The sequence below is a fragment of the Agromyces sp. Root1464 genome (assembly GCF_001427265.1).
GTDB classification, from domain to species: domain Bacteria; phylum Actinomycetota; class Actinomycetes; order Actinomycetales; family Microbacteriaceae; genus Agromyces; species Agromyces fucosus.
In genome coordinates, this window is sequence record NZ_LMFU01000001.1 from 680,751 (window position 1) to 737,049 (window position 56,299).

The following is a 56,299-nucleotide window of genomic DNA, read 5'->3' on the forward strand; positions in this document are numbered from 1 at the left end:
CCAGCTGCGGGCACGTGCGCGTTGCGTCATCCTTGACTCCCGATTCCCGGCACGACCGCGTGCCTCCGACCTGCAGGCGACCGTAGCAGCGGCCTCGCCGTTAATGCAAGCGCTTACAAATCTGCTTGCGGAGATTCGTGTCCTGTGCCTATCTTTGGGGACAGTCGTCGTTGTGACGCGGCTGCCGCATCGACGCGGCGGCGGCGCGATCCTCTGGACTCCCGGCCTGAGATTCGCTGATCTCTGAAGGAACTCATTCCACATGACCGATCACAGACACGCCGAGGCGACGGCTGTCGCGGGGGTTCGCAAGCGCTTGCGGTTCTCTGCCGCAATCACACTCGTCGCCCTCCTCGCCGCATTCATGACCGCACTGCCCGGAACGAGCTCCGACCGCGCTGAGGCGGCCGCACCGGGTCCACGCGACACCACCGCCGTGCTCTTCTCGTGGACATGGAACGCCATCGCGCGCGAGTGCACCGACAATCTGGGACCCGCCGGCTACGGCTTCGTGCAGACCTCGCCCCCGCAGGAGCATGTGCAGGGTTCCGAGTGGTGGACGTATTACCAGCCGGTGAGCTACGAGGTCGAGTCCCGGCTCGGCACTCGCGCCGAATTCAAGGCCATGGTCGACACCTGCCACAGCGCCGGCGTCAAGGTGATCGCCGATGCCGTCGTCAACCACATGAGCGGCAAGAGCGCGGGGGGCACGGGCTGGGCGGGCTCGACGTTCCAGCACTACGACTACCCCGGCATCTACCAGTCGCAGGACTTCCACTCGTGTCGACGTGACATCGCGAGCTACCAGAACCGCTGGGAGGTCCAGGAGTGCAACCTCGTGAACCTCTCCGACTTGGACACCGGTTCCGAGTACGTGCGCGGGCGCATCGCCGGATACCTGAACGACCTGGTCGGCCTCGGCGTCGACGGCTTCCGCATCGACGCCGTGAAGCACATCTCGGCCGCCGACATGCAGGGCATCATGAGCAAGGTGAACGACCGCGCTCGCCTCTACATCGTGCAGGAGGTCATCCGGGCGAACGAGCCGATCCAGCCCGAGGAATACCTGAGCAACGGCGACATCCACGAGTTCGCGTACGCGCGCAAGCTCAAGGAGGCGTTCGGCAGCGGCACCATCAACTGGCTCATCTCAGGCGCCGGCATCGGCCCGAGCTGGTCGGGCTTCCTGCAGAACTCCAATGCGGCGGTCTTCGTCGACAACCACGACACGGAGCGCAACGGCGAGACCCTCAGCTATCGGGACGGCTCCTCGTACGACCTCGCACAGATCTTCACATTGGCCTGGAACTACGGCTCGCCCTCGATCCACTCCGGGTACGAGTTCTCGAACAAGGAGGCGGGCCCTGCGCTCGCCGGCAACGGCGAGGTCATCGACCCGGTGTGCGGGCAGAACGGCTGGACGTGCAAGCACGCCCAGACCTCGATCGAGAACATGGTCGGCTTCCGCACCGCCACCTACGGCTCTGCCATCTCGAACAGGTGGGACAACGGATCGAACGCGATCGCGTTCGGCCGCGGCGACAAGGGCTTCGTGGCGATCAACCGGGGCGGCGGCAGCATCGACCGTTCGTGGCAGACCTCGCTTCCCGCCGGCTCCTACTGCAACGTCATCGTCGGCACCCCGACGAGCAGCGGATGCAGCGCCGGGGGCATCGTGACCGTCGACTCGAGTGGTCGCTTCACCGCCTCCGTAGGTGGCAACGGCGCGCTCGCGCTTCACGTCGGCGCGAAGGCGGGCGGATCCGGCGGGGTCGACCCGGGCCCGGGGACGGGTGCTTCGATGACCGTCTACCACTCGACCTCGAAGGGCTGGTCCGGCTACAACATGCACTATCGGATCGGCTCCGGGGCCTGGACGGCCGCTCCGGGCGTCGGCATGACCGCCGCCTGCACCGGGTGGGTGTCGAAGACGATCGACCTCGGCACCGCCTCCGGTATCACCGCAGCGTTCAACAACGGCTCGGGAACGTGGGACAACAACAACGGAGCCGACTACGTCGTGACGGGGCAGGTCGTCACCGTGAACAACGGTGCCGTCGGCTCGACGAACCCGTGCGGGACGCCCTCGTCGAGCACGACGACCGTGTACTACGCGACATCCTGGTCGAGCGCCAACATCCACTACCGCGTCGGCGACGGCGCCTGGACCCAGCCGCCGGGCGTCGGCATGACGAACGCCTGCGCGGGCTGGAAGTCGAAGTCGATCGACCTCGGTTCCGCGTCGAGCATCACCGCCGCGTTCAACGACGGCTCGGGCACGTGGGACAACCACGGCGGGCAGGACTACACGATCGGGGCCGGGTCGGTGAAGGTCGCGAACGGCACCGTGACCGCCGGCAACCCGTGTAGCTGAGAGACCTCACGGCTGCCGAGACTTTCGGCGCCGTGAGCCGGGAAGGGCGGCACCGGGGCGAGCGATCGCACCGGTGCCGCTCTGAACGCCTTCAGGCTCGAGTCGTGCCCGATCAGAGCCCCGAGTACGCGTGCAGTCCCTTGAAGAAGAGGTTCACGACGGTGAAGTTGAACAGCACCGTCGAGAAGCCGATGATCGCGAGCCAGGCCGAGCGCGAGCCCCGCCATCCGCGCGTCGCACGGGCGTGGATGTAGCCGGCGTAGACCACCCAGATGATGAAGGTCCACACCTCCTTGGTGTCCCATCCCCAGTACCGACCCCAGGCCTTCTCGGCCCAGATCGAGCCGGCCATGAGGGTGAAGGTCCACATGATGAAGCCGATGATGTTGATGCGATACGCGAGGTTCTCGAGCGTGACCGAGTCGGGCAGCGTCGCGAGGAACGTGAGCTTCGCGGCCTTCGCCGTCGCCGCGATCGACTCGCGGCGGGCCTGCATGAGCTGCACGACCGAGAGCGCGAAGCCGAGGGCGAAGAGGCCGACCGACGCACTCGCCACGAACACGTGGATGACGAGCCACACCGACTGCAGCGCCGGCGGCAGCGGGATCGGGCTGACGTAGAAGTTGAGGGCGGCGATACCGAGCAGCACGAGCACGAGGCCCGTGATGAACGTGCCGAGGAATCGCAGGTCCTGCTTCACGACCACGAGCACGACGAGGAACACCGTGGTGATGATGAGCGTGCCGGTGAGCGCGAACTCGTACATGTTCGCCCACGGCACCCGGCCCGCGGCGAGGCCGCGCAGCACGTCGGCCGAGAGGTGCAGGATCCAGGCGAGCACCGTCATCGCGACGCCGACGCGCAGCGAGGGCGAACGGCCGTAGGCGACGGATGCCGCCGGCTTCGCCGCGCCTGCCGAGCGGGGGCTGGAGGGTGCACCGACCGCGACCGTCTCTTTGACCTCGACGCGAGCCGCGGCATCCGCCGCCGCCGTGGCCGCTGCCGAACGCCGCGCGAGGTCGATCGAGAACGCGATGAACGCGATCGCGTACACGACCATGGCCGAGTACACGCAGAGAATGGAGATCTCGTCGAGGGTCAACTGCACTGTTCTACCTTACGTCGAAGATTTCTCGGGAGCATCTGCGGTTTCAGCGGATGCCGCGGGGCCGGCGTGCTTGTCGGCGAAGCCGGTCACGGCGTCTTCGAGACCGGGGTCCTCGCCGCGGGCGAGTGCGGCGTACTCGAGCACGACCCGGCCGTCGGGCTTCGTCACGGCCTTCACCCACATGCGGCGGCGGGGCACGAAGAGCGAGACGAGCAGCCCGCCGAGGATGAGCGCGGCGAAGGCGAGCACCCACATCTGGGTCGGGTCGTGGTGGATGTCGAAGCTCGCGAAGCGCGAGACGCTCTGCGCGTAGTTGCGACCCTCGGCGTCGGCGGAGTCGGTGTCGGTGTCGCTCACGTCGACCGCGAGCGCAGCCCCCGGGGAGACGTCGTCGAAGGTCACCGTGCCGAGGCCGTTCGGCAGCTCGGCGGTCTCGCCGGGCTTCAGCTCGATCGAGTCGACGCCCGTCTTGCCGCCGGTCAGCTGCTCGAGGGTCGACGTGTCGAGCGAGTACACCGAGGTGGGCGTGCCGTCGTCGATGCCGAGGTCGCCCTCGTAGACGTTGAGCGTCAGCACCGGCAGGATCAGGTCGGGGTAGCTCGAGGTGTACGCCCCCGAGGTGAGCTCGGTCTGCGTCGGGTAGAAGAAGCCGACCATGCCGAGCTGTTCGGGCATGCCGTCGGGCACCTTCACGACGCCGATCGAGGTGAGGTTCGCGTCCTGCGGCAGGAACGGCACGGCGTCGGTGAACACGACGTCGCCCTCGGCGTTCTTCACGGTGATGGTCGGCGCGTAGCCGTTGCCGAGCAGGTAGACGTCGGTGCCGTGCGTGTAGAGCGGCTCGTTGACCTTCACCGTGCGGTCTTCGGGCTCGCCGTCCTGACCCTGCACGGTCACGTGCGCCGTGAAGTCGATGGGCTGGCCGATCGCGTCCTGGTTGCGCGTCTCGTACACCGCGTCGAGGCTCTCGAGCGAGAGCCGGTACGGCGTCAACCGGGTGTCGGTGAAGAAGCGTCCGGGATTGAACGAGTCGTAGGCGGCGAGCGTGTTGACGAAGGTCTGGCCCTCGACGATCACCCGCTGGCCCGAGAAGCCGAAGCCGCCGCCGAAGCCGACGGCCACGAGCACGCCGACGAGCGCGCTGTGGAAGACGAGGTTGCCGGTCTCGCGGAGGTAGCCGCGCTCGGCCGACACGGAGGGCTCGCCCCGCAGTTCGTACTGCTCGACGCGGTAGCCCGACTGACGCAGCTGCTTGGCCGCGGAATCGATCGCGGCTGCAGCGGTCTCGCCCTCGGGCAGCGCGCGCTCGGTGTAGCCGGCGAGGCGCGAGAGCCGCACCGGGGTGCGCGGCGGCCGCGCTCGCAGCGCCTCGAAGTGGTGCTTCGTGCGCGGGATGATGCAGCCGATGAGCGAGACGAAGAGCAGCAGGTAGATCGCCGAGAACCACGCCGAGGTGTAGACGTCGAACATCTGCACGCCGTCGAGGATCGGCGCGAGCCGCGGGTTGTCGTCGAAGTATTGGGTGACGCCGTTCGGGTCGCTCGAGCGCTGCGGCACGAGCGAGCCGGGCACCGCGGCGATCGCGAGCAGCAGGAGCAGGAGCAGCGCGGTGCGCATGCTCGTGAGCTGCCGCCAGGCGAAGCGCAGCCAGCCCACGAAGCCGAGCTTCGGCTGGTTGACGGGCGTCTCACCGGGGTCGGCCTCGGTCGAGTCGATGTGGTCGGCGGGCCGCGAGGGCGCGCCGGGATCAGATTGCGGGGACAAAACCCGTGATCACCGCCTGCAGTTCGTACATCCAGATGGACCAGATGCCCGTCACCATGAGCACGCCGATCACGATGAGCAGCGCACCTCCCGCGATGTTGATCGCGCGGATGTGACGACGGAGGAAGGCGAGCGAGCCCGTGACCCAGCTGAAGCCGGCTGCCACGAGCAGGAAGGGGATGCCGAGGCCGACGCAGTACGCGAGGCCGAGCAGCACGCCGCGGCCGGCCGAGGCGGAATCGGCGCTGAGGGCGAGCACGACGGCGAGGGTCGGGCCGATGCACGGCGTCCAGCCGAGCCCGAACACGATGCCGAGGAGCGGCGCCCCTGCCAGGCCGGTCGCCGGTCGCCACGACGGCTTGATCGTGCGCTGCAGGAAGGTGAACTGGCCGATGAAGACGAGTCCCATGACGATGAGCAGCACGCCGGCGACGCGCACGATCACGTCGGAGTAGCGCACGAGCCACGACCCGGCGAAGCCCGCGACGAGGTTGAAGCTCACGAAGACGACCGTGAACCCGACGATGAAGAGCAGCACGCCGAGCAGCAGCCGTCGGCGGTTCCTCCGCTCCGTCACGGCGTCGGCCGAGGCATCCGTGAAGCCGCCCAGGTACCCGAGGTACCCGGGCACGAGCGGCAGCACGCACGGCGAGAGGAACGAGACGAGGCCCGCAGCGATCGCGATCGGCATGGCCGCGAGCAACTGCCCGTTCAGCACGATCTCGCCCGCGCCCATGCGCTAGGCCTGCTCGGCGAGGAGGTCGTCGATGATCGTCTGCAGGATGGAGGCGTCCTTCAACTGGCCGAGCACGCGCGCGGCGACCCGGCCGTCCTGGTCGAGGACGATCGTCGTCGGCACGGCGGCGGGCGGCACCCGGCCCGCGAACGCGAGCTGCGCCTCGCCGGTCTCGACGTCGAGGACCGAGGGGTACGTGATGCCGTACTTCTCCTCGAACGGCGCGGCGGTGCCCGCCTGGTCGCGCACGTTCACGCCGACGAAGCTCACGTCGGCGGGGTCGACCGCCTCGTGCACCTCCTGCAGGATGGGCGCCTCGGCGCGGCACGGCGCGCAGCCGGCGTACCAGAAGTTGACGACCTGCACCTTGCCCGCGTCATCCGCCGAGTCGTACTGCTCGCCCTCGACGGTCTCGCCCGTGAACTCGATCGCGTCGCTGCGATCGGCGGAGTCGTAGATCGTGATCGTGCCGTCGCCGGCGATGTAGTTCTTGCTGCTGCCCTCACGGAACTGGTCGGCGAGCGGGTCGCTCGTGCACCCCGTGAGCAGCAGGGCGGATGCCACGGCGACCGCCGTCAACGACCAACGAGCGCGCATCACACTGCTCCTACGTCTGTGGCCTGGGCGGAGAGTCCCGCCGCAGGGTCGGTGTAGCCGACCTCGACGAACCGGTCGCCGCGTCGCTCGAGCGTCGTGATGCTCGAGAGACCGCAGCGCCGGCGCCGCGGGTCGTGCGCGAGCGAGAGCCCGGCGAGGCGCCGGTGCACCATCCAGATCGGCAGCTGGTGGCTGACGATGACGACGTCGCCGCCGTCGGCCGCCTCCCACGCATCGCCGATGGCGGCGAGCATGCGGTCGGCGATCGAGCGGAAGGGCTCGCCCCAGCTCGGCTCCCACGGGTTCACGAGCAGCGGCCAGTTGCGGATGTCCCGGAGCGCGCCGTCGGCGCCGCGCATGCGCTTGCCCTCGAAGCGGTTCTCGGGCTCGATCACGCGCTCGTCGAGCAGCGGCTCGAGGGCGAAGGCCGTAGCGATCGGCTCGGCCGACTGCTGGGTCCGCTGCAGCGGCGAGGAGACGAGGGCGGTGACGGGTCGATCGCGGGCGACGAGGTCGTCGGCGGCGGCCTGCGCCATGCTACGACCGAGGTCGGAGAGGCCGAATCCCGAGAGTCGTCCGTAGAGCACGCCCTGCGGGTTGAACACCTCGCCATGGCGCACGAGATGGATCTGCTCGGCCGGCACGGCTTCCAGTCTAGAGAGCGCGTTCCTTTGAATCCGCCGAGCGTCGGAACCCCCACGGGTAGGATGGTCGATCGTGAGTACCCGCACCCTCGTCAAGAACCTCGCCGCTCTCCCCGACGGCCCCGTCACCGTGTCCGGATGGGTCGAGACCGTGCGCGACCAGAAGAAGGTGCAGTTCGTCATCCTTCGAGACGAGTCGGGTGCCGTGCAGCTCGTGAACCCCGCGACCCGCGAGGTCGAAGAGGGCGCCGACGCCGAGGCATCCGCTCGCCTGGCGACGACCGAGGCCATCTCGGCGCTCGCGCACGGCTCCTTCATCACCGTGACCGGCGAGCTGAAGCACGACGAGCGCGTCAAGCTCGGCGGCCTCGAGGTGAAGCTCGCCTCGCTCGACGTCGTCACCGCTGCGAACCCCGAGACGCCGATCGCGGCGGACTCGAGCCTCGACAAGCGCATGGACTGGCGCTTCCTCGACCTGCGCCACCCCAAGCAGGCCCTCATCTTCCGCATCCAGACGACCTTCCTCCACGCGCTCCGCGGCGTGTGGGTCGAGAAGGGCCTCATCGAGATCCAGACCCCGAAGCTCATGGCCTCGGCGTCGGAGTCCCGCGCAGAGCTCTTCGAGGTCGAGTACTTCGAGGGCAAGGCGTACCTCGCGCAGAGCCCCCAGTTCTTCAAGCAGATGGCGCAGGCGGCCGGCTTCGGCGGCGTGTTCGAAGTGGGTCCCGCGTTCCGCGCCGACCCCTCGTTTACCTCGCGTCACGCGACCGAGTTCACCTCGGTCGACACCGAGATCAGCTGGATCGACTCGCACGAAGACGTCATGGCCCTGCACGAGGAGCTCATGGTCGCCGGCTTCCAGGCCGTCGTCGACAAGCACGGCGCCGAGATCGCCGACCTCTTCGGCATCGAGCTCGCGGTGCCGTCGCGCCCCTTCCCGCGCATCCCGCTCGCCGAGGCGAAGCAGATCGTCGCCGACCGCGGCTACGTCATCCCCCGCGCCGACGACGACATGGACCCCGAGGGCGAGCGCCAGATCTCGGCGTACGTGAAAGAGGCGTTCGGCCACGACTTCGTCTTCCTCACCGACTACGCGGCGAGCATCCGGCCGTTCTACCACATGCGGCACGAGGGCGACCCGAGCCTCACGAACTCCTACGACCTCATCTACAACGGTGTCGAGATCTCGACGGGCGCGCAGCGCGAGCACCGCATCGACGTGCTCGTCGAGCAGGCTCGCGACAAGGGCATGGACCCCGAGGAGCTCGAGTTCTACCTCGACTTCTTCCGCTACGGCGTGCCGCCGCACGGCGGATTCGGCATGGGCCTCGCGCGCGTGCTGATGCTCATGCTCGGCGAGTCCTCCATCCGCGAGACCACGTACCTCTTCCGCGGCCCGACGCGCCTGCTGCCCTAACTGGCCCCGGCGCCCGCCGCGACCGCCGCCTCGAGCGTCGGGTAGACCCGCCCGGCCGACTCGAGCCCCGAGAACCAACTCGTGCGGCGTGCGACCTGCGCCCCCGACTCGGGCACGGCGGCGAGCCGCAGCTCGACGCCGGTCGCTGCGAGCTCACGGTCGAGGTCGGCGAGCGTGTCCAGCACCGTGATCGACGTCGCGGAGAGCCGGGTGAGTTCGAGGGCGACCGCACGGACGTGCGCGCCGCCTGCAGCGGCATCGGCCGCCGCGGCGAGCACCGCGTTCTCGTTGGCGAGCACGTTCGCCGTGTAGAGCGGCCCCATGAGCCGCACCGGCAGCACGCCGTCGACCGGCTCGCCGACCTCGACGCGCAGCCGGTTGAGCTCGCGCAGCACGGCGACGAAGGTGGCGAGGATCCCGACGAGCACCGCGAGCAGCAGGCCCGCGGTGAGCCCGACGAACGCGGTCGCCACGGCGATCCAGAAGTCGGTCCGGCTGACGCGCCAGAAGCGCACGAGCGAGCCGACGTCGATCAGCCCGATCACGGCGACGAACACGAGGGCGGCGAGCGTCGCCTGCGGCAGCAGGCTCAGCACCGGCCCGAGGAACAGCGCCACGAGCACGGCGAGCACCACGGTCACGAGCGTCGCGAGCTGCGTGCGCGCACCGGCGCCCTGGTTCACGGCGCTCTGCGAGAAGCCGCCCGCGGCGGGCAGCACCTGGAACAACGAGCCGACCGTGTTCGCGGCACCCGTGGCGAAGAGCTCCTGGTCGCTGTCGATCTGCGGCTCGCCGGGCTTTCGGATGCCCCGCGCCACCGCGGCGGACTCGAGGAAGGCCATCACCGCGATCGCGATCGCACCGGGCAGCAGTTCGGGCACGTGTGGGAACGAGGGCAGCGACGGCGGCGGGAAGCCCTGCGGCACGGGCGGGATGAGTTCGACACCCGCTCCCTCGAGACCGGCGAACGCGACGAGCAGGATGCCGCCGACGACGACGAGCAGCGGGCCCGGCACACGCGGGGCGAACCGCTTGAGCACGACGAGGACGACGATCGATCCGGCCGAGAGCGCGATCGTGGCCGGGTTCGCGCCGGGCACCGCCTCGACGACGGCGACGAGCGAGCGGATGAATCCATGGCCCGAGAAGTTCCAGGTCTCGCCGAGGAGCTTCGGCAGCTGGCCGACGGCGACCGTGGCGCCGACGCCCACCTGGATGCCGACGATCGTCGCCTTCGAGATGTTCTCGACGAGGGACCCGAGTCGCAGCAGCCGGCAGCCTAGGAGGATCAGGCCGACGATGAGGGTGAGCGCCATGAGGTCGGGCACCGGGTCGTCGGAGCCCGCGGCGACGCCGGCCGAGACGAGCGTCGTCGCGGTCAGCGTCGCGATCGTCGAGGTCGTCGAGACGCTCATCGCCCGGGAGCCGCCGAGCATCGCGTAGACGAGCAACGGCACCATGCACGTGTAGAGGCCGATCTGCACGGGCAGGTTCGCGATCGTCGCGTACGCCATCGCCTGCGGGATGACGACGGCGCCGGCCGAGAGCCCGGCGAGGAGGTCGGGCCCGAGCCATCCGCGCTGATAGTGCCGAAGGGTCGGGAAGAACCACGCGCGCCCGCGTGCCGCGCTCGTCTGCGACATCCGCTCGCCTACGCCACGGGGTCGGGGAAGATCCTCGACCAGTCGCGCGCCACGCTGACGACCGTGATGCCGCGATCGGATGCCGCGGCGAGCGCCTGCTCGGCGCCCCGGTCGTACGGGGTGTCGCCGCGACCCGAGTCGTCGTCGTGGTGCACGAGCAGCGCGAGGCCGCCGCCCTTCCGCGCGAACTCGAGCATCGGCAGGTCGCCGTTCGAGTTGCCACCGGCGATGAGGGGCCGGCGCCCGATGCGGCTCCAGATGCGAACGGGCTTCTCGGGCCCGTCGTCGAAGAAGTCCAGGCCGGCCGTGTAGCGCACCTCGCCCGAGTCCGCGTCCCACGCGAGGCCGAGCGCAGAGCCGACGACGTGCTCGGGCGGAATCCCGTAGTACTGCTGGGTCATCGGCCGCATGAAGTCGCGCTCGCCGCCCGAGACGATGTAGACGGTGAATCCGTGCGCCTCGAGGTACCGCATGAGTTCCACCATCGGCGCGTAGATCGCCTCGGCGTACGGCCGGCCGAGGGCGAGGTGCTTGGCCGTCTCGTAGAACTCGCCCACACTCGCCGCGTAGTCCTCGACGCTCATTCCCGCGGTGATGCCGACGAGGGCGCCGATGAGGATCTGCAGGTCGCTGTCGTCGCCTTCGTAGTGCTTGTCGATCGCGGCGCCGAGCCAGCGGTAGTCGCCGGTGACGGCACCCTTGTACGGCTGCTTCTCGGCGAGGGAGGGGTCGGCTTCGGCCTGCACCTTCCACTGCCCGACGATGTAGTGCAGCTGGGTCGGCATGGGCTTCTCGGTCCAGAGCGTGCCGTCGTTGTCGAAGACCGCGATGCGCTCCTCGACCGGCACGGCGCCCTGGCCCTCGGTGACGGATGTCACGAAGCCGATGATCGCGTCACGGGTCGCGCCGTCGGTCCACGACGACAGCACCCGCTCGCCCTCGTTCATCGCGCTCATTGCCGGGTCATCGCGATCTGCATCCGGTGGTCGGGATCGATGAGGTGGTCGTGGTCGTCGTCGCCGACGTCGAGGCGCACCCACGAGATCTTGCCCGTGAACTCGTTGCCGGTCGCGGCGTAGTCGGCCGACACGGGCGACGCGACATCCGCTCCGACGTCCACGGTCTCATCCATCGAGAAGAAGAACGGCAGGGTGCGCGTCACCCGGCCTTCGCCGAGCTTCGTCTCGCCGTCGAAGAGCGTCACCGCGCCGCCCTTGCCGAGGCCGCCGCCGTCGTACGCGAAGTGCACGCGGAGCTCGTGGGCGCCCGGCTCGAGCACGGTCTCGGAGGTCGTGTAGTCGGTCTCGATGCCCATGACGTTGTAGGCGAAGCGCAGGGTGCCCTCGTGCAGGTACGTGCTCCACCCGCCGTACGAGCCGCCCTGCGCGATGATCACGCCGGCGCCGCCGGCGTCGGGGATCGTCACCTTCGCCGTCACGGTGAACGACTTGTTCTTGATGTTGACGACCGAGTTCTCGCTGAGGCGCTTCATGCCCGAGTAGAGGGTCTGCGAGGTGCCCTTCACGAGGGCGGGGCGACCGGCGATCTCCTCGTTGAACCGCTCGGCCGAGCGGATGTCCATGGGCAGCACGTTGAAGCGCGCCGCCTGGATCAGGAAGAGCCGCTGCAACTCGGCGAGCTTCGCGGGCTCGGTCGCGGCGAGGTCGTTCGACTGGGTCCAGTCCTCCTCGACGTTGTAGAGCTCCCACACGTCGTCGTCGAGGCCGTGGCTGGAGCCGAGCCATGGGTCCTTGTGCTTGGCGACCGCCGTCCAGCCCTTGTGGAAGATGGCGCGGTTGCCGAGCATCTCGAAGTACTGCGTCGTGTGCACCTCGTCGGCGTCGGCGGAAGCGAACGAGGAGTTCATCGGCGTGCCCTCGTAGGGCCGCTGCGTGACGCCGTGCACGGTCGCGGGCTCGGGGATGCCGGCCGCTTCGAGCACCGTCGGCGCGACGTCGATGACGTGCGCGAACTGGTTGCGGATCTCGCCGCGAGCGGCGATGCCGTTCGGCCAGGAGACGATGGTGCCGTTGCGGGTGCCGCCCCAGTGGCTCGCCACCTGCTTGGTCCACTGGTAGGGCGTGTCCATCGCGTGCGCCCACCCGATCGCGTAGTGGTTGTACGAGCGGGGTGTGCCGAGGTCGTCCTTGTGCTCGATGAGGTACGCATCGTCTTCGAGCTCGTTCATGTGGTTGATCGTGAACGCCTCGTTGGTCGTGCCCTTCATCGTGCCCTCGGCGGATGCCCCGTTGTCGCCGATGATCACGTAGACGAGCGTGTCGCGGAGCACGTCGAGCTCCTCGAGCGCGTCGAGCAGCTCGCCGACGTAGTGGTCGGCGTACTCGAGGTACCCGGCGTAGACCTCCATCTCGCGCGCGAGTACGGGGTGCAGCTCGGGGTTCATCTCATCCCAGGCCGGGATGCCGGGGCTGCGCTCGGTGAGCACGGCGTTCTCGGGGATGACGCCGAGCGCCTTCTGACGCTCGAAGGTCTCCTCGCGCACCTTGTCCCAGCCCTGGTCGAACTTGCCGGCGTACTTGTCGGCCCACTCCTCGGGCACGTGGTGCGGGGCGTGGGTCGCGCCCGGTGCGAAGTACGTGAAGAACGGCTTGTCGGGGGCGAGCGCCTTCTGCTGCTTCGTCCAGTCGATGGCCTTCTGGGTCATGTCGGCCATGAAGTGGTAGCCCTCTTCGGGCGTGCCCCACGGTTCGACGGGCGTCGTGCCCTCGTAGATCGCGGGGTACCACTGGTTGGTCTCGCCGCCGATGAAGCCGTAGAAGTACTCGAAGCCGCCGCCGGGGCTCGGCCATTGGTCGAACGGTCCGACGGGGCTCGACTGCCAGACGGGCACCTCGTGGCACTTGCCGAACTGGGCGGTCGAGTAGCCGTTGAGCTTCAGGGTCTCGGCGAGCGGCGCGCAGTTGTTCGGGCGCAGCGAGTTGTAGCCGGGTGCGCTCGTCGCGATCTCGGTGATGCCGCCCATGCCGACCGTGTGGTGGTTGCGGCCCGACAGCAGGGCGGCACGCGTCGGCGAGCAGAGGGCCGTCGTGTGGAAGCGGGTGTACTTCAGGCCCTGCGCGGCGACCCGCTCGAAGTTCGGCGTGTGCACGGGGCCGCCGAAGGCGCTCGAGGCGCCGAAGCCCGTGTCGTCGATGAGCACGACGAGCACGTTGGGCGCTCCCTCGGGCGGCAGGAGCCGCTCGATCGGCGGGTAGTGCGTGTCGGGGTCCGTCGCGTCGTACGTGACCGTGCCCGTGTAGGCCAGGTCCGGGATCGGCAACGTCGAACGCTGGATGTCGGGCTTCGTGCTCACTATCGATCTCCCCGGTCTGGGAGGGCGACGGCGAGCGGCGGATGCCCCTGCGCTCACCCTTCCCGCTCAGAAGCCGTCGACCCCCGACGGCTTCGCCTCAACCGTGTCATACGGCGTGCATGCTGACAATGGCGACACGGCCGGCGATCGGACTTCTCGGCGGTCGCAAGTCAGACCTCGCCCCCGGGGCGGTCGGTCGCCGGCAGGTCCCGCACCGCCGGCCCCTCGATGAGCCGGCCGGATGCCTCGAATCGCGAGCCGTGCAACGGGCAGTCCCACGTCAGCTCGGCGTCGTTCCAGCGCACCACCCCGCCGAGGTGCGTGCAGATCGCGCGAACCGCGCACGTCCGCCCGTCGACGGTCGACACGCCGACCGGCACTCCCCCGCGCGACGCCACGACGCCCGCGCCCTCGGCGGGTCGTCGCACCGGTGCCGTACGGGTCTCCGCCCGGGCCCAGCCCGCGACGAGCTCGCGCGCGACCTTCGCGTTCTCGGAGATGCCCCGGCCCACGTCGGACGGCGCGGTCAGCCGCGTGCCGAGGGTCCGGATCCACGGCCGCTGCGCGCGCGACGGCTCGCCGAGGATCTCCGAGGAGATGCGCAGGGCCGCGGCCACGCCGTTCGTGAGACCCCACTTCGCGTAGCCTGTCGCGAACCACACACGGCCCCGGCCACGAGGCATCCTGCCGGCGAAGGGCACGAGGTTCAGCGACTCGTAGTCCTGCGCCGACCAGCGATGGGTGAGTCGGGCGCCCGGGAAGTGCCGTCGCGTCCACTGCACGAGGTCCTCGGCACGCGCGGCGGCGGAGTCCACCCTGCCGACGGGGTGCTCGTTGCCGCTCACGATGAGCCGCGAGCCGGCGGCTCCCGACTCGGGACGCGACGGCGCCGAGCGCACCGAACGGGTCGGCTGGTCGACCGAGAGGAAGAGGCCGGGCACCGGCGGGTCGTCGAGGTCGAAGGCGGCGATGTAGGAACGCGAGTGCCGCGTCTTCGCGAAGTACAGCCCGCGATCGAGGATCGGCGTGGCGGTGGCCACGACGACGTCGCTCGCGCGGAGGTCACCCTGATCGGTCTCGAGCACCGCGGGATCCCCGGCGTGCACGTCGCCCACCCGCACGCCGGTCACGAGCACCCCGCCGGCGGCGACGAACGCCCGGGCGAGTTCGAGCATGAGCCGGTACGGGTCGAGGGCGAGCTGGCCCTCCAGCGCGACCCCTCCCGCGAACGGGAACGGCAGCGACATCCGGTCCACGAGCTCGACCGGCAGGCCCGCCTCGCGCGCCGCGTCGAACTCGGCCCGCACGACGGCGAGGCCGGCCAGGGACTGCGCGTAGCTGTACGCCGTCTCGTGCGCGACGGGAACCTCGTGCGCGGCGACGAACTCGGCGAGCCAGGCCTGCCCGTCGAGGTTCGCCTCGACATAGGCGCGCGTCACCCCGGCGGAGTGCGAACGACGGATCTGCCGGAGTCGCGAGCCCTGCAGCACGCTCGCCTTGCCGGTGTTCGCCCCCGACGCGAGCGCGCCGACCTCGCTCGCCTCGACGACCACGACGGACCGGCCCGCGCGCTGGAGCATGAGGGCGGTCGAGAGGCCGGTGATCCCCGCGCCGATGACGGCGACGTCGACCTGCTCGGCGGGGAGCGGCGACCGCAGCCGTTCGTCGGCGCGCTGGTCGTCGGCGCGCCGGTCGTCGGCGCGTTCCGGGCGGTCCTTCCAGTACACGTCCATGGCGCCAGTCAAGACCCGGCGCCGGGCGAGGGCAACGGGCTTGACCGGTCGGCGCCTGGCGGCTAGCCCCGCGTCAGCCGGCGAGCAGCGCCGTCTTCAACCGCACCGGATCGATGCGCCAGTAGTTGTGCACCACGTCGTCGATGAGCACGACCGGGATCTCCTCGGCGTATCGTGCGCGCAGGTCGTCGTCGTCGAGGATCGATCGCTCGTCGAAGACGATGTGCGGCGGGGCATCCGTCGCCGCGACCTCGGCCATCACGGCCTGCACGACCTCTCGTGCGTCGTCGCAGAGATGGCAGCCGGGCTTGCCGACGAGGGTGAGTCGGATGTCGCGTTGTGGCACTCTCTCAGGGTACGCCGCAGAGCCTGGGGCGTGCGTCCGGAGCCGTGCCCGGGTACAGCGAAAAGCGCCAGGCCGCAGAGGGCCTGACGCTCAGCCGTCGTCTCGAAGGACTACTTCTTGTTGCGACGCTGGTGGCGCGTCTTGCGAAGCAGCTTGCGGTGCTTCTTCTTCGCCATACGCTTGCGGCGCTTCTTGATGACGGAACCCATCAGAACCTCACAGAAAAGATCGAGTCGGACGCGCGTGCCGCGGCCGGAGGCCAGAAAGCCTCGGGGTAGTCTACCGGATCCGAACGGCAGCCTTCGCCCGATGGGTTAGCGTCGAGGGATGCCCCGCCCCGATCTCGTGATCCGAACCACCGAGGAAGCCGACTGGCAGGCCGTGCGCGCGCTGCGACTCGAGATGCTGCGCGACACCCCGATCGCCTACGGAGAGACCCTCGCCACGGCCCTCGACGCCGAGGAGGCGACCTGGCGGGCGCGCGCCGCACGTGGCACGACGCCCCGGCAGACCTCGATCGTGGCGATCGACGGCGACCGCTGGATCGGGCACATGGGCGGCTACATCCCGGATGCCACGTCGGGCCCGATGCTCGTCGGCGTCTACGTGGCACCTGAGCACCGCGGCGACGAGGCCGGCGTCTCGCGGCGGCTGCTCGAAGCGGTCGAGCAGTGGGCGCGCGAGTTCGGCGGGACCCTGCGCCTCGAGGTGCACGAGGACAACCCGCGGGCGATCCGCTTCTACGAGAAGCTCGGGTTCACGCTCACCGGCCGCAGCCGCGAATACGAGCTCGCGCCGGGCGGGCTCGAACTCGAGATGATCAAGCCCCTGCACTGAGCGCCGACGCGTGAGCTCGTCTGCTGGTTGAGCTCGTCTGCTGGTTGAGCTCGTCGAAACCCGCACGGCAGACTGAACGCATGCCCGCATACCTGGAAGTGCTGCTCGTCGTCGCGATCCTCGGCACCGGCATCGTCGCCGGCGTCTTCTTCGCCTTCTCGGGCTTCGTCACCCAGGGCATCGGGCGCCTGCCCGCCGCCGATGCCGCACGGGCCATGCGCGAGATCAACGTCACCGCGGTGCGGGCGCCGCTCATGCTCGCCATCTTCGGCACGGCGCTCGTCGTGGCGGTACTCGCCGTCATCGCGTTCCTCGGCGAACCCGAGGGCGCGACCTGGTGGTCGATCGGGGGCGCTGCGATCTACCTGATCGGCGTGGTGGGCGTGACGGGCGGCGCGAACGTTCCGCGGAACAACCGCCTGGCCGCACCGGCCGAGACGGATGCCACGGCACTCGCCGCCGCGTGGCAGGCGTTCCGCCCGGGCTGGCTCGCGTGGAACCACGTGCGCACGATCACGTCGGCCGCGGCGTGCCTGGCGTTCGTGCTCGCCCTCATCGGGTGAGCCCCGAACGGATCAGCGGCGCTTCTTGGGGCCGACGACCGCGGTGACCTGGTGCGCCGTCTCGGCGAACGCCTTGCCGATGGCGGAGGCGAACGCGAACTGCTCGTCGTTGAGGGCGATCTCCTCGCGGGCGCCGGCGCTCGCGAGCGTGGCGGCGTCGGCCGCGGCATCCGTCGACACGAAGGGGATGAGCCAGTCCTCGAGCGTCTCGAGCGGCGTGCGGTCGAGCTTGTAGTACCGGTGCTGCCCCTCTTCGCGCACCGCGACGAGGCCCGACTCGCGAAGCACCTTCAAGTGCTTGGACACGGTGGGCTGGCTCGCACCGAGTGCGCTCACGATCTCGGACACGCTGATCTCCCCGCCCGACGACGGCACCTCTGCCTCGCGCTCGAGGAGCACCGCGAGGATGTCGCGCCGTGTCGAGTCCGCCACCACGTCGAAGATGTCCGCCATGCCCCAAGGCTAGTCACTCCCGGCGGGGAGTACCATGACTCACGCGTTCGCTGACGCACGGAGGGGGCTCGATGCGCGCACAGCCGATTGGTCGACTCGGCCGAGTCGACCGCCGGTCGTGGCTCGGCAAGGTCCGTGACGCCGTCGACTCCCTCGTCAAGCACTCGCCGTCGCGATTCGCGATCCTCATCTTCGCGTCGCTCATCGTGCTCTTCACGGTGCTGTTCTCGCTGCCGATCGCGAGTGCCGACCGGCAGGTCACGCCGCTCCACGACGCGGTGTTCACGGCGGTCTCCGTCATCTGCGTCACCGGCCTCGCGACCGTCGACATGGCGACGCACTGGTCGCCGTTCGGCAACACCCTCGTCTTCATCGGCGTGAACATCGGCGGCGTCGGCGTGCTGACCCTCGCGTCGATCCTCGGCCTCGTGATCTCGCGGCGCCTCGGGCTGCGGGCGAAGCTCATCGCGGCGAGCGACTCGAACCCCTCGCGCATCCACGTCGGCCCCGTGTCGGAGCGCCAGGCGATTCGCCTGGGCGAGGTCGGCGGGCTCCTCGCGACCGTCGCGATCAGCGCCCTCGTCATCGAGGTGACGATCGCGATCGGCATGATCCCGAGCATGCTCGCGGCCGGATACGACGCCTGGCACTCGTTCTGGTACAGCTTCTACTACTCAGCGATGGCGTTCACGAACACGGGGTTCAGCCCGAACCCGGGCGGTCTCGAGCCGCTCGTCGGCGACTACTGGTTCCAGTCGCTGCTCATGCTCGGCGTGTTCCTCGGCAGCCTGGGTTTCCCCGTCATCTTCGCGCTGGCCCGGGCCTGGCGGCATCCGCATCGCTGGAGCGTGCACGTCAAGCTGACGCTCACGACGACCACGATCCTCTTCGTCGCCGGTGCCGCGATGTTCCTGCTGCTCGAGTACGGCAATCCGAAGACGTACGGCCAGCTCGACGCCGGCCCGACGGTCTTCCAGTCGTTCTTCATGTCGATGATGACGAGGTCGGGCGGGTTCTCGACAATCGACATGCACGACCTCAACGGCTCGAGCCTGCTCGTCTCCGACATGCTCATGTTCATCGGCGGCGGCTCGGCATCGACCGCCGGCGGCATCAAGGTCACGACCCTCGCCGTGCTGTTCCTCGCCGCATTCGCCGAAGCGCGCGGTGCGCCCTCGATGGAGGCGTTCGGCCGTCGCATCCCGCGCGACATGCTGCGCCTCTCGGTGAGCGTCGTGCTGTGGGGCGCGACCATCGTCGCCGTCTCGTCGATCGCCATCCTGCAGATCACGAAGCAGCCGTTCGACTACGTGCTCTTCGACGTGATCTCGGCGTTCGCCACGTGCGGCCTGTCGACGGGGCTCACCGCCGAACTGCCGCCCGAGGGCGTCTACGTCATGGCCCTCACGATGTTCATGGGGCGGGTTGGTACAGTGACACTCGCCGCGGCCCTGGCGGCGAGCCAGCGCCGGCAGTTGTTCAAGCGTCCGGAAGAGAGGCCCATCGTTGGTTGATCGAATCAGGCACGACGCCCCGGTGCTCGTGATCGGCCTCGGCCGCTTCGGAGCCGCGACCGCGGGTCAGCTCGACCGGCTCGGCCGCGAGGTGCTCGCCGTCGACGAGAGCGAAGCGCTCGTGCAGAAGTGGTCGGAACGGGTGACCCACGCGGTCGTCGCCGACGCGAAGTCGATCGATGCGCTGAAGCAGATCGGCGCACAGGACTTCTCGATCGCGGTCTGCGCGGTGGGCTCCTCCATCGAGGCATCCGTGCTCATCACGGCCAACCTCGTCGACCTGAAGATCCCGCAGATCTGGGCGAAGGCGATCTCGGCCTCGCACGGCAAGATCCTGCAGCGCATCGGCGCCAACCACGTCATCTATCCCGAGCGCGAGGCCGGTGAGCGCACCGCGCACCTCGTGAGCGGTCGCATGCTCGACTTCATCGAGTTCGACGACGATTTCGCCCTCGTCAAGATGTACCCGCCGAAGCCGATCCGCGGCAAGAACCTCACCGAGTCGGGTGTGCGGTCGAAGTACCGGGTGACGGTCGTCGGCGTGAAGAGCCCCGGCAAGCCCTTCACCTACGCGACCGAGCACACCGTGGTCTCGAACCACGACCTCATCATCGTGTCGGGCACCGAGAGCGACATCGAGCGGTTCGCGGCGCTCGAGTAGCGCTCAGCCGACGAACATCAGCACCACGCCGATGACGGCCGAGGCCGCGGCGATGCCGATGAACACGAAGCCGAGGATGCGGATCACCCGACGACCGGGCGGCGGCTCGTGGAGCCGCAGGCGGTACGGCTCCCGCTCCTTGTAGAACGCGGGCTCCTCCTCGGGGCGGGTGACGTGTGCGCGCTCGTCGGCGCTGAGCACGCGCGACTGGAATCCGTCGTCGGTGAACCACCGCACGATGCTGCCGCCCTCGCCGTCGATCACGACCGCCTCGGTGCGCAGCCAGCGACCGTCGGCGACCCGGATGAGGAGTGCGAGCAACAGGCACGTGAGCCCCACGGCGAGCGCGAACCATCCGATCACCTCGGTGATGACCGAGATGGTGTCCGCCGCGTTCATGTGCCAAACGTATCGCCCCGCGGGCGGCGTCGACGCCATGTGAGCGCGGCATTCGGATCGGCCGGCGGGGCGTTAGGGGTCCGTGAGGATCGGCGCCGAGGCATCCGCTCGGGTGTTGCATCGACTCTGCCGGTCGAGCTCGTCGAACCGGCCCGCCAGCCGCGCCCGCGGCTCGCGCCATCCGTGAATCTGGAGTCCTCGTGCTCGACGTCGTCTACCTTCTCGGCATCATCGCCGTGTTCGTACTCGTCGGCCTCATCGCCAGGGGGGTCGAGAAGCTGTGATCTTCTTCGAGCTCCTCGCTGCCGCGTTGGGTGTCGCCGCCGTGGTGTACCTCGTGTACGCCCTCGTGAAACCCGAGCGGTTCTGATGGCCGTGCTGTTCGCCGTCCTGCAGGCGGCCACCCTCGCCCTCATCCTCGCCCTCGTCTACCGCCCGCTCGGCGACTACATGGCGCGCCTCTACTCGAGCGATCGCGACTCGAGGTTCGAGCGCGGCCTCTACCGCCTCATCGGCGTCGACCCCCGCTCCGAGCAGTCGTGGCCCGCCTACCTCCGCGGCGTGCTCGCCTTCTCGGTCGTCGGCGTGCTCTTCGTCTACGTGCTGCAGCGGGCCCAGGCGGTGCTGCCGTACTCGCTCGGCCTCCCGGCCGTGCCCGAGGGGTTGTCGTTCAACACCGCCGCGTCCTTCGTGGCGAACACCAACTGGCAGTCGTACTCCCCCGAGCTCACGATGGGCTACACCGTGCAGCTCGCGGGCCTCGCGGTGCAGAACTTCGTCTCGGCCGCCGTCGGCATCGCCGTCGCCGTGGCGCTCGTGCGCGGCTTCGCCAGGCGCGGCTCGGGCACGATCGGCAACTTCTGGGTCGACCTGTTCCGTGGCTCGTTCCGCCTGCTGCTGCCGCTCTCGGTCATCGGCGCGATCGTGCTGATGATCGGCGGCGTCGTTCAGAACTTCAACGGATTCACCGAGATCACGACGCTCGCGGGCAACGGCCAGAGCCTGCCGGGCGGCCCGGTCGCCTCGCAGGAGGTGATCAAGCTCCTCGGCACCAACGGCGGCGGGTTCTTCAACGTCAACTCCGCGCACCCGTTCGAGAACCCGACGGCGTGGACGAGCCTCTTCCAGAACGTGCTCATGCTCGCGATCCCCTTCGCGCTGCCCCGCGCCTTCGGCAGGATGGTCGGCTCGAACAAGCAGGGATACGCGATCCTCGCGGTCATGGCGACGCTCTACGTCGTCTCGCTCACCGCGCTCAGTGCGCTCGAAGCGGGCGGCAACGGCACCGCGCCCGAGCTCGCCGGCGGTGCGCTCGAGGGCAAGGAGGCGCGATTCGGCATCTTCGGCTCGACACTCTTCGGCACCACGTCGACGCTCACCTCGACGGGCGCCGTGAACTCGATGCATGACTCGTTCACCGCGATCGGCGGCATGATGCCGATGCTCAACATGATGCTCGGCGAGGTCGCCCCCGGCGGTGTCGGCTCGGGCCTCTACGGCATGCTCGTGCTCGCGATCATCGCGGTGTTCATCGCGGGCCTCCTCGTCGGCCGCACGCCCGAGTACCTCGGCAAGAAGATCGGGCCGCGCGAGATCAAGCTCGCGAGCCTCTACATCCTCGTCACGCCGACGCTCGTGCTCGTGGGCACCGCCCTGTCGTTCGCGATCCCCGCGATCCGTGCCGATGTCGAGTCGGTCTCGATCTGGAACCCCGGCATCCACGGCATGAGCGAGGTGCTCTACGCCTTCACGAGCGCGTCGAACAACAACGGTTCGGCGTTCGCGGGGCTCACCGCGAACACCCCGTGGTTCAACACGGCGCTCGGCGTCGCGATGCTGCTCGGCCGATTCATCCCGATCGTGCTCGTGCTCGCCCTCGCAGGCAGCCTCGCCGCGCAGGACAAAGTGCCCGCGACCGCAGGCACCCTTCCCACCCATCGGCCGCAGTTCGTCGGCCTCCTCGTGGGCGTCACGGTCATCGTGACCGCGCTCACCTACTTCCCCGTGCTCACGCTGGGTCCCCTGGCTGAAGGGCTGAACTGACATGTCCACCACCATCGCTTCGCTCCCTGAGTCCGTCGAAGGGCCCGACCCGGCCGAACACACGCCCCGTCGGATGGGCGCCCCCTCGAAACGCCCCGCCGGCGCCTTCGGACCGGCGCAGATCGCGGGGGCGCTGCCCGGCGCCTTCCGCAAACTCGACCCGAGGCAGATGTGGCACAACCCCGTCATGTTCCTCGTCGAGGTCGGCGCCGCACTCACGACGGTGCTCGCGATCGCCGAGCCGTTCCTCGGCGGCCCCGGCTCGTCGGGCGGCACGGCCGTGCCGCCCTCCTTCACCTGGGCGATCGCCGCCTGGCTCTGGCTCACCGTGCTGTTCGCGAACCTCGCGGAATCGGTGGCCGAGGGCCGCGGCAAGGCGCAGGCCGATACGCTGCGGCAGACGCGCACGTCGACGATCGCACGCCGCGTCACGGCGTATGACGAGGTGACGGATGCCGCAGCCGCGCGCACCTCGATCGCCGAGGTCCCCTCGGGCGACCTCCGGCTCGGCGACGTCGTCGTCGTGACGGCGGGCGAGTCGATCCCGGGCGACGGCGACATCATCCACGGCATCGCCTCGGTCGACGAGTCGGCGATCACGGGCGAGTCGGCCCCGGTCGTGCGGGAGTCGGGCGGCGACCGCTCAGCGGTCACGGGCGGCACCCGCGTGCTCTCCGACCGCATCGTGGTGCGCATCACCTCGAAGCCCGGTGAGACGTTCGTCGACCGCATGATCGCGCTCGTCGAGGGCGCGTCGCGCCAGAAGACGCCGAACGAGATCGCGCTGAACATCCTGCTCGCGAGCCTCTCGATCATCTTCGTGATCGTCACGCTCACGCTGAACCCGATCGCCTCCTATGCGGCGGCGCCGGTCTCGATCCCGGTGCTCGTCGCCCTCCTCGTCTGCCTCATCCCGACGACGATCGGCGCCCTGCTCTCGGCGATCGGCATCGCCGGCATGGACCGGCTCGTGCAGCGCAATGTGCTCGCGATGTCGGGCCGTGCGGTCGAGGCCGCGGGCGACGTGACGACGCTGCTCCTCGACAAGACCGGCACCATCACCTACGGCAACCGGCGGGCGAGCGAGTTCGTGCCGATGCCGGGCGTGGAGGTCGCCGAGCTCGAGCGGGCTGCGGCGTTGTCGTCGCTCGCCGACCCGACGCCCGAGGGCTCGTCGATCGTCGAGCTGGCAGCGGAGCGCGGCATCCGCTTCGACCGTTCCACGGCCTCAGGCAACGGGGTGGACGGCGAGGTCGTGCCGTTCACGGCGCAGACCCGCATGTCGGGGCTCGACCTGTCCGACGGCTCCAGCATCCGCAAGGGCGCGGGCTCGGCGGTCACCGCGTGGGTCGAGGCATCCGGTCGCATCGCGTCGTCGACGTTCGACGAGCTCGAGCAGCGCGTCGAGGCGATCTCGAACAGCGGCGGCACGCCGCTCGTCGTGGCTGCGAAGGATGCGGCGGGCGCGGCGCGCCTGCTTGGCGTCGTGCACCTGAAGGACGTCGTGAAGGACGGTCTCACCGAGCGCTTCGCCGAGCTTCGGGCGATGGGTATCCGCACGGTGATGATCACGGGCGACAACCCGCTCACCGCGAAGGCGATCGCGGCCGAGGCGGGCGTCGACGACTACCTCGCCGAGGCCACCCCCGAAGACAAGATGGCGCTCATCAAGCGCGAGCAGGCGGGCGGCAACCTCGTCGCCATGACCGGCGACGGCACGAACGACGCCCCGGCGCTCGCGCAGGCCGACGTCGGCGTCGCGATGAACACCGGCACGTCGGCGGCGAAGGAGGCCGGCAACATGGTCGACCTCGACAGCGACCCGACGAAGCTCATCGAGATCGTGCGCATCGGCAAGCAGCTGCTCATCACGCGCGGTGCGCTCACGACGTTCTCGATCGCCAACGACGTCGCGAAGTACTTCGCGATCATCCCGGCGATGTTCGCCGGCGTCTTCCCGGGCCTCGCGGTGCTGAACGTCATGCAGCTGCACTCGCCCGCCTCGGCGATCCTGTCGGCCATCATCTTCAACGCGATCGTCATCGTGTTCCTCATCCCGCTCGCGCTCCGCGGCGTGAGGTACCGAGCCGGCGGCGCGTCCGCGATCCTCAGCCGGAACCTCCTGGTCTACGGCCTCGGCGGCATCATCGCCCCCTTCATCGGCATCAAGCTGATCGACCTCGTCGTCAGCCTCATCCCCGGGTTCTAGGCCCGGACGCGAAAGGACACCAGGAACATGAGTACGACACGCACGACGGCCCGCACGCACTGGGTCGCGATCCGCGCGATGCTGCTCTTCACGCTCGTGCTCGGCGTCGCGTACACGACCGTCGTCACCGTGATCGGGCAGGTCGCGCTGCCAGCGCAGGCGAACGGATCGCTCGAGCGCTCGGGCGACGAGGTCGTGGGCTCCGCGCTCATCGGCCAGTCGTTCGCGGATGCTTCGGGCGAACCGCTGCCGGAATGGTTCCAGCCGCGCCCGTCCGCGGCCGGCGACGGCTACGACGGCGGCGCCTCGAGCGGCAGCAATCAGGGCCCCGAGAACGCCGACCTCATCGCCGCGATCGAGGAGCGCAAGGCGCAGGTCGCCGAGTTCGACGGCGTCGACGAAGCGGATGTCCCGGCCGACGCCCTCACCGCGTCGGCGTCGGGCCTCGACCCGCACATCAGCCCCGAGTACGCGCTGCAGCAGGTGGCCCGCGTCGCCGGCGAGCGGGGCCTGCCCGAATCCGAGGTGCGCGAACTCGTGGAGTCTAGGATTCAGGCACGGGATCTCGGGTACCTGGGCGAGCCGACCGTCAACGTGCTGCAGCTGAACCTCGCCCTTTCCGAGCTGGGCTGAGGGGCAGGCGAATGAGACGGGGCCGGCTTCGCGTGCTGCTCGGCGCCGCCCCCGGCGTCGGCAAGACCTACTCGATGCTCGAGGAGGGTCGTCGACTCAGGGGCGACGGCCGCGACGTCGTCGTGGCCTTCGTCGAGACGCACGGCCGCAAGGCCACCGCGTCGATGGTCAGCGGGCTCGAGGTGCTGCCCCGCACGATGGTCGAACACCGCGGCATGGGCCTCGACGAGATGGACCTCGATGCGGTGCTCGAACGCCGGCCCGAGGTCGCACTCGTCGACGAACTCGCGCACACCAATGCGCCGGGCTCGCGGCACGCGAAGCGCTGGCAGGACGTCGACGAGCTGCTGGATGCCGGCATCGACGTGATCTCCACCGTCAACGCCCAGCACATCGAGTCGCTCGGCGACGTCGTGCAGCAGATCACCGGGGTCGCCCAGCGCGAGACCATCCCCGACGCCGTGCTGCGCGCGGCCGACCAGATCGAGGTCGTCGACCTCGCCCCGCAGGCGCTGCGCGACCGGCTCGCGGGAGGTCTCGTCTACCCGGCCGAGCGCATCGACGCCGCACTGTCGAACTACTTCCGGCTCGGCAACCTCACCGCGCTCCGCGAACTCGCGCTGCTCTGGCTCGCCGACGAGGTCGACTCCGCGCTAAAGGCCTATCGCGTCGAGCACGGCATCGACCGCAAGTGGGAGGCGCGCGAGCGCGTGGTCGTCGCCCTCACCGGCGGCCCAGAGGGCGAGACGCTCCTGCGCCGCGGGGCGCGCATCGCCTCGCGCTCCTCGGGCGGCGAGCTCGTCGCGGTGCACGTCACGCGACCCGACGGCATGCGGGCGCGGCATCCCGACGCCCTCGATCGCCAGCGCACGCTCGTCGAACAACTCGGCGGCACCTTCCACCAGGTCGTCGGCGACGACGTGCCTCGTGCACTCGTCGACTTCGCCCGCGCGGCGAACGCGACGCAGCTCGTCCTCGGCGTGAGCCGCCGGTCGCGGCTGGCCGCGGCGTTCACCGGGCCGGGCATCGGGGCGACCGTCATCCGCGAGTCGGGCGACATCGACGTGCACATCGTCACGCACGCGGCGGCGGGGTCGGGGTTCTCGCTCCCGAGGCTCGGCGGTGCACTCAGCCGCGGGCGCCTGCTCGTCGGCTTCGCGGTCGCCCTCGTCGCCGGCCCGCTGCTGAGCTGGCTGCTCGTGACGTTCCACACCGAGACGTCGATCACGAGCGACGTGCTGGCCTACCAGTTGCTCGTGATCGTCGTCGCCCTGATCGGAGGCATCTGGCCCGGTCTCTTCGCGGCCGTGCTCTCGGGGCTCACCCTCAACTTCCTCTTCGTCGAACCGATCCACACCCTGACGATCAGCGACCCCCGGCAGTTCCTCGCGCTCGTGTTCTACGTCGCCAATGCGCTGCTCGTGAGTTACGTCGTCGACCAGGCCGCCCGCCGCACCCGCGTCGCCCGCCGGGCGGCCGCCGAGTCGCAGTTGCTCGCGACCCTCGCCGGCAGCGTGCTCCGCGGGGAGGACGCCCTGCAGGCGATGGTCACCCGCACCCGCGAGGCGTTCGGACTCACCGGGGTCCGCCTCCTCGTCGACGGCGAGCCCCGGGTCGCCGACGGCGAGCCGAGTCGTGACGACCGGGTCACCGAGATCCCCATCGGCAGCCGCGGCGTGCTCGAACTGCACGGACAGGACCTCGAGGCATCCGAGCGCCGCCTGCTGCAGGTCATCGCCGCCCAGATGGATGCCGCGATCGAGCACGGCGCGCTCGCGACCGCAGCCTCGGCGGCCGATGCCCTCGTCGAGACCGATCGGGTGCGCTCGGCCCTGCTCGCCGCCGTCGGACACGACCTGCGCCGGCCGCTCACCTCGGCGTCGGCCGCGATCAGCGCGCTGCGCTCCCGCGAGGTCGAGCTGCCCGCCGCCGAGCGCGACGAACTCCTCGCGACCGCCTCGGAGAGTCTCGATGCGCTCGCCGAACTCGTCACCAACCTGCTCGACGTGAGCCGGGTGCAGGCGGGGGCGCTCGGCGTCACGCTCGCTCCCACGGAGGTCGCCGACGTCGTGCTGCCCGCCCTCGACGAACTCGGGCTCGGGCCCGCCGACGTCGAGCTCGACCTCGCCGACGAGCTCGCCCCGGTGCTGGCCGACGGCGTGCTGCTGCAGCGCGTGGTCGTGAACCTGCTCGCGAACGCCGTGCGGCACAGCCCCGACGGCGAGCGCGTCCGCCTCGCGGCGAGCTCATTCCAGGGCCGGATCGAACTGCGCGTCGTCGACCGCGGACCCGGTATCCCCGTCGAACGCCGCGACGAGGTGTTCACGCCGTTCCAGCGCCTCGGCGACACCGACAACGACACGGGCCTCGGGCTCGGCCTCGCCCTGTCGAAGGGCTTCGTCGAGGGAATGGACGGCACACTGGAGGTCGAGGACACGCCCGGCGGCGGCCTGACCATGGTCGTGACCCTGCCCTCGGCCGGTACTCCGACGACGACCCCGACACCCCCGCCCACATCCCCGACCGCCGAGGAGCTGCGATGAGGATCCTCCTCGCCGACGACGACGACCAGCTGCAGCGGGCGCTGCGCATCACCCTCGCCGCCCGCGGCTACGAGGTCGTCGCCGCTCGCGACGGCGCCGAGGCGATCGACCTTGCGGCCAACGCGCACCCCGACCTGATCCTCCTCGACCTCGGCATGCCCCGCGTCGACGGCCTCGACGTGATCAGGGCGGTGCGGGCGTGGTCGAAGGTGCCGATCCTCGTGCTCTCGGGTCGCACCGATTCCGCCGAGAAGGTCGACGCCCTCGACGCGGGCGCCGACGATTACGTGACGAAGCCGTTCGCCATGGACGAGTTGCTCGCCCGCATCCGCGCCCGAGCCCGGTCGACGAGCGGTGAAGCGGATGCCGCGGCGCACGCGATCGGTGCCCTCACCGTCGACCTCGCGGCGAAGACCATCAGGTCGACGGATGCTTCGGGCAACGCGACATCCGTGCGCCTGACGCCGACCGAGTGGCGCCTGCTCGAGCTGTTCCTGAAGAACCCGGGCAAGCTTCTCACCCGGCAGATGCTCTTGAGCGAGGTGTGGGGACCGTTCCACGCGAACGACGCCGGGTACCTGCGTCTCTACGTCGCCCAGTTGCGGCGCAAGCTCGAGCCGACGCCGTCGGAGCCGCGGTTCTTCCTCACGGAACCCGGCATGGGGTACCGCTTCGAGCCTGGAGCCGTCGACGCCCCCTGAGCTCAGGCTGCCGCGACCCGTGCGACCGGCGTACCTCGACCACCGCCCTCCTCGGCCCAGCCCGTCGGATGTCGCCGCCGGTTGCCGGGGCGCGGCCGCTGCTGCGGATCGAGATGCACCGGTGGAGTGAACCACGTCTGCGCGTCGCGCACGGTGATGACCCACCCGTCGTCATGGACGCGGTGATGATGATGCGAGCACAGCATGATGCCGTTGCCGATATCGGTTCGACCCCGATGACGCTTCCACCACTTGATGTGGTGCGCTTGCGTGTGCGACGGCGGCCGATTGCACGCCGGCCATGCGCAACCGCCATCGCGCTCGACGAGTGCGAGCTTCTGCGCGGCGGTGAAGAGTCGGGCGGCGCGGCCGAGTTCGAGCGGCTCGGACCGGTGGTCGAGCAGGAGCGGGCTGATGCCCGCTGACATCGCCAGCTCGCGTGCCGTCGCGACCGAGACGGGCTGGTCGATGCCGTCGATCGTGGCATGGCCGTGACCGCCGACGAGCGACTCGGCGTCGATGCGCGCCACCACCGTGACCTGCCGGAGCGCCGCGGGCGCCTGCTTGGCCCCGAGTGAGAGCCGCGCGATGTCGGCGAGGGCGTCGGCGTTCATCTGCGCGATCGTGCGCTGCTCGTCGAAGATCTCATCAGGCTCGCCGATCGCGTGAGGCTCGCCGACCTGAGGCTGGCCGCCATCACCCGCCTGGTCCTCAACGACCGACGCGCCGAAGCCACGCTTCGCATCGCGTGCCCGGTGCAGCTCCGCGCTGACGATCGCCTCGACCGCCAGCTTGATCGGCGCACCGTTCGCCGGATCGAACGCGCCCTGCAACTGGATCATGCCGGCGCGATCCTCCCAGATGCGCAGGCCCCGCCGTGCCCGCAACTCGTCTTCGCGCGGCTTCACGCCGTCGGGGTCGAGTCGCGCCTGCAGTTGCTTGATCAAGCGAGTGAGCCCGTCGACGCCGACCACCGGCGCACGCTCGACCAGGAGCCTTTCGGCCTCGCCCAGCTGCTGCCGACCGGCTCGGAGCGCCACCCCGTCGAGGAATCGGCGAATCGTCTCGGCCGCGTCGACGCACAGTGAGCCCGACTCGAGGCCGGCAGCCAGATGCGGATGCCTCGGCGGCAGCGCCTCGCCGGTGAACGATGCCCGCGGCGCGGTCGCCTCGCCCACCGTCACGAGCTTCGCGGCATCGCTGAACCGGCCACCGGTGACCGATGCGATCAGTCGCTCGGCCGAGGAGTAGCCGTGGCGGCGAGCGACATCGTCTTCACCACCCGAGCGCGATCGACTCGCGATCTCGGCAGCGCACTTCGCCTGCAGTGCCTGCACACGACGCGCCAATTCGGCCAGCGACTCGGTCACGCGAACCAGCCCGTCGCCGCTCATCGCGACCACATCGGCGACCGAATCGGTCGATGGCCGCAGCAGCGCGCCCGCCCAGGTCTAGTCGGTGAGCTCGCACGCCACTCTCAGGTCGGAGAGTGCTGCGCTCACTTCGGGCATGACTCAATTCTAGCGGAAATCGGCCACTAAATCGAACGTATATTCGAATGAATCGGTCACCACTCCGGTCGAATGAAGGCCGTCGAATCGCCGAGTCGGCCGAGCTGCCCGAGCCACCCCGCCGCTGTCGCCCCATCGAACGGCGCCTCGCGCCGCCGCACCGCCCCCAGCACGGCCTCGGCATCGGCGCGTGCGCGCGCCACCAACTCGGCCGGATACCCGAACTGCACCGCGTGCTCGGCGAACTCGTCTTCGTCATCGATGAACGCCGGCGCGCCCGTACGCTCGACGACGTCGAGATCGAGATCCACGTACGAGACCGTCCAGGCCCCCGACGCATCCGCTCGCCACTCGGGAACCGTCGCCAGGTCCACATAGATGCCGAGCCCGCGCGGATGCCCCGCGTTGAATCCTGCCGCCCAGCCCGCGCGCGGGAAGAGCGACACCGAGTCCCACGTCGCGGTGAAACCGTGCCCCGGCCGCGCGAACCGCGTGCCGGCCGGGAACCCGACCCAGTCGCCGTGCTCGTCGGCCCCGAGCCAGCGCCCGTCGAACTCCCAGTGCGGCTGCCCGAGCCACTTCGTCGCGCGAACCCGCACGAGATCTCCGGGGGCACGGGGGCGGTCGTCGGCGGCGCTCACCCGACCACCGTATCCGCGCCTACGCTGGAACCCGTGGACTGCTCCTACTTCGACGCCGGGCGCTGCACCTCGTGCTCGCTCATGGGGCAGCCGTACGAGCGTCAGCTCGCCGACAAGCAGCGGCACGCCGAAGACCTCCTGCGCGCACACACGGGCCTCGATTGGCTGGCGCCGATCGGCAGCCGCGAAGGCGGCTACCGCAACAAGGCGAAGATGGTGATCGGCGGCACGACGGACACGCCGACGATCGGCATCCTCGACGCCGACGGCCACGGCATCGACCTCGAGGCGTGCGGCATCTGCTCGCCCGGCCACCGGGCGGCGTTTCCCGTGATCGCGGCGTTCATCACGCGCGCCGGGCTCACGCCCTACGACGTGCCGAGCCGCACGGGCGAGCTCAAGCACCTGATCCTCACCGAGTCGCCCGACGGCGAGCTCATGATCCGCTTCGTCGTGCGCTCGACCGAGCCGGTCGGCCGCATCCGCAAGCACCTGCCGTGGCTCCTGGCCGAGCTCCCGAACGCCCGTGTCGTCACCGCGAACGTGCTGCCCGAGCACAAGGCCGTGCTCGAGGGCGAGCACGAGATCGTCTTCACCGAGGCGGAGACGCTGCCGATGCGGCTCGGCGACGTGACGATGCACCTGCGCCCGCAGAGCTTCTTCCAGACGAACACCGAGATCGCCGAGGCGCTCTACGTCGAGGCGCGCGACTGGGTGCGCGCCCTCGCGCCCGACTCGGCGTGGGACCTCTACTCGGGCGTCGGCGGCTTCGCTCTGCACATCGCGGATGCCGCGGCATCCGTCACCGGCATCGAGACGAGCGTCGAGGCCGTCGCGAGCGCCGAGCTGAGCCGAACGGATGCCGCGCTCTCACGCGTCCGGTTCGAGGCCGGCGACGCCACCGCCTTCGCTCTGGGCGCCGACACGGCTCCCGATCTCGTGATCGTGAATCCGCCCCGACGCGGCATCGGCCGGGAGCTGAGCGGATGGCTCGAGGCATCCGCTATTCGCCACGTGCTGTACTCGAGCTGCAACGCGGCCTCGCTCGCTCGCGACCTCGAGGCGATGCCGTCGTTGCGGCCGGTGCGCGGGCGGGTGTTCGACATGTTCCCGCAGACGACGCACTTCGAGGTCATGGTGCTGCTCGAGCGGGTCTGAGCTCGAGAAACCGGCCCGGTTCAGGCATTTCCAGAGGCGTGGGCTATACTGGCAGGTCACGCCGAAGGAGGTGACATGAGGAGAATCCCACCATTCCTCGCGACGATGATCGTCGCGACCTGGTTGTTCATGATCGGCTTCGCCGCCGGTTTCGAGAACGAACTCGCGACGCACCCGACGCTCACCCGTGAGCACCCCGACGCACTGATGGCCGGCGTCACCATGGGCATCGGCGCCGTGTGCGCCGCCCTGGTGATCGCGGCGAGCGTGCGGCTCACGAAGATGCTCGTCAGGGCGCGCTCCGGCAAGGCGCACGCCGCGCTGTAGCGGCATGCACCACGTCGCGCGAGCGATCACGCGATCACGCACCCGGGTGCAGGCACTCCCTGCGCCCGGGTGCGTCACTCGTGCAGGTCGGCGGTGAGCGCCGCGAGTTCGGCCTGCCGGTCGGCCTTGGCACGGGGCGCACCCGGCACTCCGGGACGCTGCTGCCACGGATGCGGCCCGGCGAGCGGCCGGTACGCCACGCCCATCGCGTCGTAGATCTCGAGCTGGGCGTCGAGGCGCGCCTCGAAGTCCGCCCAACGCTTGCCCGGCGCGCTCCACGCGACCTCGGCGAACGCCGCGAGTCGCGGGAAGACCATGTAGTCGACCCTCGACGCCGTGTCCATGTGCTCGCTCCAGGCGTTCGCCTGCACCCCGAGCACATGGCGGCGCATCGGCGCGGAGGCATCCTCCGGGAGCGGCTCGAACTCGTACACGTCGCGCAACGACTGCACCGTGCCGACCGGGATGGGCTCGTCGGCCGAGTCCGACTGCCGGTAGTCGAGGTAGGCGAAGTCGTCGGGGCAGAGCACGACGTCGTGGCCGCGGGCCACCGCGACCTCGGCGCCGCGGATGCCGCGCCACGAGGCGATCGTCGCACCGGAGTCGAGCGGGCCCTCGAGCACCTCGTCCCAGCCGTACAGTCGCCGGCCGGCGGCCGTGAGGTGCGCGTCGAGCTGCCGGATGAACCACGCCTGCAACTCGTTCGGCGTCTCGAGCCCGCGCGACGCCATGAGCTCCCGCGTGCGCGCGTCGTGCGCCCACTGCACCTTGCGCGCCTCGTCGCCGCCGACGGCGATGTAGGTCGACGGGAACACCGCCATGACCTCGTCGAGCACATTGCGGAAGAACTCGACCGTCGACTCCTCGGCGTTCAGCACGTCGTCGTTGATGCCGTACCGCGGCCACACTTCGTAGGGCCCGCCCGTGATGCCGAGCTCGGGATACGCGGCGAGCGCCGCGCGCACATGCCCGGGTGTCTCGATCTCGGGCACGACCTCGATGTGCCGCTCGGCCGCGTAGGCGACGATCTCGCGCAGGTCGTCGTGCGTGTAGAAGCCTCCGACGGGGCGACCGTCGAGCGTCGAGTCCGGCCCGTGGCCGAGCTGCGACTCGGGCCGCCACGCACCGACCTCGGTCAGGCTCGGATAGCGGTGGATCTCCATGCGCCAGCCCTGGTCGTCGGTCAGGTGCAGTTGCAGCACGTTGACGCGGTGCAGCGCGAGCAGGTCGATGAGCCGCAACACCTCGTGCTTCGGCCGGAAGCTGCGGGCGACGTCGAGCATGAAGCCGCGCCACGCGAAGCGCGGGGCGTCGACGGTGACGGATGCCGCGGCGCGCCACTGCCGCCCCGGCAGCGCCGCCCGCCGGAACGCGTCGGGGCCGAGCAGCTGCCGGAACGCGATGCCGCCGTGGAAGAGCCCCGCGGTGGAGCCGCCCGCGAGACGCACGCCGTCGGGCGCGATCTCGAGCCGGTAGCCCTCGCGAGGCAGTTCGGGGTCGACGTCCAGCTCGATCGCGGTGCCGGCGCCTTCGCGCCCGCCGGTCGGTGCGGAGGGGATGATCGGCAGCGTGAGGCCCGTCGCCGCCGCCAGGTCGGCCTGCAGCCGGCGGGCTGCGGGAGCCGCGGCATCCGACGCCCTGATGACCGTGTCATCGTCGACCGCGAACTCGCCGTCGCGCTGCTCGAACGAGAGGGGCTTCGGAATCACGCCGCCGCTCATGCGCCGGCGGCCAGCTCCCGCGCGCGGGCGAGCGCCGCATCGGTGGCACGGTCGAAGGTCTGCTTGAAGCCCGCCTCCTCGAGCACGGCCACGGCGCGCTCGGTGGTCCCCTTCGGGCTCGTGACGCGTCGACGCAGCTCGGCGGGGCCGTCGTCCGATGCCGCGAGCAGCTCGCTCGCGCCGCGGAACGTGCCCTCGACCATGACGGCCGCCTGCTCGGGCGTGAAACCCTTGTCGACCGCCGCCGCGGTGAGCTGCTCGATGAGGTAGAAGACGTAGGCCGGGCCCGAGCCCGAGATCGTCGAGAGGGCGTCGATCTGCGCCTCGGGCACGACGAGCACCTCGCCGACGGTCTCGAAGAGCGCGACGGCGAGCGCAAGGTCGGCGTCGCTCGACCGGGTGCCCGCCGAGACGCCGGTGACGGCGCGGCCGACGACGGCCGGTGTGTTCGGCATCGAGCGGATCACCGCGACCGACTCGGGCAGCAGCGACTCGAACGTCGCCACGGTGACCCCGGCCGCAACGCTCACGACGATCGCCCCGGGCTCCAGCGCATCGGCGATCTCCTCGAGGAGGGCTGGCACCATCGCGGGCTTCACGGCGACGACCACGAGCTTCGCGCCGGCGACGGCCGTGCGGTTCGCCGCGGCATCCGTCTCGGTGGCGTACGCGACGACACCCGGAAGCGCCGTGAGCTCGGCCGCCTTCTCGGCGCTGCGGTTCGTCGCGCGGATGCCGCCGTCGACCTCGATGCCCGGCTGCAACAGGCCGGTGAGGATGGCACGGGCCATCGAGCCGGCCCCCAGGAACGCGATCGCGGGCAGTCTGACGGGGGCCTCGGCACTCATGCGACCATCCTAGATTCGGGGCCGGATGCTGTGGCTTCGCGTAGACGAATCGCCCCGGCACGCCCGTTTAGGATTGCTTCATGAGCGCATCGGGCTCGACGCGAACTCAGCCAATCATCCACCTTTAGGATTTCTTCATGAGCGCATCGGGCGGCACCAAGGCAATCATCGCGGCGTTCCTCGCGAACACGGGCATCGCCCTGACGAAGTTCATCGCGTGGTTCTTCTCGGGCTCGGCATCGATGCTCGCCGAGGGCGTGCACTCGGTCGCCGACGCCGGCAACCAGCTGCTCCTCATCCTCGGCGGTCGCAAGGCGAAGAAGGCCGCCGACAAGGAGCACCCGTTCGGCTACGGCCGCGAGCGTTACGTGTACGCCTTCGTCGTGTCGATCATCCTGTTCTCCGTCGGCGGCATCTTCTCGATCTACGAGGGCGTCGACAAGCTGACCCACCCGCACGAGCTCGAGAACGCGTGGCTGCCGCTGCTCGTGCTCTCGATCGCGATCGTGCTCGAGTCGTTCTCGCTGCGCACCGCGGTCAAGGAGTCGAATCACATCCGCGGCCGCCAGACGTGGGTGCAGTTCGTGCGCCGGGCGAAGGCGCCCGAGCTGCCCGTCGTACTCCTCGAAGACGTCGCGGCCCTCATCGGCCTGGTCTTCGCGTTCCTCGCCGTCGGACTCACGGTCATCACCGGCAACCCGACGTTCGACGCGATCGGCACGCTCATGATCGGTACCCTCCTCGTGCTCGTGGCGATCGTGCTCGGCATCGAGACGAAGTCGCTGCTCGTCGGCGAGGGCGCCAACGACGACGACCTCGAACGCATCGAGCAGGCGATCCTCGCCGGCCCCGAGGCCGAGCGCATCATCCACATGAAGACCCTCTACCTCGGCCCCGACGAGCTGCTCATCGCCGCCAAGCTCGGCTTCACCGCCGACCAGCGCCTGCTCGAGGTGTCGGCGGCGACCAACGCCATCGAGCAGCGCATCCGCGACGCGGTGCCGTCGGCACGGGCCATCTACATCGAGCCCGACGTCTACGTCGAGCCGAACCACCCGGCCCCGCCCACCGACGCCATCGTCATCAAGGGCCTCGAGTGACGAGTGCCGGTCGAGTAGTGCCCGGCGAAGCCGGACGCGTATCGAGACCTCGCACCGCCCTGGTGCTGCGCCACGACTCCGCGATCGGCCTCGGCAACCTCGGACCCACGCTCGAGGCGCACGGCTACGAGATCGTCACGGTCGACGCCCCGTCGACGGATGTCTCGACGCTCGACGCCCTGGCACCCGACCTCGTCGTCGTGCTCGGCGGCGACGAGGGAGCCTATGAGACCGACCGCTACCCGTACCTGTCCGACGAGATCGCGCTGCTCCGCACGCGCATCGAGGCGGAGGCGCCGATCTTCGGCGTCTGCCTCGGCGCGCAGCTGCTCGCGAAGTCGCTCGGCGCCGAGGTCTTCAAGGGCCCGAAGAAGGAGGTCGGCTGGCTGACGGTCGAGCCGACCGAGGCCGGCGCGAGCTCGCCGGTGCGGCACTTCGCCGGGGTTCCGACGGTGCAGTGGCACGGCGACACCTTCGAACTGCCCGAGGGCGTCGAACGGCTCGCCTCCTCGGGTGCCTACGAGAACCAGGCGTTCGCGAAGGGCGAGTGGCTGCTCGCGGTGCAGTTCCATCCCGAGGTCACCGACGAGATCCACGAGGACTGGCTGCGGGAGTGGGGCGACGAACTGCCCGAGTACGGCCTCAGCCGCGAGCAGCTGCGCGAGGAGCGCGCGTCGTTCGGGCCGGTCGCGGAGGCGGCATCCGCTCGACTGCTCGGCGAGTACCTCGAGAGGCTCGCGACGCGCGACGCTCGCGCCGCGTAGTCTCGCGCCCCGCCGGTCGAGGTACCGCGTCGTCTCGGCGTCCGCGCCGCGCCTCCACGCCGCACGTCTCCGCCGTGACTTCGGAGATCTGCAGCAGATCGGCGTCGTGCGCCGAATCCATCCGATTCGGCGCAGATCTCCGACGTGGTGCACCTGCAGGGCATTGGCATGCACAGCGGAGAGGGCGCGCCGCCCGGGATGAACCCGGACGGCGCCCTGTCGGTCTTGCAGCGGCTAGAAGTGCGTGCCGCCGTCGATGCGCACCTCGGTGCCGGTGATGAAGGCACCGTCGTCGCTCGCGAGCATCGCGACGACGCCGGCGACAGTCTCGGGGCTCGCCATGCCCTGCGCGATCGCCGGGGTGAGCTTCATGAAGAGGCTGAAGTCGGCGTCGGCGGGCAGGCCGGGGCCCTGGCTCTGCTTGCTCTCACCGCTGCCGTCGGTCATGCCCGAGGAGATCGAGCCGGGCTGCACCGAGTTGAAGCGGATGCCCTGCTTGCCGTACTCCGCGGCGAGTGCGTGGGTCATCGACTGCACGCCGCCCTTGCTGGCCGCGTAGGCCGACATGTAGGGGTGCGCGAACGCCGCCGACGTCGAGCTGAAGTTCACGACCGCAGGACCGTCGCCCTCGAGGAGCGCGGGGATCGATTCGCGGATCATGAGGAACGTGCCGACGAGGTTCACATTGATGACCTGCTGGAACTGCTCGAGGGTCGTCTCGTGGGTGTGCGAGGAGCGCAGGATGCCGGCCGCGTTGACGAGCACGTCGAGTCCTCCGAGCGCGGCGACCGCGGCAGCGACGCCATCACGAACGGATGCCTCGTCGGAGATGTTCACGACGACGGTCGTGAGACGGTCGGCGGCGTCGCCGGCCTTCGCCACGGTGTCGGCGAGACCGGCCTCGCTCACGTCGGCGGCGACGACGACGCCGCCCTCGGAGAGCATGCGCAGCACGGTGGCCTGGCCGATGCCGGAGCCTCCGCCGGTGACGATCGCGCGGCGTCCTTCGTAACGGTTCATGACTGGTGACCTTTCGGGGTTCGGGAAGTTGTGTTACACGTTACGCCACCTTGACACGTTGTGCCAGTGTGGCGACGAACGCCACCGATCGCGCGGCATCGCGTACGCTTCGAACGTGGATGAGAGACCCCCGACGCTGACCGAACGCCGCAAGGCCGCGACCCAGCTCGAGCTCGCCCGTGCCGCCGCCCGGCTGTTCACCGACCGCGGCCCCGACGCGACGACCGCCGAGGAGATCGCCGCGGCAGGGGGTGTCGCGCTCCGCACCTTCTACCGCTACTTCCGGACGAAGGAGGACGCCGTCGCCCCGCTCCTCACCGTCGGCGCCGACCACTGGCGGGCGCTGCTCGCGGCATCCGATCGATCCGTCGACCCGCTCATCGCGATCGAGCGCGCGATCGCCGAGGCGCTCACCCCGCCGGGCGATGACCTCGAAGGCGTGAGCTGGACGCGCGGCCTCTTGCGCGCGGGCGTCGACGACCCCGCCCTCATGAACGTGTGGTACCGCGTGAACCGGGAGTCCGAGACGAAGCTTCGGGGCGTCATCCTCGAGCTCGGCGGGCCGACGGTCGACGAGCCCACCGCACGTCTCGTCGCCGCAGCGGCGACCGACGCGATCCGCATCGCGCTCGAGGCCTGGGCCGAGACCGACGACCCCGAGGTAGGACCCGGGTCGCCGGCGGAGCGGGCCGTCCACAACTTCCGCCGGCTCTCGGCGGGGCTCACGAGCGCCTGAGCGGGTCCTCGAAGAACTCGAGCAGCAGTCGCGCCGCGGCATCCGCTTCGACACCGGCGTACACCTCGACCCGGTGATTGAGCCGGCGATCACGCAGCACGTCGTAGAGCGAGCCGGCGGCACCGGCCTTCTCGTCCCAGGCGCCGAACACGACGGTCGGGATCCGTGCGGCCAGGATCGCTCCGGCGCACATGACGCAGGGCTCCAGCGTGACCACGAGGGTGCAGTCGGTGAGCCGCCAGTCACCCGTGACCTCGGCCGCCGAGCGAAGCGCCAGGAGCTCGGCATGGGCGGTCGGATCGCCGTGCAGCTCGCGTTCGTTCCGGCGCGCGGCGATGACCCGTCCAGCGCCATCGACGACGATCGCGCCGACCGGCACATCACGCGTCGCGGGCGCCTGGGCGGCCTCGGCGAGCGCGAGGCGCATCCACTCCCGGTGCTGCGGCAGCTCCACGTTCTCCCCCTCCGCGCTCGACCCTCCCGAACTAGACTCGAGCCTATGCGAGTCCACGTTGCCGACCACCCGCTCATCACCCACAAGCTGACGGTGCTCCGCGACGTGAAGACGCCGTCGCCGGTGTTCCGCTCGCTCGTCGAAGAGCTCATGACCCTCCTCGCCTACGAGGGCACGCGCGGCGTGCGGGTCGAGCCGGTCGACATCGTGACCCCCGTCGCACCCACCACCGGCGTGCGCATCGCCGACCCGAAGCCGCTCATCGTGCCGATCCTTCGCGCGGGCCTCGGCATGCTCGAGGGCATGGTGAAGCTCGTGCCGACCGCCGAGGTCGGCTTCCTCGGCATGGCGCGCAACGAGGAGACGCTCGAGCCCACCACCTACGCCGAGCGACTGCCCGACGACCTCTCCGACCGCCAGTGCTTCGTGCTCGACCCGATGCTCGCGACGGGCGGCTCGCTCATCGCGGCGATCGAGTTCCTGCTGAAGCGCGGCGCGACGGATGTCACGGCGATCTGCATCCTCGCGGCGCCCGAGGGGCTCGCAGCCGTCGAGGCGGCCATGGAAGGCCGCGGCGAGGTGACCATCGTGCTCGGCGCCGTCGACGAGCGACTCAACGAGCTCGGGTACATCGTGCCCGGCCTCGGCGATGCAGGCGACCGGCTGTACGGCACGGTATAAGCAGCGCCACGAATCACCTTCACCGAAGGATCTTCGAGCCTCGACACGCCGGGGCGAGTTTCCGACGCGGAAGATTTCTGAAACTGCCTATTCGTCGCAGAATCTTGCGCGCTTCGGGTCGGGCTGACTGATCCTGCCGGTTGCCTCTCGGCATCGCGCACCGCGTGCGATGTCACACCCCGTCACGTGATGGTCACGAATTGACACATGCTCGACGATCGGTTTGACTGACGCTCATGACAGACACCGCACGCAACCTGACCGCCCACGGCGTTCTCAGGACGACCGGCATGATGATGCCGGCACGTGCAGCCATGTGTTGTCGAATGTGCCGCTGACCGCGACCCCACCGCCGAGTTCCGCAGCCGATCCGCATCCAGATCGACGCCGACTCCTCTGAACCCACCGCATCCGGGGGTTCGCCCGGCCGTCCGGCCATTCGCTCAGACCCCGACTCCAGGGGTCCGTCGCTGCACCCTTCACGCAAGGATTCTCCGTCATGTCTCTCGCATTCGCACCCGCTCCCATCCGCACCGTCCAGGCCCGCACCGCACCGTCGCTCGCTGCGGCACCGACGCATGTGTCCGCCCCGCTCCGCTCCGTGCCCGCTGACGTCGCCGAGCCGGCCATCGCCGCGGCCTCCTCCGCCGACGCGGCCGCCGGCCGCAGCCCCCGTGTCCGCGCCGTGCCCGAGGGCACCGAAGCACGCGGCTTCGTGCTCTACGTCGGCATCGACGAGGCCAAGGCGCTCGCCGACGGCACCACCCTCCACCGCATCGTCGAGGCGCTGCGCGCCCTGACGGCCGAGGTCTCGCCCTCCGCCGAGACGTACGCCGCGGTCGCACTCGCACCGGAGGGCGCCGGCGGCCGCGACGTCGACGTCGTGCGCCTCGCCCTGCAGGACCCCTCGGCGCTCGCCAAGCAGCGCGAAGGCCAGGGCGTCCGCGACGACGCCGACCGTCACCCCAACGGCGTCATCATCGACATCTCGCGCAAGCGCGTCCTCCTCGATGGCGAGGCCGCGGGCCTCACCTACAAGGAGTTCGAGCTGCTGCAGTACCTCGTGCTCCGCGAGGGCCGCACGATCGACCGCCACGAGCTCATCGACAACCTCTGGGACGCCGACGACGAGGCTCCGAGCGAGCGCACCATCGACGTGCACGTGCGTCGCCTGCGCTCGAAGCTCGCCCACTACCAGGACATCGTGCGCACGGTTCGCGGCGTCGGCTACCGCTTCGACCGTCACGCGGATGTCTCGATCCGCCAGGCCTCGACGCCGTCCCCCGACCTGTACTGAGGCCCCTCCGGCGCGCGCCGGAGGGCGCGGATTCGGCCGCTTCGAAAAATAACGGAACGATAACTAGCGCCTGTTACCGATCCGTTATATATTCGGAACTGCGCCGCTTGTTTGCTGTGGCAAGCGACGTGGAATGTGATTGCAGGACACTCTTGGTGCAAGGGAGAGGGCCGGTCGTCAGCCTCTACGACCGGCCCTCAACCGATTCCAGACGGTGAGCCGAGGGGCAGCGCCCCCGCACCGTCAGCCTCTACGACCGGCCCTCAACCGCGCACCGTCAGCCTCTACGACCGGCCCTCAACCGATTCCTCCCGAGGTTCCCTATTGTGGGATCAGCCCACAATCGGAAGGACCCCGCATGGCAGATCGCGCGATCACGGTGGCTGCTTGGGAATCGCTGTTCCGCGCGCAGGTCTCGATCATGCGCGCACTCGCGGCCGAGTTCCCGAGCGACGTCATCTCGCTCAACGAGTACGACGTCCTCTTCAACATCACGCGCGCGCCCGGCCGACGCCTGCGGCTCAAGGACCTGAACCAGAACGTGCTCATCACCCAGCCGAGCGTGAGCCGTCTCGTCGACCGGCTGACGACCCGTGGGCTCGTCGCGAAGCTGCCCGACCCCAGAGACGGCCGCGGCACGATCGTCGCGATCACCGACGAGGGGTTCGATCTCTTCCGTCGTGTCGCGATCACCCACATGGACGCCATCAACCGCCAGTTCGGCGACAGCCTGTCCGAAGACGAGCTCCGCACGCTCGCCGATCTCTGCAACCGGCTGCGCCCCGAACTCGACCAGTCCTGACGCGTTCGGAGCCGCGAGGAAGCGCGAAAAACCCGACGTAGACGTGCGGTTCCCCCGGGCACTACTCTCAGCCTAAAGAGTGGTTCTGGCTGGGTTCCTGGGGGGACGTCATGGACATCGTGCTCGTCATACTGCAAGCCTGCGTCGTCATCGGCGCGATCGTGCTCGGCGTCCGCACAGGCGGCATCGGCCTGGGCCTCTGGGGCGTCGTCGGCACGGTGATCCTCGTGTTCGTCTTCCAATTGCCGCCGGGCGCCATCCCGATCGATGCCTTCTTCATCATCATCGCGGTGATCACGGCGTCGTCGGCGATGCAGGCGGCCGGCGGCATCGACTACCTCGTGGCGATCGCGTCGAAGATCATCCAGCGCAATCCGAAGCGGCTCACCTACGTCGCACCGCTCGTGGCGTTCGTCTTCACCGTGCTCTCGGGCACCTCGAACATCTTCTTCGCCCTCATCCCCGTGATCTACGAGACGGCGTACCGCAACGGTCAGCGCCCCGAGCGGGCCCTCGCCGCGTCGACCGTCACCTCGGGCCTCGGCATCACCGCCAGCCCGGTATCGGCGGCCATGGCCGCCTACCTCGTGCTCATGGACGGCACCGGCTACGGACTGCCGCAGATCCTCCTCATCACGGTGCCTGCGGCGATCGTGGCCTGCATCGTCACCTCGCTCGTGCAGCAGCGCGTGGGCAAGGACCTGCTCGACGACCCGGTGTACCTGAAGCGCGTCGCCGACGGCACCGTCGAGGTGCCCGCTGCGCTGAAGGCCCGCTACGAGGCCAAGGTCGGCGGCGGTACCCCGGTGACGGCCGGCGGCACCGCGACGGCGACGGCCACCGCGACCGGCGATCCGGTCGCCCCGGCCGACCTCCCGCCCGCTCGCATCGAGCACCCCGTGCCCCCGGGCGGCGCGACCGCCGCGTACATCTTCGTCACCGGCACGCTGCTCATCGTGCTGCTCGGCCTCTTCCCGGGCCTGCGTCCCGCGTTCCCCGACGAGTCCGGAGAGCTCGTGCCGCTGGGCATGTCGACCATCATCGAGATGGTGATGTTCTCGGTGGCCCTCGTCATCATCCTCGTGCGCAAGGTCAAGCCGTCGCTCGTGGTCGAGCAGCCGCTGCTGCGGGCCGGATTCGTCGCCGCGGTGGCGCTGTTCGGCATCGCCTGGATGGCCGACACCTTCATCTCCGCCAACGAGGAGACGATCATCGAGCCGCTCGGCGCGATGATCGAGGCGAACCCGCTGCTCCTCGCCGTCGCGCTGTTCATCGTCTGCGGCCTCACGACGAGCCAGTCGGCGACGACGAACACGATGATCCCGATCGCTCTCGCCGCCGGCCTGGCGCCCGGCGTCATCACGGCGATGTGGCCGTCGCTCATCGGCGTCTGGCTCTTCCCGGCCAACGGCTCGCAGATCGCCGCCGTCGAGACCGACCTGACGGGGTCGACGAAGCTGACGCAGGTGCCGGTGTGGCACTCGTTCACGATCCCGATGCTCGTGTCGTGGGTCGCCGTCGTCGGGGCCGGCCTCCTGATCCAGCTCGTCGTGCCCGCCTGAAGCGGCACCGCGCGATCACCGCGCGATCACGACGCGCCCGAAGCATCCGCACCATCCAGCCGAGGAGGAACCCATGACCGACGCCGCAGACGTGAAGTCCGCCGCCGCGCAGTTGATGCCCGAGGTGCTCGACCGTCTCGAGACGCTCGTGCGCATCCCATCCGTCGCCTTCCCCGGGTTCGACCCCGAGCCCGTGCACCGCATGGGAGCGGCCGTCGTCGAGCTCTTCGAGGCGGCGGGGGCCACCGGCGTGAAGCTGCTCGACGTGCCCGACGGCTACCCGTGCGTCTACGCCGACCTCCCGGGCCCCGAGGGCTCGCCGACCGTGCTGCTCTACGCGCACTACGACGTGCAACCGGCCGCCGAGAGCCAGGGCTGGTCGACCGATCCCTTCGAGCCCGTGACGAAGGACGACGGCCGCATGTACGGTCGCGGCGCCGCCGACGACAAGTCGGGCCTCGTCATCCACTACGGCACCCTGAAGCTCCTCGGCGCCGACCGGCCCTGCAACCTGAAGATCCTCGTCGAGGGCGAGGAGGAGACGATCTCCCACCTCGAGGCGTTCGTCGAGGCGAACCCCGAGCTCTTCGCCGCCGACGCGTACGTCATCGCCGACATCGGCCCGCAGCGCGTCGGGCGGCCGGGTCTCACGACCGCGCTTCGAGGGGATGTCGCGTGCACGGTGACCGTGCGCACGCTCGGCAACCCCGTGCACTCGGGCATGTTCGGCGGCGCGGCGCCCGACGCCATGACGGCGATGATCCGGATCCTCGACACGCTCCACGACGAGCACGGCGACACCGTCATCCCCGGCGTCGACAGCGGGCACTGGAGCGGTGCCGACATGGAGGAGGACGTCTATCGAGAAGGGTCGGCGGTGCTGCCCGGGGTCGACTACCTCGGCACCGGTTCGCTCTCCGACCGCATCTGGGCGAAGCCCTCGGTGACGGTGCTCGGCATGGACCTGCCGAACACGGCAGAGGCGTCGAACGTGCTGCTGCCGTCGGTGACGGCGAAGCTCTCGATGCGCATCGTCCCCGGCGCCGACGCCGACGCGCAGCTCGACGCCCTCATGGCGCACCTGCGCGCCCAGCGCCCGTGGAACTGCGAGGTCGAGGTCGAGAAGGTGAAGACGGGACATCCGTTCGCCGTCGACGCCTCGCATCCCGCGATCGTCGCTGCGGAGGCCGCCCTCGAGGCGGCGTACGGCGCACCCGTCGAGTCGATCGGCAGCGGTGCGTCGATCCCCCTCGTGGCATCCCTCCAGAAGGTCGCCCCGGACTCGGCGATCGTGCTCTGGGGAGCGGAGGACACAGCGCAGTCGCGCATCCACGCATCCGACGAGTCGGTCGACCCCGGTGAGATCGAGCGGATGATCGCCGCGCAGACCCTCTTCATCCAGGGACTCGCAGCAGCAGAACGGTCCTGATCGAACCGCCCGGCCGTCGTTCGGCAGCCGGGCGCCGCGAAGGCGAGGTGCGCGTGTCCGTTCCGCAGTCCGAGAAGCGAATGACCGTGCTCCAGGCTACCTTCATCGGGGTCGGCTCCATGGTCGGCGCCGGCATCTTCGCGCTGCTCGGCGCGGCGGGAGCGGTCGCCGGTTCGGCCGTCTGGGTGTCGTTCCTCATCGCCGGCATCATCGCCGGGCTCCAGGGCTACTCCTTCGCGAAGCTCGGGGCGAAGTACCCGTCGGGCGGCGGCATCCTGACCTACCTCTCTCGAGGTCTCGGCGAGGGCCACCTCACGGGTATCGGTTCCTGGCTCTTCTTCACGGCCGGGTCCATCGTGGTCGCGATGATCGCCACCTCGTTCGGCGGATACGCGAGTTCGGTCGTCGCGGGCGGGGATGAGACGTGGGGCAAGGTGCTCGCGGTGGCGCTGATCGTCGTGATGTCGGTGCTGAACACGGTCGGCGCCACCGCCGTCGCCCGTGTGCAGTCGGTCATCGTGATCGTCGTCCTCGGCATCCTCGTCGTGTTCGCGGCCGTCACGATCGCGAACATCGACCTCGCCCTGCTCGCGCCCGCCGGCTACCCCGCCGCGAAGGAGATCGTGGCGAGCGTCGCCCTCACCTTCTTCGCCTTCCTCGGGTTCGGTGTGATCACCTTCACCGCGAAGGACCTTCCGAATCCTGCCCGACAGCTCCCGAAAGCCATCTACATGGCACTCGCCATCGCGACGACGATCTACATCGCCGTCTCGATCGGCGTCTTCGGCACGCTCACCGCCGACCAGGTGGTGGAATACGGCACGACGGCACTCGCCGAGGCCGCGAAGCCGTCGCTCGGCCAGGCCGGGTACGTGCTCATGGTGATCACGGCGCTCTTCTCGACGACGGGTGCGGTTAACGCGGGCCTCTACCCATCCATCGGCATGACGCAGCACCTCGCCTCCGTCGGGCAATTCCCGCCGATGTTCAGCCGCTCGGTCGGGCGCTTCCCGGTCGGGCTCGTCGTCATGGCGGTACTCGCGAGCGTGCTCGTGATCGGATTCGATCTGAACAAGATCGCCTCGATCGGCAGCGCGGTCGCCCTGCTCGTGTTCTCCGCCGTCACGGTCGCCCATTTCCGGCTGTACCGCGAGACGGGCGCGAGCATCATCATGCTCGTCATCGCTCTGGTGGCGACACTCGGCACGTTCATCATCTTCTGCACCACGACGCTCGTCGACGAACCGACGACGGCACTCGCCCTCGTCGGCATCATCGTACTCGCGGTCGCCGTGGACTTCACCTGGAAGGCCGCCGCGCGACGCTCGAAGCATCCCGAGGCGCAGGCCTGAACGGCGCGGCGGGTGACGGTGGGGCGGGAACCCTACCTCCCACCCCACCGCGGTCTCCGTGGGAGACCTCCCGCCGAGCGACCCGAACTGAGCCCGGCGAGCTTGTCCCGGCGATCGGAGCATGCTCCGTCGCTCTGCTCGCGGGGGTCAGCACGAGCAGGTCGGCACAGGGGTCGACTCGGGTCTGCTCGAATCGTATCCGCCCGATCGACCGGTGGATACTGCCCCGATTGGGGGGTGAGAACGCTTCCACGCGCGGCTCTCACGCCCGCGCGGGCACGTCGGCGGCCGCGATCAGGGCCAGTCGACGGATGCCTCGTACTCCTCGTGTCGACGAAGGTAGGCGGCGATGAACGGGCACTCGGGCACGATGCGCTCACCGCGGGCGACGGCGTCGTCGAGCGCGGTGCGGGCCAGCTTGCTGCCGAGGCCGCGCCCCTCGAACTCGGGCAGCACGACGGTGTGCGTGAAGACGATCACGCCGTCTTCCAGCCGGTACTGCGCGAAGCCCGCGCGCTCGCCCCCGAATGTCAGGTCGTAGCGGTGGCGGTCATCGTTGCGGACGATTTCGACGATGTCGGTGGCCATGGCGCGACTCTACTCGACCGTCCCGGCCGACGCGCCTCGAGCGGCGCAGTCCACGGCGCCGTCGCCACGGCCACGGGGGCGCCGCGACAGAGCTCAGCCGCACGGTTCGGGCGGGAACGACGTGGCGCAGACGCCGGCCATCGCACCTCGCGCCGGGCGGCACGCCGAGGGTTCGCGCGCGCGCCACCGCTTCGGCGCGGGCGAGTCGCGCGACGGCGAGCGGTTCGGGCGTGCGACGCGCCGCGCCCACCGGCCGGGAGAGGCAGCGACGGATGCCGCGAACGGTCGCCGCGGCATCCGCCGGCCGTTCGCCGTGCTCGTGCACGGTCGCGACCACGAGCGCGATCAGCCAGGCGAACACGAGCGTGAAGGCCACGATCTCGAAGACCGTGAGGTTGAACAGGCCGAGCCGGTCGTAGGCCACCATCGCGGCCGCCTCGACGGCGACCGCGAGATACGAGAACCGGGCGAACCACCGCGGGATCCGCGGCGCGAAGAGCTGGATGCCGACGCACAGCACGGCGAAGGCCGCGGCCGCCCCGACGGCGAAGCCGTTGTGCAGGTCGGTGTCGGTGTCGATCGGCACGAGCCCGACGCCCATGAGGTTGAGGCCGACGAGCGCGACGAACAACCGCATCACGGTGCGGGCTCCGGGGCGGAGTGCGAACGGTCCGTGCGCGAGCGATCTGGTGAGCAGCCCCGACAGGCCCGCCATGCCGAATCCCGACACGATGATCGCGACGTTGAAGCACGCGGCGGCCAGGTCGTTCGACGTGCCGAGGGTGCTGAAGTTGTGCGTCCACCAGTCGCCGGTGGGCGTGATGCTCATGCTCGCGAGGCTGCCGGCGGCGAGGAGCATCGCGACGAGGTTGAACGTGCGGTAGGCCTCGTGCTCGATCGCACCGCGGTGCAGGCGGAACGTGCCGACGCCGAACACGAGCCCGAGCAGGAGCCCGAACAGCTCGTGCCCGCCGGGGAACCCGTCGAATGCCTCGGAGGTGAAGTGCACGGCGAGCAACGCGATCGCCGCCCAGGTCATGCCGTTGGCGATCGCCCGCGACTCGACGCGCAATGCCGGCAGCCCGAGCCGGGTGAGCGCGGCGATCGCGTTGCTCGATGCCGAGGCCACGACGAGGCACGCGCCGACGGCTGCACCGCCCGCGAGCGCCGGCACCACCCAGACGACGTCGATCCCGTGGGAGTGACCGCCGGTGGAGAACCGGGGATCGAGCGCTCGATAGAGCACGATCGAGACGGCCGCGGCGATGAGCAGGGCGTAGATGCGCCGCACATGGGAGGCGAGCGGTCGCGAGCGTACGGCTCTGAGCCGAACGTGCCCCTCACGTTCGGCAGTATCGGCACCCACCGCGTGCGTCGGCACGACGAGGACCCGGTTCAACGCCTCCGGAGGGACCCCGGCGAACGCACCCCTCATATCCGAACTCTCGATCCCCAGAATCAGATGTGAGGCGAGCCTAACCGGCGCCGCGCAGCCGCGTCACCCCTGTGTCACGTCACCCACGCCGATACTCAGCAGACTCCCAGCGAACTGCGGGCCACCATGAAGCGCGTGCACAGTGGCCGCCGCCGCCCGGGAAAACGAAAAACGGCCCGCTTTCGCGAGCCGTTCTCCTACTGTCTCAACCAGTGTGCGCCCGGAGGGATTCGAACCCCCAACCTTCTGATCCGTAGTCAGATGCTCTATCCGTTGAGCTACGGGCGCAGTCATGTCGCCTGGCGCTTCCTTCGCGATCAGGCAACCACGTAACTCTAACGCACCGGCTCAGATCTCGCCAATCGAGCGCCGCCTCGCCCGGACTCGATGCCGCGAACCGTGGGGCCGACGGTCTCAGCCGTCGGCGTGCTCGGGCCGCAGCACGTCGAGCGCGGTGCGCTGCCGACGGTTCGCGACCTGGCGATACGAGGTCTCGATGAGCTCGGCGAGGAGCTGCCAGTCGGTGTCGGGCTGGTCGAGGTCGACGCCGACCCATCGGTCACGGTCGTAGTAGGGCGGACCGAAGAAACGCCCGTCTTGCGTGAGTGCCTGGTGCTCGTCGGGGTCGGTCTTCAGCACGATCGAGAGCGGGCGGTCCATCGAGGCGCTCACGTGCACGAAGATCGGCTTCGCCGCCCGGAACGTCGGTCGGCCCCACGCCTCGACCTCGACGGCCTCGGGCAGCGCGAGGCACACCGCGCGCACGCGCTCGACGAGCGGATGCCGCGGGTCGACGACTCGGGGATGCTCCACGCCGCCCACGCTACGCCGCACCGGCGACACGGCGCGAGCCGCGGCATCCGCTGCCCGTCAGCCCTTGACGGCTCCCCCGAGGCCGGCCGACCGCAGGAACACCCCTTGGAAGAGGAGGAACAGCACGACCGGGATGAGCGTCGAGATCGCGAGCGCCGCGAGGAACACGTCGAGCTCGATCGAGCCCTGCACTGCGGGGAGGCGCACCGAGAGCGGCTGCACCGCCGGATCGGGCAGCACGAGCATGGGCCAGAGGAAGTCCTTCCACGCGGCGATGATCGCGAACACCGACACGACGCCGAGGATGGGCTTCGACATGGGCAGCACGATCGACCAGAAGAGGCGGAAGGGGCCCGCGCCATCCGTCTTCGCCGCCTCGAACACCTCTCGCGGCAGCGCGTCGAAGAAGCGCTTCACGAGCAGGATGTTGAACGCATTGGCGGCGGCCGGAAGCCACACCGCGAGGTAGTTGTTGAGCAGCGACACGTCGCCGAGCAGCGGCGGGTTCACGATCGTGAGGTAGAGCGGCACGAGCAGCACGACGGCCGGGATGAAGAGCGTGACGAGGATCGCGCCGTTCAGGATCGGTGCGTAGCGGGGCCTGAGCACCGACAGCGCGAAGCCCGCCGTGGTCGCCACGAGCAACTGGAAGAACCACGAGCCCGCCGCGATCACGATCGTGTTCCAGAAGAACTGGTCGATGTGCACCTCGACCCACGCGGACTGCAGGTTCTGCCAGTCGATGCCGTTCGGCCAGAGCGCGAGCGGCTGGCGCAGCGTGTCCTGCGTGGGGGTCACCGCCGACTTCGCGAGCCAGAGCAGCGGGCCGAGGCCGGCGACGACGAGCCCGACGAAGAGCGCGAGGTGCACGCCGCCCATGCCGAGCCTGACGCCGCGCTTCTTTCCGTCGAAGTCGGACACGATGCCGCGGTCACGCGGCTCGTCGTCGAATCGCTTCGACCTTCGCCCCTTCAGCGAGAGCCGAGGCAGGCGGATGTCCCGTGCAGATGGTGCCGTCGTCATGAGGTGCTCCAGCGGTTCGTGAGCTTGAAGTAGAGCCAACTGAGCAGGGCGAGCACGACCGCGAGCATCACGCTGAGCGCCGTCGCCTCCCCGTAATCGCCGCCGAGGCTGTTCTGGAACGCGTAGCGATAGATGAGGAGCAGGATCGTCACCGTCGCGTTGTTCGGACCGCCGCCGGTGAAGAGGTACGGCTCGAGGAACACCTGTGCGGTCGCGATGACCTGCAGGATCAGCATGATGAAGAGGATGCCGCGGAGCTGCGGCAGCGTGACGTGCCAGATCTTGTTCCAGATCGAGGCGCCGTCGACCTCGGCGGCGTCGTAGAGCTCGGGCGGCACGGCGAGGAGGGCGGCGAGGTAGATGATGATCGAGCCGCCGGCGCCCGCCCACGTCGCCTCGAGCACGAGCGAAGGCATCGCCGTCGCCGAGGACTGCAGCCACGGCTGGGCCGGGATGCCGAACCAGCCGAGGATCGTGTTGAAGAGCCCGGTCGGGCTCGCATCGTAGAAGACCTTCCAGAGGAGCACCGCGACGACCGGCGGCACGACGACGGGCAGGTAGGCGAGCGCGCTGTAGAAGCCCTTACCCCGCCGCACCTCGCTCATGAGCACGGCCACGAGGATCGGCAGCGGGAACCCGAAGAGCAGGGCGAGCACCGCGAAGTACAGGGTGTTCAGCACTGCGGTGCCGAGCAGCGGGTCGCTCAGCACAGCGGCGAAGTTGTCGAGGCCCACCCACGTGGGCGGGTCGAGGAGGTTCGTCTGCTGGAAGCTCATGACGATCGACTGCACGATCGGCGACCAGCTGAAGATCCCGAAGACGACGAGCATCGGCGCGAGGAAGACGAGCGTCGAGAGCCCGCCGCCCCGCACCCAGGTGCGGAGGTTCCGCGGGCGCGTGCGGTGAACGGATGCCGCGGGCGGCACGCCCTCATCAGCGGGCGGGGCGGCGGCGTGAGGTTTCGCGGTGAGGGTCATCTAGTTCCTTCGAGGCCGGAGACAGCGGATGCCACGGGGCGGGCGGTTCGGGGGAAGGCCCGCGCCGCGGCATCCGCTCGGTGCACTACTCGTCGAGCAGCGCCTGCGCCTCGGCGTCGGCCTGCTCGAGCAGGGCGTCGATGTCGGCGTTCTGGTCGGTGAGCACGGCCTGCACCACGGGGTCGAGCAGGGCGTAGATCTCCTGCGTCTTGCCCTTCGGCTCGCCCACCGGGGTCTGCTCCCAGATGCCCTCGATGAACGGGGTCATCTGGTCGCGCGGCACGTTGATGTACGGCTCGATCCACACGAGCGACTGCTCGTAGGCGTCTCGGTTCAGCACCGGGAGGAGCGGGGTGCCGACCGCCTGGTCGCTCTCGGCGAGGGTCTTGGCGTCGAGCACCGCTGCGTCCTCGGTCAGGAGCTTCTGCATGTAGAACCAGTCGATCCAGGTGACGGCCGCGGCCTTCGTCTCGTCGTCGACCGTGGGGCTCACGACGGCGATGTCGCCGCCACCGAGGGTACCGCCGTCATTCTCGATCGGGATGACCGTGAGTCCGTAGTCGTCGGGGTTCAGCGAGAAGTCGCGTACGAGCGCCGTGTAGATGTCGGAACCCGTCGTGTACATGCCGATGTTGCCGGCTGCGAACTCCTGGTTGATGCTGCCCCAGTCGAGCAGGTAGTTCGAGCCGAGCGAGTCGTCCTCCCAGCGCAGTTCCTTCAGGAACTCGAGCGCCGCCTTGGTGCCGTCGTTCGCGATCGTCGAGGTGTACGTGCCGTCGCCGTTGTCGGTCTGCGTGCTGCCGCCGCGGGCCACGGTGGCTGCGGTGAGCTGCCAGCCGCCCGTGTTGTTCTGCGTCATCTGCATGTAGCCGGCCTTGCCGGTCTTGTCGGCGATGACCTTCGCGTCTTCGCGCACCTCGTCCCACGTGGTGGGCGGGCTGTCAGGATCGAGCCCCGCCTCCTCGAAGAGGGTGCGGTTGTAGTGCAGTCCCATGGCGTACGCCTGGCGCGGGAAGCCGAAGATGCGGCCCTCGGAGTCGGTGACGCCGTCGAGGATCACGGGGTTGAAGCTGTCGGTATAGCCGAGCTCCTCGATCTCGTCGGTCACGTCCATGAGCTGGCCGTTCTCGAGGAGGGTCTTCGAGTCGGTGAAGGGCACGGTGAAGACGTCGGGAAGGCTGCCGCCCGCCAGCTGCACGGCGAACGTCGGGCCCTCCCACTCGTACTCGACGCCGATGATGTCGATGTCGGGATTCGCCTTCTCGAACTGCTTCTCCTGCGCGTCGAACGCCTCGTAGGCCGCGGCGTCGGCCCCGGGCGGGAAGGTCGCGACCCTCAGTTCGGTCTTGCCGCTCTCGCTGCCTCCCGAGCTGCAGGCGGCGAGGGCGCCGACCATCGCGAACGCGGCGATGCCGGCGATCACGACCTTGCGTGGTGACTTCATTGTCCAGTCCTTTCGGTGCTGTGTTCAGGTGTGATTGCTGGATGCGTGCCGCGGCATGGCGCTCGCCGCGGCCTCGACGGTCAGGGGCTCCGGTGAAGCCAGGCCGTGGAGTCGGGTGGCAGCAGCCCGCCGACGAGCGGGGTGCTGGCGAGCAGGATGCTCTCGTGCTCGGGAAGCGCGACGGGTTCGCCGCCGAGGTTCGTGACGCTGACGAAGGCGTCGCCGCGAGCGAAGGCGAGGACCTGCGGGTCGCCGTCGAGCCAGGTCATCGGGCCGTCGCCGAGAGCCGGCTCGCGGTGCCGCAGTCGGAGCGCCTGACGGTAGAGCCAGAGCATCGAGCCCGGATCGGCCTCCTGCGCCTGCACGGTGAGTGCGGCCCACTCGGCAGGCTGCGGCAGCCAGGGGGCGGCGACGGTGCCGTTCAGACGCGGCTCGGCTGGGCTGAACCCGAACGGCGCCTCGGTGCCGCGCCAGGGCAGGGGCACGCGGCATCCGTCGCGACCGGGGTCGACGCCGCCCGAGCGGAAGTGCATCGGGTCCTCGAGCACGTCGCGCGGCAGCTCGGCCTCCGGCAGCCCGAGCTCGTCCCCCTGGTAGAGGTAGAGCGAACCCGGCAGTGCGGCGGTGAGCAGCGCCGCGGCCCGTGCACGACGCACCCCGAGCTCGAGGTCGGTCGGCGTGCCGAAGCGCTTCCTCGCGAAGGCGAAGCCCGAGTCCTCCCGACCGTACCGGGTGACCGGCCGCGTGACGTCGTGGTTCGAGAGCACCCAGGTGCTCGGGGCGCCGACCGGGGCGTGCGCGGCGAGCATGAGGTCGATCGATCCGCGGAGCTCCGCGGCATCCCATGGGCGCGACATGAAGTCGAAGTTGAAGGCGGTGTGCATCTCGTCGGGGCGGAGGTAGGCCGCGAAGCGTGAGGCATCCGGCACCCAGACCTCGCCGACGAGCACCCGGGTGCCGTCGTAGGAGTCGGCGATGCGCCGCCAGGCGCGGTAGACGTCGTGCACCTCGTCGCGGTCCTCGGTCGGGTGGCCGCCGGGCTCGACGTCGGCGGGCACCTCGGGCAGCGCCGGATCCTTGATCAGCAGGCCCGCGGAGTCGATGCGCACGCCGGCGACCCCGCGGTCGAACCAGAACCGCAGGATCTCCTCGTGCTCGCGGCGCACGTCGGGGTGGTTCCAGTTCAGGTCGGGCTGCTCGGGCGTGAAGAGGTGCAGGTACCACTCCCCCGGCGTGCCATCGGGGTTCGTCGTGCGCGTCCACGTGTCGCCCTGGAAGTTCGAGACCCAGTTCGTGGGCATCCCATCCCCGTTCGGCCCTTTGCCCGGGTGGAACCAGAACCGCTCGCGCTCGGGCGAGCCCGGTCCCGCGGCGAGCGCGGCCCGGAACCAGGGGTGCTCGCTCGAGACGTGGTTCGGAACGACGTCGATGATCGTGCGGATGCCGAGGGCGAGCGCGTCGGCGATGAGGAGTTCGGCGTCTTCGAGGGTGCCGAAGGCCGGGTGGATGTCGCGGTAGTCGCTGACGTCGTAGCCCCCGTCGGCGAGCGGCGACGGGTACCACGGGTTGAACCAGAGCGCGTCGACGCCGAGCTCCTTCAGATAACCGAGTCGGCTGCGCACCCCGCGGAGGTCGCCCGTGCCGTCACCGTCGGAGTCGGCGAAGCTGCGCACGTAGACCTGGTAGATCACCGCGCTCCGCCACCAGAACGGGTCGGGCGCGCCGACCGAGGAGGCCGTGGCCGCCGATGCGGCGTCCGTGAGGTGCATGGTCACGCGGTGCGTCTCCTCGTGTCGACGGGGCGGGCACGCCGTGTCGAGGGAGGACGACGGCGTCAATGACCGTCAACGTAATGAGAGCAACAGAATGATGCAACTATTCAACAAATCGACTTCAGTTTGCGTTGATTTGCGTGGAATTGCGGCATCCGCTTGCCTGATCCGCGCAAGCGGCTGCGGAATACCTGTCAGCGCTTGGCCGGCGCCGTCGAGCCGCGCACCACGAGTTCTGGGGCGAAGAAGACCTCGTCGCCGATCGCCCGATCGCTCGACATCTGGCGCATGAGCAGCTCGATGATCATCTTGCCCATCGCCTCGATCGGCTGGCGCACCGTGGTGAGCGGAGGCTCGGTGCAGTTCATGAGCGCCGAGTCGTCGTAGCCGATCACCGAGACGTCCTCAGGCACGCGCAAGCCCGCCCGCCGCACCGCTCGTACCGCTCCGAGCGCCATCGGATCGCTCGCGCAGACGATGCCGGTGACGCCCGCGGCCAGCAGCTTCGTCGCCGCCGTCTGGCCCGACTCGAGCGAGTAGAGCGAGTGCACGATGCGGTCGTCGCCGAGCTCGAGGCCGTGCCGCTCGGCCATGCGGAGCGCCGCCGCGTGCTTGCGCTGCGACGGCACGTGGTCGCTCGGGCCGAGCAGGATGCCGATGCGCTCGTGCCCGAGCTGCACGAGATGCCCGAACGCCTGCTCCATCGAGGTCGCGTCGTCGCACGAGACCGTTGCGAAGTCGAGGCCGTCGATCGGGGCGTTCACGAGCACGGTCGGGAGCTTCAGTTCACGGAGGCGCCCGTAGTGATCGTGGTTCACCTCGGCCTGGGCGTACGCCCCGCCCGCGAAGATCACGCCGGAGACCTGCTGGTGCAGGAGCAGCTCGACGTAGTCGGACTCGGAGATGCCGCCGGCCGTCTGGATGCAGAGCACCGGCGTATAGCCGTTCTGAGCGAGGCCGCCGCCGATCGCCTCGGCGAGCGCGGGGAAGATCGGGTTCTGCAGCTCGGGCATGACGAGGCCCACGAGCCGGGCCCGCTCGCCGCGGAGCTTGGTCGGGCGCTCGTAGCCGAGCACGTCGAGGGCGGTGAGCACCGCGTCGCGGGTCGACGCCGAGACGCCCGGCTTGCCGTTCAGCACCCGGCTGACGGTGGCTTCGCTGACTCCGACCTTGCGCGCGACATCCGCGAGTCTCCTCGACATGCCGTCATGCTACGGGAGCCCGCGCAAGAACTCGACAAGCCTTCGATGGCACGTGAGCGATGTCAAGGCCTTGCCGCCCGCACGTGAACGGCGTCACGATCGAAGCACCGCCGAGCGAAGCACGGTCAGAGGAGGCGACATGACGAAGACACGCGCCGAGACGCGCCCGGCCCCGGCTGCGGACGCTGGACGTTGGTTCCACGAGCACGCCCTCTTCCTCGTCTGCATGGTGATCTTCCTCCTCTGCCTCACCGGCATGGCGATCACAGGCCTGCAGGTCTACAACGAGGAGCAGCTCGCGCACGGATCCTCGGCGATTCCCTTCGCCGAGTATCTCCGCTCGGGCTCGTTCATCGAGGCCACGTTCGAGAACTGGGAGTCGGAGTTCCTGCAGATGGGTGCGTACGTGGTGCTCACGATCTTCCTCTTCCAGAAGGGCTCGTCGGAGTCCAAGCCGATGGGCGAGCACACGCCTCAAGACGACGATCCGCGCCACACGTCGATCTCGGCCGACACCCCGTGGCCGGTGCGGCGCGGCGGCGTCTGGCTCGTGCTCTACGAGAACTCGCTCGCGATCTTCTTCTTCGTGCTGTTCGGACTCTCGTTCTGGTTCCACGCGGTCGGCGGAGCCGAGGCCTACTCCGAGGAACAAGCCCAGCACGGGCTGCCGCCCGTCGGAGCCGTCGAGTACCTCGGCACCTCCCAGTTCTGGTTCGAGTCCCTGCAGAACTGGCAGAGCGAGTTCCTCGCCGTCGCCGCGATCGTCGGGGCATCCGTCTATCTCAGGCAGCGCGGTTCGCCGGAGTCGAAGCCCGTCGCGACGCCGCACCACGAGACGGGCGCATGACCGGGCACGTCGGGCGAGCGCGCCGCCGGCCGTCGACGAACTGAGTGCTCGAGCCGATCGGGTCAACCCCCTGTCGGGCGGAAGCGCCTGTGCCTACCGTGAAGCGAGCGGATGCCTCCAACTCCGCCCCCACCGAAAGGAGCACGTCATGGGTGAGCCGCGACCGCGGATCGCCGAAGCCCGCACCGAACCCGACCGACCGGAGCCTGCACTCCTCGACGACGCCGCACGCCGGCGCCTCCTGCGCGATCTCCCACCGCCGAGCGCCGAAGGCCCGTCGCTCAGCGATCCCGATGCTCAGCTGTCGAGCGACGATCCGCTCGATGCCCACAAGCCGGGAATGCACCGGAATGATCCGCTCGATCCCGACGGGCACGTCATCTGAGCGGCTGCCGCGTCGCGCTGCTCGGGAATCAGCTGGTCAGGGTGCTCGGTTTCAGGACGACCTTGATGCAGCCCGCCGACTTCGCCTTGAACATCTCGTACATCTCGGGGGCGCGCGCGAGCGGCACCCGATGCGTTGCGAGATCCTCGAGGCCGAGCGGGTCCGCCTCGGCCTCGGCG

The 56,299-nt window shown here is 69.8% G+C and carries 54 protein-coding genes and 1 tRNA gene (2 of these 55 only partly in view); 25 read left to right on the top strand and 30 right to left on the bottom strand.

Going from position 1 to position 56,299, the window contains the following annotated elements:
• Positions 1 to 30 carry the start of a pullulanase-type alpha-1,6-glucosidase gene (gene pulA / locus ASD23_RS03110; RefSeq protein WP_082571144.1) on the bottom strand. Its footprint begins 6,030 nt before the window's first position, so only the first 30 of its 6,060 coding nucleotides appear in the window; the start codon lies at positions 28 to 30; its stop codon lies off the left edge, out of view.
• A 232-nt stretch (positions 31 to 262) separates the two neighbouring features.
• Here pulA and ASD23_RS03115 point away from each other — a divergent pair, with 232 nt between their 5' ends.
• A complete protein-coding gene (locus ASD23_RS03115) occupies positions 263 to 2,374 on the top strand; it encodes a carbohydrate binding domain-containing protein (RefSeq protein WP_056006084.1) in 2,112 nt (703 codons plus the stop codon).
• A 112-nt stretch (positions 2,375 to 2,486) separates the two neighbouring features.
• Here ASD23_RS03115 and ccsB read toward each other — a convergent pair whose 3' ends face one another.
• From ccsB to ASD23_RS03140, 5 genes are read right to left on the bottom strand one after another with little or no spacing between them, the layout of a single operon-like run.
• Positions 2,487 to 3,434, bottom strand: coding sequence for a c-type cytochrome biogenesis protein CcsB (gene ccsB / locus ASD23_RS03120; protein ID WP_082571238.1), 948 nt, complete (start codon positions 3,432 to 3,434; stop codon positions 2,487 to 2,489).
• Between the two features lie 57 nt (positions 3,435 to 3,491).
• Positions 3,492 to 5,246 (bottom strand): cytochrome c biogenesis protein ResB, encoded by a 1,755-nt coding sequence (resB, locus tag ASD23_RS03125; protein ID WP_056006087.1) that lies wholly within the window; start codon positions 5,244 to 5,246, stop codon positions 3,492 to 3,494.
• On the bottom strand, positions 5,230 to 5,982 hold the full coding sequence (locus ASD23_RS03130) for a cytochrome c biogenesis CcdA family protein (protein ID WP_056006089.1): 753 nt from the start codon (positions 5,980 to 5,982) through the stop codon (positions 5,230 to 5,232). The genes resB and ASD23_RS03130 overlap by 17 nt, the downstream gene beginning before the upstream one ends.
• Positions 5,983 to 5,985: 3 nt before the next feature.
• Positions 5,986 to 6,579 (bottom strand): TlpA family protein disulfide reductase, encoded by a 594-nt coding sequence (locus tag ASD23_RS03135; protein WP_056006092.1) that lies wholly within the window; start codon positions 6,577 to 6,579, stop codon positions 5,986 to 5,988.
• A complete protein-coding gene (locus tag ASD23_RS03140) occupies positions 6,579 to 7,223 on the bottom strand; it encodes a histidine phosphatase family protein (protein WP_056006095.1) in 645 nt (214 codons plus the stop codon). Before ASD23_RS03140 ends, ASD23_RS03135 begins: the two co-directional genes overlap by 1 nt.
• A gap of 73 nt (positions 7,224 to 7,296) precedes the next feature.
• On the opposite strand from ASD23_RS03140, the gene aspS reads away from it, so the two are divergent.
• A complete protein-coding gene (gene aspS, locus ASD23_RS03145; protein WP_056006098.1) occupies positions 7,297 to 8,640 on the top strand; it encodes an aspartate--tRNA(Asn) ligase in 1,344 nt (447 codons plus the stop codon).
• Here the strand turns inward: aspS and ASD23_RS03150 are convergent.
• From ASD23_RS03150 to ASD23_RS18500, 6 genes are all read right to left on the bottom strand, one after another.
• On the bottom strand, positions 8,637 to 10,283 hold the full coding sequence (locus tag ASD23_RS03150; protein WP_056006101.1) for a SulP family inorganic anion transporter: 1,647 nt from the start codon (positions 10,281 to 10,283) through the stop codon (positions 8,637 to 8,639). The genes aspS and ASD23_RS03150 overlap by 4 nt on opposite strands.
• An 8-nt stretch (positions 10,284 to 10,291) precedes the next feature.
• On the bottom strand, positions 10,292 to 11,239 hold the full coding sequence (locus tag ASD23_RS03155) for an HAD family hydrolase (protein ID WP_235507613.1): 948 nt from the start codon (positions 11,237 to 11,239) through the stop codon (positions 10,292 to 10,294).
• A complete protein-coding gene (locus ASD23_RS03160; protein WP_056006105.1) occupies positions 11,236 to 13,596 on the bottom strand; it encodes an arylsulfatase in 2,361 nt (786 codons plus the stop codon). Before ASD23_RS03160 ends, ASD23_RS03155 begins: the two co-directional genes overlap by 4 nt.
• 170 nt (positions 13,597 to 13,766) lie before the next feature.
• Positions 13,767 to 15,329 carry an FAD-dependent oxidoreductase gene (locus tag ASD23_RS03165; protein WP_082571145.1) on the bottom strand — a complete coding sequence of 521 codons (1,563 nt, stop codon included), beginning with the start codon at positions 15,327 to 15,329 and terminating at the stop codon, positions 13,767 to 13,769.
• A 73-nt stretch (positions 15,330 to 15,402) separates the two neighbouring features.
• Positions 15,403 to 15,675 carry a glutaredoxin family protein gene (locus ASD23_RS03170; RefSeq protein WP_056006108.1) on the bottom strand — a complete coding sequence of 91 codons (273 nt, stop codon included), beginning with the start codon at positions 15,673 to 15,675 and terminating at the stop codon, positions 15,403 to 15,405.
• A gap of 110 nt (positions 15,676 to 15,785) precedes the next feature.
• Entirely contained in the window at positions 15,786 to 15,884 is a 99-nt protein-coding gene (locus ASD23_RS18500) for a 30S ribosomal protein bS22 (protein WP_003792170.1), read from the bottom strand.
• 118 nt (positions 15,885 to 16,002) lie between these two features.
• On the opposite strand from ASD23_RS18500, the gene ASD23_RS03175 reads away from it, so the two are divergent.
• Together ASD23_RS03175 and ASD23_RS03180 are read left to right on the top strand one after the other, a co-directional pair.
• Positions 16,003 to 16,512, top strand: coding sequence for a GNAT family N-acetyltransferase (locus tag ASD23_RS03175; protein WP_056006111.1), 510 nt, complete (start codon positions 16,003 to 16,005; stop codon positions 16,510 to 16,512).
• A gap of 80 nt (positions 16,513 to 16,592) precedes the next feature.
• Positions 16,593 to 17,075, top strand: coding sequence for an anthrone oxygenase family protein (locus ASD23_RS03180; protein ID WP_056006114.1), 483 nt, complete (start codon positions 16,593 to 16,595; stop codon positions 17,073 to 17,075).
• 12 nt (positions 17,076 to 17,087) lie between these two features.
• Here ASD23_RS03180 and ASD23_RS03185 read toward each other — a convergent pair whose 3' ends face one another.
• Positions 17,088 to 17,528, bottom strand: coding sequence for an ArsR/SmtB family transcription factor (locus tag ASD23_RS03185; RefSeq protein ID WP_056006117.1), 441 nt, complete (start codon positions 17,526 to 17,528; stop codon positions 17,088 to 17,090).
• Between the two features lie 71 nt (positions 17,529 to 17,599).
• On the opposite strand from ASD23_RS03185, the gene ASD23_RS03190 reads away from it, so the two are divergent.
• Positions 17,600 to 19,042 carry a TrkH family potassium uptake protein gene (locus ASD23_RS03190; protein WP_056006120.1) on the top strand — a complete coding sequence of 481 codons (1,443 nt, stop codon included), beginning with the start codon at positions 17,600 to 17,602 and terminating at the stop codon, positions 19,040 to 19,042.
• Positions 19,035 to 19,703 (top strand): potassium channel family protein, encoded by a 669-nt coding sequence (locus ASD23_RS03195; RefSeq protein ID WP_056006123.1) that lies wholly within the window; start codon positions 19,035 to 19,037, stop codon positions 19,701 to 19,703. Before ASD23_RS03190 ends, ASD23_RS03195 begins: the two co-directional genes overlap by 8 nt.
• Before the next feature lie 3 nt (positions 19,704 to 19,706).
• On the opposite strand, the gene ASD23_RS03200 is transcribed toward ASD23_RS03195, so the two are convergent.
• Positions 19,707 to 20,102 carry a hypothetical protein gene (locus tag ASD23_RS03200; protein WP_056006126.1) on the bottom strand — a complete coding sequence of 132 codons (396 nt, stop codon included), beginning with the start codon at positions 20,100 to 20,102 and terminating at the stop codon, positions 19,707 to 19,709.
• A gap of 280 nt (positions 20,103 to 20,382) precedes the next feature.
• Here ASD23_RS03200 and ASD23_RS18765 point away from each other — a divergent pair, with 280 nt between their 5' ends.
• Genes ASD23_RS18765 through ASD23_RS03225 form a run of 6 tightly spaced genes read left to right on the top strand, consistent with a single transcriptional unit; the run spans position 20,383 to position 28,231 of the window.
• Positions 20,383 to 20,472, top strand: coding sequence for a potassium-transporting ATPase subunit F (locus tag ASD23_RS18765; protein ID WP_022891167.1), 90 nt, complete (start codon positions 20,383 to 20,385; stop codon positions 20,470 to 20,472).
• Positions 20,472 to 22,145 carry a potassium-transporting ATPase subunit KdpA gene (gene kdpA, locus ASD23_RS03205; protein ID WP_056006129.1) on the top strand — a complete coding sequence of 558 codons (1,674 nt, stop codon included), beginning with the start codon at positions 20,472 to 20,474 and terminating at the stop codon, positions 22,143 to 22,145. Before ASD23_RS18765 ends, kdpA begins: the two co-directional genes overlap by 1 nt.
• A 1-nt stretch (position 22,146) precedes the next feature.
• Positions 22,147 to 24,354 (top strand): potassium-transporting ATPase subunit KdpB, encoded by a 2,208-nt coding sequence (gene kdpB, locus ASD23_RS03210; RefSeq protein ID WP_082571147.1) that lies wholly within the window; start codon positions 22,147 to 22,149, stop codon positions 24,352 to 24,354.
• A gap of 27 nt (positions 24,355 to 24,381) precedes the next feature.
• Positions 24,382 to 24,987: a potassium-transporting ATPase subunit KdpC gene (kdpC, locus tag ASD23_RS03215; RefSeq protein ID WP_056006136.1), complete on the top strand. Its 606-nt coding sequence runs from the start codon at positions 24,382 to 24,384 to the stop codon at positions 24,985 to 24,987.
• Between the two features lie 11 nt (positions 24,988 to 24,998).
• Complete coding sequence (locus ASD23_RS03220) at positions 24,999 to 27,530, top strand: ATP-binding protein (RefSeq protein ID WP_056006139.1); 2,532 nt, start codon at positions 24,999 to 25,001, stop codon at positions 27,528 to 27,530.
• A complete protein-coding gene (locus ASD23_RS03225; protein WP_056006142.1) occupies positions 27,527 to 28,231 on the top strand; it encodes a response regulator in 705 nt (234 codons plus the stop codon). The genes ASD23_RS03220 and ASD23_RS03225 overlap by 4 nt, the downstream gene beginning before the upstream one ends.
• 2 nt (positions 28,232 to 28,233) lie before the next feature.
• Here the strand turns inward: ASD23_RS03225 and ASD23_RS03230 are convergent, their stop codons facing one another.
• Entirely contained in the window at positions 28,234 to 29,625 is a 1,392-nt protein-coding gene (locus tag ASD23_RS03230; protein ID WP_157376991.1) for an HNH endonuclease signature motif containing protein, read from the bottom strand.
• 173 nt (positions 29,626 to 29,798) lie between these two features.
• Positions 29,799 to 30,383, bottom strand: a complete 585-nt coding sequence (locus tag ASD23_RS03235) for a DUF402 domain-containing protein (protein ID WP_056006148.1) — start codon at positions 30,381 to 30,383, stop codon at positions 29,799 to 29,801.
• A gap of 33 nt (positions 30,384 to 30,416) precedes the next feature.
• Here ASD23_RS03235 and rlmC point away from each other — a divergent pair, with 33 nt between their 5' ends.
• Positions 30,417 to 31,541, top strand: coding sequence for a 23S rRNA (uracil(747)-C(5))-methyltransferase RlmC (gene rlmC / locus ASD23_RS03240; RefSeq protein ID WP_056006151.1), 1,125 nt, complete (start codon positions 30,417 to 30,419; stop codon positions 31,539 to 31,541).
• Between the two features lie 75 nt (positions 31,542 to 31,616).
• Positions 31,617 to 31,868: a hypothetical protein gene (locus ASD23_RS03245; RefSeq protein WP_129231285.1), complete on the top strand. Its 252-nt coding sequence runs from the start codon at positions 31,617 to 31,619 to the stop codon at positions 31,866 to 31,868.
• A 74-nt stretch (positions 31,869 to 31,942) separates the two neighbouring features.
• Here ASD23_RS03245 and ASD23_RS03250 read toward each other — a convergent pair whose 3' ends face one another.
• Complete coding sequence (locus ASD23_RS03250; protein WP_235507614.1) at positions 31,943 to 33,577, bottom strand: beta-N-acetylhexosaminidase; 1,635 nt, start codon at positions 33,575 to 33,577, stop codon at positions 31,943 to 31,945.
• An 8-nt stretch (positions 33,578 to 33,585) separates the two neighbouring features.
• Positions 33,586 to 34,437: a pyrroline-5-carboxylate reductase gene (gene proC / locus ASD23_RS03255; RefSeq protein WP_056006161.1), complete on the bottom strand. Its 852-nt coding sequence runs from the start codon at positions 34,435 to 34,437 to the stop codon at positions 33,586 to 33,588.
• A gap of 137 nt (positions 34,438 to 34,574) precedes the next feature.
• Between proC and ASD23_RS03260 the strand changes: the two genes are divergently transcribed.
• Together ASD23_RS03260 and ASD23_RS03265 are read left to right on the top strand one after the other, a co-directional pair.
• Positions 34,575 to 35,537: a cation diffusion facilitator family transporter gene (locus tag ASD23_RS03260; RefSeq protein WP_056006164.1), complete on the top strand. Its 963-nt coding sequence runs from the start codon at positions 34,575 to 34,577 to the stop codon at positions 35,535 to 35,537.
• 62 nt (positions 35,538 to 35,599) lie between these two features.
• Positions 35,600 to 36,301, top strand: coding sequence for a glutamine amidotransferase-related protein (locus ASD23_RS03265; RefSeq protein WP_162248725.1), 702 nt, complete (start codon positions 35,600 to 35,602; stop codon positions 36,299 to 36,301).
• Between the two features lie 234 nt (positions 36,302 to 36,535).
• Here the strand turns inward: ASD23_RS03265 and ASD23_RS03270 are convergent, their stop codons facing one another.
• Entirely contained in the window at positions 36,536 to 37,321 is a 786-nt protein-coding gene (locus ASD23_RS03270; RefSeq protein WP_056006170.1) for an SDR family NAD(P)-dependent oxidoreductase, read from the bottom strand.
• A gap of 115 nt (positions 37,322 to 37,436) precedes the next feature.
• Between ASD23_RS03270 and ASD23_RS03275 the strand changes: the two genes are divergently transcribed.
• A complete protein-coding gene (locus ASD23_RS03275; protein ID WP_056006173.1) occupies positions 37,437 to 38,057 on the top strand; it encodes a TetR family transcriptional regulator in 621 nt (206 codons plus the stop codon).
• On the opposite strand, the gene tadA is transcribed toward ASD23_RS03275, so the two are convergent.
• A complete protein-coding gene (gene tadA, locus ASD23_RS03280) occupies positions 38,044 to 38,511 on the bottom strand; it encodes a tRNA adenosine(34) deaminase TadA (protein ID WP_268753181.1) in 468 nt (155 codons plus the stop codon). The genes ASD23_RS03275 and tadA overlap by 14 nt on opposite strands.
• 45 nt (positions 38,512 to 38,556) lie before the next feature.
• Here tadA and upp point away from each other — a divergent pair, with 45 nt between their 5' ends.
• From upp to ASD23_RS03310, 6 genes are all read left to right on the top strand, one after another.
• Complete coding sequence (gene upp / locus ASD23_RS03285) at positions 38,557 to 39,192, top strand: uracil phosphoribosyltransferase (RefSeq protein ID WP_056006176.1); 636 nt, start codon at positions 38,557 to 38,559, stop codon at positions 39,190 to 39,192.
• Positions 39,193 to 39,691: 499 nt separating this feature from the next.
• Positions 39,692 to 40,489, top strand: a complete 798-nt coding sequence (locus tag ASD23_RS03290) for a winged helix-turn-helix domain-containing protein (protein WP_056006180.1) — start codon at positions 39,692 to 39,694, stop codon at positions 40,487 to 40,489.
• Positions 40,490 to 40,847: 358 nt separating this feature from the next.
• Positions 40,848 to 41,291: a MarR family winged helix-turn-helix transcriptional regulator gene (locus ASD23_RS03295; RefSeq protein ID WP_056006182.1), complete on the top strand. Its 444-nt coding sequence runs from the start codon at positions 40,848 to 40,850 to the stop codon at positions 41,289 to 41,291.
• 110 nt (positions 41,292 to 41,401) lie between these two features.
• The gene (locus ASD23_RS03300) at positions 41,402 to 42,853 is read left to right on the top strand and encodes an anaerobic C4-dicarboxylate transporter family protein (RefSeq protein WP_056006185.1); all 1,452 of its coding nucleotides are present in this window, start codon (positions 41,402 to 41,404) and stop codon (positions 42,851 to 42,853) included.
• Positions 42,854 to 42,926: 73 nt separating this feature from the next.
• Positions 42,927 to 44,282, top strand: a complete 1,356-nt coding sequence (locus ASD23_RS03305) for a M20/M25/M40 family metallo-hydrolase (RefSeq protein WP_056006188.1) — start codon at positions 42,927 to 42,929, stop codon at positions 44,280 to 44,282.
• An 80-nt stretch (positions 44,283 to 44,362) separates the two neighbouring features.
• Positions 44,363 to 45,634: an APC family permease gene (locus ASD23_RS03310; RefSeq protein ID WP_056006190.1), complete on the top strand. Its 1,272-nt coding sequence runs from the start codon at positions 44,363 to 44,365 to the stop codon at positions 45,632 to 45,634.
• 294 nt (positions 45,635 to 45,928) lie between these two features.
• On the opposite strand, the gene ASD23_RS03315 is transcribed toward ASD23_RS03310, so the two are convergent.
• The 9 genes from ASD23_RS03315 to ASD23_RS03355 all read right to left on the bottom strand — a co-directional run bounded on the left by ASD23_RS03315 (position 45,929) and on the right by ASD23_RS03355 (position 54,888).
• Complete coding sequence (locus ASD23_RS03315) at positions 45,929 to 46,222, bottom strand: GNAT family N-acetyltransferase (RefSeq protein WP_056006193.1); 294 nt, start codon at positions 46,220 to 46,222, stop codon at positions 45,929 to 45,931.
• Positions 46,185 to 47,657, bottom strand: a complete 1,473-nt coding sequence (locus ASD23_RS03320; protein ID WP_056006196.1) for a DUF998 domain-containing protein — start codon at positions 47,655 to 47,657, stop codon at positions 46,185 to 46,187. Before ASD23_RS03320 ends, ASD23_RS03315 begins: the two co-directional genes overlap by 38 nt.
• Before the next feature lie 215 nt (positions 47,658 to 47,872).
• Positions 47,873 to 47,945: transfer RNA gene (locus ASD23_RS03325), tRNA-Arg, on the bottom strand.
• 126 nt (positions 47,946 to 48,071) lie between these two features.
• On the bottom strand, positions 48,072 to 48,470 hold the full coding sequence (locus tag ASD23_RS03330) for an MmcQ/YjbR family DNA-binding protein (protein WP_056006199.1): 399 nt from the start codon (positions 48,468 to 48,470) through the stop codon (positions 48,072 to 48,074).
• 57 nt (positions 48,471 to 48,527) lie between these two features.
• Entirely contained in the window at positions 48,528 to 49,493 is a 966-nt protein-coding gene (locus ASD23_RS03335) for a carbohydrate ABC transporter permease (RefSeq protein ID WP_056006202.1), read from the bottom strand.
• Entirely contained in the window at positions 49,490 to 50,470 is a 981-nt protein-coding gene (locus ASD23_RS03340) for a carbohydrate ABC transporter permease (protein ID WP_200941668.1), read from the bottom strand. Before ASD23_RS03340 ends, ASD23_RS03335 begins: the two co-directional genes overlap by 4 nt.
• 85 nt (positions 50,471 to 50,555) lie before the next feature.
• Complete coding sequence (locus ASD23_RS03345; RefSeq protein ID WP_056006205.1) at positions 50,556 to 51,914, bottom strand: ABC transporter substrate-binding protein; 1,359 nt, start codon at positions 51,912 to 51,914, stop codon at positions 50,556 to 50,558.
• Between the two features lie 80 nt (positions 51,915 to 51,994).
• Complete coding sequence (locus ASD23_RS03350) at positions 51,995 to 53,683, bottom strand: glycoside hydrolase family 13 protein (RefSeq protein ID WP_056006208.1); 1,689 nt, start codon at positions 53,681 to 53,683, stop codon at positions 51,995 to 51,997.
• A gap of 197 nt (positions 53,684 to 53,880) precedes the next feature.
• On the bottom strand, positions 53,881 to 54,888 hold the full coding sequence (locus ASD23_RS03355) for a LacI family DNA-binding transcriptional regulator (protein ID WP_056006211.1): 1,008 nt from the start codon (positions 54,886 to 54,888) through the stop codon (positions 53,881 to 53,883).
• Positions 54,889 to 55,027: 139 nt separating this feature from the next.
• On the opposite strand from ASD23_RS03355, the gene ASD23_RS03360 reads away from it, so the two are divergent.
• Positions 55,028 to 55,735, top strand: a complete 708-nt coding sequence (locus ASD23_RS03360) for a DUF6766 family protein (protein WP_056006214.1) — start codon at positions 55,028 to 55,030, stop codon at positions 55,733 to 55,735.
• A gap of 148 nt (positions 55,736 to 55,883) precedes the next feature.
• Positions 55,884 to 56,120 (top strand): hypothetical protein, encoded by a 237-nt coding sequence (locus tag ASD23_RS03365; protein WP_056006216.1) that lies wholly within the window; start codon positions 55,884 to 55,886, stop codon positions 56,118 to 56,120.
• Between the two features lie 28 nt (positions 56,121 to 56,148).
• Here ASD23_RS03365 and ASD23_RS03370 read toward each other — a convergent pair whose 3' ends face one another.
• Positions 56,149 to 56,299: the end of an alcohol dehydrogenase catalytic domain-containing protein gene (locus ASD23_RS03370; protein WP_056006219.1), read on the bottom strand. It continues 1,040 nt past the right edge of the window; only the last 151 of its 1,191 coding nucleotides appear in the window; the start codon falls outside the window, past its right edge; it ends in the stop codon at positions 56,149 to 56,151.

Coding starts and splice junctions, on each gene's coding strand:
- ASD23_RS03115 (WP_056006084.1), top strand. CDS start 263: ATGACCGATCACAGACACGCCGAGGCGACGGCTGTCGCGGGGGTTCGC.
- ccsB (WP_082571238.1), bottom strand. CDS start 3,434: ATGGTCGTGTACGCGATCGCGTTCATCGCGTTCTCGATCGACCTCGCG.
- ASD23_RS03130 (WP_056006089.1), bottom strand. CDS start 5,982: ATGGGCGCGGGCGAGATCGTGCTGAACGGGCAGTTGCTCGCGGCCATG.
- ASD23_RS03135 (WP_056006092.1), bottom strand. CDS start 6,579: ATGCGCGCTCGTTGGTCGTTGACGGCGGTCGCCGTGGCATCCGCCCTG.
- ASD23_RS03150 (WP_056006101.1), bottom strand. CDS start 10,283: ATGTCGCAGACGAGCGCGGCACGCGGGCGCGCGTGGTTCTTCCCGACC.
- ASD23_RS03155 (WP_235507613.1), bottom strand. CDS start 11,239: ATGAGCGCGATGAACGAGGGCGAGCGGGTGCTGTCGTCGTGGACCGAC.
- ASD23_RS03165 (WP_082571145.1), bottom strand. CDS start 15,329: ATGGACGTGTACTGGAAGGACCGCCCGGAACGCGCCGACGACCGGCGC.
- ASD23_RS18500 (WP_003792170.1), bottom strand. CDS start 15,884: ATGGGTTCCGTCATCAAGAAGCGCCGCAAGCGTATGGCGAAGAAGAAG.
- ASD23_RS03175 (WP_056006111.1), top strand. CDS start 16,003: ATGCCCCGCCCCGATCTCGTGATCCGAACCACCGAGGAAGCCGACTGG.
- ASD23_RS03180 (WP_056006114.1), top strand. CDS start 16,593: ATGCCCGCATACCTGGAAGTGCTGCTCGTCGTCGCGATCCTCGGCACC.
- ASD23_RS03185 (WP_056006117.1), bottom strand. CDS start 17,528: ATGGCGGACATCTTCGACGTGGTGGCGGACTCGACACGGCGCGACATC.
- ASD23_RS03190 (WP_056006120.1), top strand. CDS start 17,600: ATGCGCGCACAGCCGATTGGTCGACTCGGCCGAGTCGACCGCCGGTCG.
- ASD23_RS03200 (WP_056006126.1), bottom strand. CDS start 20,102: ATGAACGCGGCGGACACCATCTCGGTCATCACCGAGGTGATCGGATGG.
- kdpA (WP_056006129.1), top strand. CDS start 20,472: ATGGCCGTGCTGTTCGCCGTCCTGCAGGCGGCCACCCTCGCCCTCATC.
- kdpB (WP_082571147.1), top strand. CDS start 22,147: ATGTCCACCACCATCGCTTCGCTCCCTGAGTCCGTCGAAGGGCCCGAC.
- kdpC (WP_056006136.1), top strand. CDS start 24,382: ATGAGTACGACACGCACGACGGCCCGCACGCACTGGGTCGCGATCCGC.
- ASD23_RS03220 (WP_056006139.1), top strand. CDS start 24,999: ATGAGACGGGGCCGGCTTCGCGTGCTGCTCGGCGCCGCCCCCGGCGTC.
- ASD23_RS03225 (WP_056006142.1), top strand. CDS start 27,527: ATGAGGATCCTCCTCGCCGACGACGACGACCAGCTGCAGCGGGCGCTG.
- ASD23_RS03230 (WP_157376991.1), bottom strand. CDS start 29,625: ATGAGCGGCGACGGGCTGGTTCGCGTGACCGAGTCGCTGGCCGAATTG.
- ASD23_RS03245 (WP_129231285.1), top strand. CDS start 31,617: ATGAGGAGAATCCCACCATTCCTCGCGACGATGATCGTCGCGACCTGG.
- proC (WP_056006161.1), bottom strand. CDS start 34,437: ATGAGTGCCGAGGCCCCCGTCAGACTGCCCGCGATCGCGTTCCTGGGG.
- ASD23_RS03260 (WP_056006164.1), top strand. CDS start 34,575: ATGAGCGCATCGGGCGGCACCAAGGCAATCATCGCGGCGTTCCTCGCG.
- ASD23_RS03270 (WP_056006170.1), bottom strand. CDS start 37,321: ATGAACCGTTACGAAGGACGCCGCGCGATCGTCACCGGCGGAGGCTCC.
- upp (WP_056006176.1), top strand. CDS start 38,557: ATGCGAGTCCACGTTGCCGACCACCCGCTCATCACCCACAAGCTGACG.
- ASD23_RS03290 (WP_056006180.1), top strand. CDS start 39,692: ATGTCTCTCGCATTCGCACCCGCTCCCATCCGCACCGTCCAGGCCCGC.
- ASD23_RS03295 (WP_056006182.1), top strand. CDS start 40,848: ATGGCAGATCGCGCGATCACGGTGGCTGCTTGGGAATCGCTGTTCCGC.
- ASD23_RS03300 (WP_056006185.1), top strand. CDS start 41,402: ATGGACATCGTGCTCGTCATACTGCAAGCCTGCGTCGTCATCGGCGCG.
- ASD23_RS03305 (WP_056006188.1), top strand. CDS start 42,927: ATGACCGACGCCGCAGACGTGAAGTCCGCCGCCGCGCAGTTGATGCCC.
- ASD23_RS03310 (WP_056006190.1), top strand. CDS start 44,363: ATGACCGTGCTCCAGGCTACCTTCATCGGGGTCGGCTCCATGGTCGGC.
- ASD23_RS03315 (WP_056006193.1), bottom strand. CDS start 46,222: ATGGCCACCGACATCGTCGAAATCGTCCGCAACGATGACCGCCACCGC.
- ASD23_RS03320 (WP_056006196.1), bottom strand. CDS start 47,657: ATGAGGGGTGCGTTCGCCGGGGTCCCTCCGGAGGCGTTGAACCGGGTC.
- ASD23_RS03335 (WP_056006202.1), bottom strand. CDS start 49,493: ATGACGACGGCACCATCTGCACGGGACATCCGCCTGCCTCGGCTCTCG.
- ASD23_RS03340 (WP_200941668.1), bottom strand. CDS start 50,470: ATGACCCTCACCGCGAAACCTCACGCCGCCGCCCCGCCCGCTGATGAG.
- ASD23_RS03345 (WP_056006205.1), bottom strand. CDS start 51,914: ATGAAGTCACCACGCAAGGTCGTGATCGCCGGCATCGCCGCGTTCGCG.
- ASD23_RS03350 (WP_056006208.1), bottom strand. CDS start 53,683: ATGCACCTCACGGACGCCGCATCGGCGGCCACGGCCTCCTCGGTCGGC.
- ASD23_RS03355 (WP_056006211.1), bottom strand. CDS start 54,888: ATGTCGAGGAGACTCGCGGATGTCGCGCGCAAGGTCGGAGTCAGCGAA.
- ASD23_RS03360 (WP_056006214.1), top strand. CDS start 55,028: ATGACGAAGACACGCGCCGAGACGCGCCCGGCCCCGGCTGCGGACGCT.
- ASD23_RS03365 (WP_056006216.1), top strand. CDS start 55,884: ATGGGTGAGCCGCGACCGCGGATCGCCGAAGCCCGCACCGAACCCGAC.